Origin of the sequence: uncultured Clostridium sp., from assembly GCF_947039605.1 — a bacterium.
Classification (GTDB): Bacteria; Bacillota; Clostridia; order Clostridiales; family Clostridiaceae; genus Sarcina.
In genome coordinates this window covers 1-53,431 of the sequence record NZ_CAMQZG010000025.1, presented here as the reverse complement: position 1 = coordinate 53,431, position 53,431 = coordinate 1, and the positions used below count along the sequence as shown (strand labels likewise).

52 protein-coding genes and 1 other annotated feature are annotated in these 53,431 nt (G+C 28.0%); of the genes, 9 read left to right on the top strand and 43 right to left on the bottom strand.

What is annotated here, in order from left to right; genetic code table 11:
- Positions 1-70: 70 nt before the first annotated feature.
- The 19 genes from scpB to Q0V24_RS10555 all read right to left on the bottom strand — a co-directional run bounded on the left by scpB (position 71) and on the right by Q0V24_RS10555 (position 16,259).
- On the bottom strand, positions 71-652 hold the full coding sequence (scpB, locus tag Q0V24_RS10645; RefSeq protein WP_297521288.1) for an SMC-Scp complex subunit ScpB: 582 nt from the start codon (positions 650-652) through the stop codon (positions 71-73).
- A complete protein-coding gene (locus Q0V24_RS10640; protein ID WP_297521286.1) occupies positions 645-1,400 on the bottom strand; it encodes a segregation/condensation protein A in 756 nt (251 codons plus the stop codon). Before Q0V24_RS10640 ends, scpB begins: the two co-directional genes overlap by 8 nt.
- A 109-nt stretch (positions 1,401-1,509) precedes the next feature.
- Positions 1,510-2,667, bottom strand: a complete 1,158-nt coding sequence (locus Q0V24_RS10635) for a D-alanyl-D-alanine carboxypeptidase family protein (protein ID WP_297521284.1) — start codon at positions 2,665-2,667, stop codon at positions 1,510-1,512.
- 115 nt (positions 2,668-2,782) lie between these two features.
- The gene (locus Q0V24_RS10630) at positions 2,783-3,598 is read right to left on the bottom strand and encodes an acetyl-CoA carboxylase carboxyltransferase subunit alpha (RefSeq protein ID WP_297521282.1); all 816 of its coding nucleotides are present in this window, start codon (positions 3,596-3,598) and stop codon (positions 2,783-2,785) included.
- Complete coding sequence (gene accD / locus Q0V24_RS10625) at positions 3,591-4,460, bottom strand: acetyl-CoA carboxylase, carboxyltransferase subunit beta (RefSeq protein WP_297521280.1); 870 nt, start codon at positions 4,458-4,460, stop codon at positions 3,591-3,593. The genes Q0V24_RS10630 and accD overlap by 8 nt, the downstream gene beginning before the upstream one ends.
- A gap of 2 nt (positions 4,461-4,462) precedes the next feature.
- Positions 4,463-5,806, bottom strand: coding sequence for an acetyl-CoA carboxylase biotin carboxylase subunit (locus Q0V24_RS10620; protein ID WP_297521278.1), 1,344 nt, complete (start codon positions 5,804-5,806; stop codon positions 4,463-4,465).
- Positions 5,807-5,818: 12 nt separating this feature from the next.
- Positions 5,819-6,241, bottom strand: coding sequence for a 3-hydroxyacyl-ACP dehydratase FabZ (gene fabZ / locus Q0V24_RS10615; protein ID WP_297521276.1), 423 nt, complete (start codon positions 6,239-6,241; stop codon positions 5,819-5,821).
- A gap of 5 nt (positions 6,242-6,246) precedes the next feature.
- Complete coding sequence (gene accB, locus Q0V24_RS10610; protein ID WP_297521274.1) at positions 6,247-6,753, bottom strand: acetyl-CoA carboxylase biotin carboxyl carrier protein; 507 nt, start codon at positions 6,751-6,753, stop codon at positions 6,247-6,249.
- Between the two features lie 12 nt (positions 6,754-6,765).
- On the bottom strand, positions 6,766-8,010 hold the full coding sequence (gene fabF / locus Q0V24_RS10605; RefSeq protein WP_297521272.1) for a beta-ketoacyl-ACP synthase II: 1,245 nt from the start codon (positions 8,008-8,010) through the stop codon (positions 6,766-6,768).
- Between the two features lie 14 nt (positions 8,011-8,024).
- The gene (gene fabG, locus Q0V24_RS10600; protein ID WP_297521270.1) at positions 8,025-8,765 is read right to left on the bottom strand and encodes a 3-oxoacyl-[acyl-carrier-protein] reductase; all 741 of its coding nucleotides are present in this window, start codon (positions 8,763-8,765) and stop codon (positions 8,025-8,027) included.
- Positions 8,765-9,712: an ACP S-malonyltransferase gene (gene fabD, locus Q0V24_RS10595; protein WP_297521268.1), complete on the bottom strand. Its 948-nt coding sequence runs from the start codon at positions 9,710-9,712 to the stop codon at positions 8,765-8,767. Before fabD ends, fabG begins: the two co-directional genes overlap by 1 nt.
- A gap of 55 nt (positions 9,713-9,767) precedes the next feature.
- The gene (gene acpP / locus Q0V24_RS10590; protein ID WP_297521266.1) at positions 9,768-9,986 is read right to left on the bottom strand and encodes an acyl carrier protein; all 219 of its coding nucleotides are present in this window, start codon (positions 9,984-9,986) and stop codon (positions 9,768-9,770) included.
- Positions 9,987-10,004: 18 nt separating this feature from the next.
- On the bottom strand, positions 10,005-10,976 hold the full coding sequence (locus Q0V24_RS10585; RefSeq protein ID WP_297521264.1) for a beta-ketoacyl-ACP synthase III: 972 nt from the start codon (positions 10,974-10,976) through the stop codon (positions 10,005-10,007).
- Positions 10,977-10,987: 11 nt separating this feature from the next.
- Positions 10,988-11,443 carry a MarR family transcriptional regulator gene (locus Q0V24_RS10580; RefSeq protein WP_297521262.1) on the bottom strand — a complete coding sequence of 152 codons (456 nt, stop codon included), beginning with the start codon at positions 11,441-11,443 and terminating at the stop codon, positions 10,988-10,990.
- A gap of 251 nt (positions 11,444-11,694) precedes the next feature.
- Positions 11,695-12,189 (bottom strand): dCMP deaminase family protein, encoded by a 495-nt coding sequence (locus Q0V24_RS10575; protein ID WP_366938303.1) that lies wholly within the window; start codon positions 12,187-12,189, stop codon positions 11,695-11,697.
- Between the two features lie 176 nt (positions 12,190-12,365).
- The gene (locus tag Q0V24_RS10570; protein ID WP_297521260.1) at positions 12,366-13,334 is read right to left on the bottom strand and encodes an aromatic acid exporter family protein; all 969 of its coding nucleotides are present in this window, start codon (positions 13,332-13,334) and stop codon (positions 12,366-12,368) included.
- A gap of 72 nt (positions 13,335-13,406) precedes the next feature.
- Complete coding sequence (truA, locus tag Q0V24_RS10565; protein ID WP_297521258.1) at positions 13,407-14,135, bottom strand: tRNA pseudouridine(38-40) synthase TruA; 729 nt, start codon at positions 14,133-14,135, stop codon at positions 13,407-13,409.
- An 84-nt stretch (positions 14,136-14,219) separates the two neighbouring features.
- Positions 14,220-15,398, bottom strand: coding sequence for a coenzyme F420-0:L-glutamate ligase (locus Q0V24_RS10560; RefSeq protein ID WP_297521255.1), 1,179 nt, complete (start codon positions 15,396-15,398; stop codon positions 14,220-14,222).
- Between the two features lie 231 nt (positions 15,399-15,629).
- Positions 15,630-16,259, bottom strand: a complete 630-nt coding sequence (locus Q0V24_RS10555) for a carbohydrate-binding family 9-like protein (RefSeq protein ID WP_297521253.1) — start codon at positions 16,257-16,259, stop codon at positions 15,630-15,632.
- 459 nt (positions 16,260-16,718) lie between these two features.
- Between Q0V24_RS10555 and Q0V24_RS10550 the strand changes: the two genes are divergently transcribed.
- Positions 16,719-16,961 (top strand): hypothetical protein, encoded by a 243-nt coding sequence (locus Q0V24_RS10550; RefSeq protein WP_297521251.1) that lies wholly within the window; start codon positions 16,719-16,721, stop codon positions 16,959-16,961.
- A gap of 98 nt (positions 16,962-17,059) precedes the next feature.
- Positions 17,060-17,638, top strand: coding sequence for a hypothetical protein (locus Q0V24_RS10545; RefSeq protein ID WP_297521249.1), 579 nt, complete (start codon positions 17,060-17,062; stop codon positions 17,636-17,638).
- Between the two features lie 70 nt (positions 17,639-17,708).
- Here Q0V24_RS10545 and Q0V24_RS10540 read toward each other — a convergent pair whose 3' ends face one another.
- The 15 genes from Q0V24_RS10540 to Q0V24_RS10470 all read right to left on the bottom strand — a co-directional run bounded on the left by Q0V24_RS10540 (position 17,709) and on the right by Q0V24_RS10470 (position 34,252).
- On the bottom strand, positions 17,709-18,452 hold the full coding sequence (locus Q0V24_RS10540; RefSeq protein WP_297521247.1) for an MBL fold metallo-hydrolase: 744 nt from the start codon (positions 18,450-18,452) through the stop codon (positions 17,709-17,711).
- 138 nt (positions 18,453-18,590) lie between these two features.
- Positions 18,591-19,835, bottom strand: a complete 1,245-nt coding sequence (purD, locus tag Q0V24_RS10535; RefSeq protein WP_297521245.1) for a phosphoribosylamine--glycine ligase — start codon at positions 19,833-19,835, stop codon at positions 18,591-18,593.
- Between the two features lie 60 nt (positions 19,836-19,895).
- Complete coding sequence (gene purH / locus Q0V24_RS10530; RefSeq protein WP_297521243.1) at positions 19,896-21,395, bottom strand: bifunctional phosphoribosylaminoimidazolecarboxamide formyltransferase/IMP cyclohydrolase; 1,500 nt, start codon at positions 21,393-21,395, stop codon at positions 19,896-19,898.
- A gap of 16 nt (positions 21,396-21,411) precedes the next feature.
- Positions 21,412-22,023, bottom strand: coding sequence for a phosphoribosylglycinamide formyltransferase (purN, locus tag Q0V24_RS10525; RefSeq protein ID WP_297521241.1), 612 nt, complete (start codon positions 22,021-22,023; stop codon positions 21,412-21,414).
- Positions 22,011-23,012 carry a phosphoribosylformylglycinamidine cyclo-ligase gene (gene purM / locus Q0V24_RS10520; RefSeq protein ID WP_297521239.1) on the bottom strand — a complete coding sequence of 334 codons (1,002 nt, stop codon included), beginning with the start codon at positions 23,010-23,012 and terminating at the stop codon, positions 22,011-22,013. Before purM ends, purN begins: the two co-directional genes overlap by 13 nt.
- Before the next feature lie 28 nt (positions 23,013-23,040).
- Positions 23,041-24,453 carry an amidophosphoribosyltransferase gene (gene purF / locus Q0V24_RS10515; RefSeq protein WP_297521237.1) on the bottom strand — a complete coding sequence of 471 codons (1,413 nt, stop codon included), beginning with the start codon at positions 24,451-24,453 and terminating at the stop codon, positions 23,041-23,043.
- A 26-nt stretch (positions 24,454-24,479) separates the two neighbouring features.
- A complete protein-coding gene (purC, locus tag Q0V24_RS10510; protein WP_297521235.1) occupies positions 24,480-25,187 on the bottom strand; it encodes a phosphoribosylaminoimidazolesuccinocarboxamide synthase in 708 nt (235 codons plus the stop codon).
- Positions 25,187-25,666 carry a 5-(carboxyamino)imidazole ribonucleotide mutase gene (gene purE / locus Q0V24_RS10505; protein WP_297521233.1) on the bottom strand — a complete coding sequence of 160 codons (480 nt, stop codon included), beginning with the start codon at positions 25,664-25,666 and terminating at the stop codon, positions 25,187-25,189. Before purE ends, purC begins: the two co-directional genes overlap by 1 nt.
- Positions 25,667-25,731: 65 nt before the next feature.
- A complete protein-coding gene (locus tag Q0V24_RS10500) occupies positions 25,732-29,460 on the bottom strand; it encodes a phosphoribosylformylglycinamidine synthase (protein ID WP_297521230.1) in 3,729 nt (1,242 codons plus the stop codon).
- Positions 29,461-29,607: 147 nt separating this feature from the next.
- The gene (locus tag Q0V24_RS10495; RefSeq protein ID WP_297521228.1) at positions 29,608-30,654 is read right to left on the bottom strand and encodes an alanine racemase; all 1,047 of its coding nucleotides are present in this window, start codon (positions 30,652-30,654) and stop codon (positions 29,608-29,610) included.
- 134 nt (positions 30,655-30,788) lie between these two features.
- Positions 30,789-31,748 carry an SPFH domain-containing protein gene (locus Q0V24_RS10490; protein WP_297521226.1) on the bottom strand — a complete coding sequence of 320 codons (960 nt, stop codon included), beginning with the start codon at positions 31,746-31,748 and terminating at the stop codon, positions 30,789-30,791.
- An 11-nt stretch (positions 31,749-31,759) separates the two neighbouring features.
- Positions 31,760-32,185, bottom strand: coding sequence for an NfeD family protein (locus tag Q0V24_RS10485; RefSeq protein WP_297521224.1), 426 nt, complete (start codon positions 32,183-32,185; stop codon positions 31,760-31,762).
- Positions 32,186-32,382: 197 nt separating this feature from the next.
- Positions 32,383-32,820, bottom strand: coding sequence for a hypothetical protein (locus Q0V24_RS10480; protein ID WP_297521222.1), 438 nt, complete (start codon positions 32,818-32,820; stop codon positions 32,383-32,385).
- A gap of 65 nt (positions 32,821-32,885) precedes the next feature.
- Positions 32,886-33,311, bottom strand: a complete 426-nt coding sequence (locus Q0V24_RS10475; RefSeq protein WP_297521220.1) for a YaaR family protein — start codon at positions 33,309-33,311, stop codon at positions 32,886-32,888.
- Between the two features lie 98 nt (positions 33,312-33,409).
- Positions 33,410-34,252 carry a S1-like domain-containing RNA-binding protein gene (locus tag Q0V24_RS10470; RefSeq protein ID WP_297521218.1) on the bottom strand — a complete coding sequence of 281 codons (843 nt, stop codon included), beginning with the start codon at positions 34,250-34,252 and terminating at the stop codon, positions 33,410-33,412.
- A 190-nt stretch (positions 34,253-34,442) separates the two neighbouring features.
- Between Q0V24_RS10470 and Q0V24_RS10465 the strand changes: the two genes are divergently transcribed.
- Positions 34,443-35,444, top strand: coding sequence for a CehA/McbA family metallohydrolase (locus Q0V24_RS10465; RefSeq protein WP_297521216.1), 1,002 nt, complete (start codon positions 34,443-34,445; stop codon positions 35,442-35,444).
- 47 nt (positions 35,445-35,491) lie between these two features.
- Here the strand turns inward: Q0V24_RS10465 and Q0V24_RS10460 are convergent, their stop codons facing one another.
- Together Q0V24_RS10460 and Q0V24_RS10455 are read right to left on the bottom strand one after the other, a co-directional pair.
- Entirely contained in the window at positions 35,492-36,208 is a 717-nt protein-coding gene (locus Q0V24_RS10460; RefSeq protein WP_297521290.1) for a RelA/SpoT domain-containing protein, read from the bottom strand.
- A gap of 123 nt (positions 36,209-36,331) precedes the next feature.
- On the bottom strand, positions 36,332-36,664 hold the full coding sequence (locus Q0V24_RS10455) for a hypothetical protein (protein WP_297521214.1): 333 nt from the start codon (positions 36,662-36,664) through the stop codon (positions 36,332-36,334).
- 239 nt (positions 36,665-36,903) lie between these two features.
- Between Q0V24_RS10455 and Q0V24_RS10450 the strand changes: the two genes are divergently transcribed.
- On the top strand, positions 36,904-37,371 hold the full coding sequence (locus Q0V24_RS10450) for an Lrp/AsnC ligand binding domain-containing protein (protein ID WP_297521195.1): 468 nt from the start codon (positions 36,904-36,906) through the stop codon (positions 37,369-37,371).
- A gap of 58 nt (positions 37,372-37,429) precedes the next feature.
- Here Q0V24_RS10450 and Q0V24_RS10445 read toward each other — a convergent pair whose 3' ends face one another.
- Both Q0V24_RS10445 and Q0V24_RS10440 read right to left on the bottom strand, forming a co-directional pair.
- Complete coding sequence (locus Q0V24_RS10445; RefSeq protein ID WP_297521193.1) at positions 37,430-39,172, bottom strand: phosphoenolpyruvate carboxykinase; 1,743 nt, start codon at positions 39,170-39,172, stop codon at positions 37,430-37,432.
- A gap of 309 nt (positions 39,173-39,481) precedes the next feature.
- Positions 39,482-40,153, bottom strand: coding sequence for a 1-acyl-sn-glycerol-3-phosphate acyltransferase (locus tag Q0V24_RS10440; protein WP_297521185.1), 672 nt, complete (start codon positions 40,151-40,153; stop codon positions 39,482-39,484).
- A 190-nt stretch (positions 40,154-40,343) separates the two neighbouring features.
- On the opposite strand from Q0V24_RS10440, the gene Q0V24_RS10435 reads away from it, so the two are divergent.
- Complete coding sequence (locus Q0V24_RS10435) at positions 40,344-41,165, top strand: ComEC/Rec2 family competence protein (protein WP_297521184.1); 822 nt, start codon at positions 40,344-40,346, stop codon at positions 41,163-41,165.
- Positions 41,166-41,184: 19 nt separating this feature from the next.
- On the opposite strand, the gene Q0V24_RS10430 is transcribed toward Q0V24_RS10435, so the two are convergent.
- A complete protein-coding gene (locus Q0V24_RS10430; RefSeq protein WP_297521183.1) occupies positions 41,185-41,913 on the bottom strand; it encodes a ribonuclease H-like domain-containing protein in 729 nt (242 codons plus the stop codon).
- Positions 41,914-42,160: 247 nt separating this feature from the next.
- Between Q0V24_RS10430 and Q0V24_RS10425 the strand changes: the two genes are divergently transcribed.
- Genes Q0V24_RS10425 through Q0V24_RS10415 form a run of 3 tightly spaced genes read left to right on the top strand, consistent with a single transcriptional unit; the run spans position 42,161 to position 44,373 of the window.
- Positions 42,161-42,388 (top strand): ferrous iron transport protein A, encoded by a 228-nt coding sequence (locus Q0V24_RS10425; protein ID WP_297521182.1) that lies wholly within the window; start codon positions 42,161-42,163, stop codon positions 42,386-42,388.
- 18 nt (positions 42,389-42,406) lie between these two features.
- Positions 42,407-44,173: a ferrous iron transport protein B gene (gene feoB, locus Q0V24_RS10420; RefSeq protein WP_297521181.1), complete on the top strand. Its 1,767-nt coding sequence runs from the start codon at positions 42,407-42,409 to the stop codon at positions 44,171-44,173.
- Between the two features lie 17 nt (positions 44,174-44,190).
- Complete coding sequence (locus Q0V24_RS10415) at positions 44,191-44,373, top strand: FeoB-associated Cys-rich membrane protein (RefSeq protein WP_297521179.1); 183 nt, start codon at positions 44,191-44,193, stop codon at positions 44,371-44,373.
- 45 nt (positions 44,374-44,418) lie between these two features.
- Here the strand turns inward: Q0V24_RS10415 and argS are convergent, their stop codons facing one another.
- A complete protein-coding gene (argS, locus tag Q0V24_RS10410; RefSeq protein ID WP_297521172.1) occupies positions 44,419-46,110 on the bottom strand; it encodes an arginine--tRNA ligase in 1,692 nt (563 codons plus the stop codon).
- 53 nt (positions 46,111-46,163) lie between these two features.
- Positions 46,164-46,368: a binding site (T-box leader), on the bottom strand.
- Between the two features lie 148 nt (positions 46,369-46,516).
- Here argS and Q0V24_RS10405 point away from each other — a divergent pair.
- Entirely contained in the window at positions 46,517-48,028 is a 1,512-nt protein-coding gene (locus Q0V24_RS10405; protein ID WP_297521170.1) for a Ppx/GppA phosphatase family protein, read from the top strand.
- A 36-nt stretch (positions 48,029-48,064) separates the two neighbouring features.
- On the opposite strand, the gene Q0V24_RS10400 is transcribed toward Q0V24_RS10405, so the two are convergent.
- The 3 genes from Q0V24_RS10400 to Q0V24_RS10390 form a co-directional block, all read right to left on the bottom strand.
- On the bottom strand, positions 48,065-48,703 hold the full coding sequence (locus Q0V24_RS10400; RefSeq protein WP_297521167.1) for a site-2 protease family protein: 639 nt from the start codon (positions 48,701-48,703) through the stop codon (positions 48,065-48,067).
- 137 nt (positions 48,704-48,840) lie between these two features.
- Positions 48,841-52,236, bottom strand: a complete 3,396-nt coding sequence (locus Q0V24_RS10395; RefSeq protein WP_297521165.1) for a hypothetical protein — start codon at positions 52,234-52,236, stop codon at positions 48,841-48,843.
- Positions 52,237-52,468: 232 nt separating this feature from the next.
- Positions 52,469-53,431 (bottom strand): PhoH family protein (locus Q0V24_RS10390; RefSeq protein WP_297521163.1); only part of this gene is annotated, 963 nt, incomplete at its 5' end.

The following is a 53,431-nucleotide window of genomic DNA, read 5'->3' as shown; positions in this document are numbered from 1 at the left end:
AATCGAAAAACAAAAAAAAGGACATCGACATTGTAGTTTGTCGACGTCCTGAGAAGAGAATTAGGTTAACCTAATTCTCTTCTTCTATTTCTGCCTCTGCATATAATTCTAATGATGGAAGTTCTTCTATATCAGTTAAAGCAAAATGTCTTAAAAATTCATCTGTAGTCCCATATAAGATAGGTTTTCCTACAACTTCTTTTCTACCAGTTTCTTCAACTAAATTTTTTTCAACTAATCTTTGAATAGCACTATCACTTTTAACACCACGTATCTCATCAATTTCTATTCTAGTAATAGGCTGTTTATATGCTATTATAGATAAACTTTCAAGAGAAGCTTGTGATAGCGATTGACGTGTATTCTTTTTTAATAATTTTTGTATAAAGGCGCTATTTTCATTTTTAGTAACTAATTGATATTTCCCATTGACTGATATTATTTTTAGTCCACGTTCCTCTGTAGTTTCAAATATTATCGTCATTTCTTTTAGATAACTTAGCGTTTCACTAAAATTACATTTTATTATTTTAGATATATCATTTACTGACAAAGGTTCTCCAGTAACAAAAAGCAGAGATTCTATTATCGAATATATCTTATTTTTGTTTGAAATTTCTTCGAATTCTATCTGTTCAGAGTAATTACTCATGTATTTCCACCTTTTCTATAATTATTTCTTCAAAATTATCATATTGCATTATTTTTAGTTCTTCTAATTTTATCATTTCAAGAATAGCCAAAAATGTAACTACAACCTCTAACTTACATTCACATTCATAAGATAAATCTGAAAATCTTATGATACTATTTAACTTCATTTTTGCTCTTATAGATTTTATTTTATCATTAACCTTATATTTATCTACATTTATATTTCGTTCTATTATACTTGATGTATTCTGCTTATCATTATACCTTTGTATGAGGTTTATATATATAGTATATAAAGTCCGCATAGTTATTTTATTTAAAAACTCTGTAGAAAGTATATCTACATCTTCTTTTAACTCTATAATCTCAGCTTTCTTTGTAAAAACTTCACCATACATTAAATCTTTCTTTTTAAAGTAGTCTGATATTTTTTTAAACTTTGTATATTCAATTAATTTCAGCTTTAGTTCAGTTTCTAAATCTACAATTTCATTACTATCTGTTTCTTTAATTTCTTTTGGTAAAAGTGATTTAGATTTTATTTCTATTAAAGTTGCAGCCATAACTATAAATTCAGATGTTATTTCTAAATCAAGTTCTTGCATTAATGATATGTAATCTAAATATTGATTTATTATCTCTTCAATTCTAATATCTGTTATATCCATTTCATTTTTTTTAATAAGATGTATTAATAAATCAAATGGACCATCAAAATTAGAAATTTTAATTTTTGGCATTTTCATATAAAGTACTCCTAACTAAATAAATCTCAAATTCTATAATATCAAAATATTACTAGATAACGCAATAAAAAAAGCCGTTTTAAAAATTAAAACGGCTACTTTACTATTATTATGACATAAATAATCTTTTTATTTTATTTATAAAGCCACTATAGTTACAATCTCTATCTGAATATAGTGAAACTTCTCCTATTTGTTTATCTTTTAAGTAGAAAATATATTTTCCAACAATATCTCCACGCTTAATCTTATTTAAATTATCATTAACTTTAATTTCAACTTCTATGCCAGTATTTATACCTTTTAGAAGTGTCACATTTAAATCAGTTTCTGATTTTAGAATAAGATATTTTTTATTAGATTTATCTAAGTATTCTAATTGCACTTCTTCATCTTTTGATACTAATTTTAGCGTTTCATATTTTGAAAAACCATAATTCATTAACATACTAGCATCTCTATTTCTTATTTTAAAAGTTGGAGCACCCATTATAACTGCAATCATTCTAGTACCATCTTTTTTTGCTGTTGCAGTTATACAATATTTAGCTTCTTGTGTAAAGCCTGTTTTAAGACCATCACATCCTTTAAAGAATCTTACTAGCTTATTATGATTAACAAGCTCTATAGGTGATTTCCTCCCCTCTGAGATAGTCTCCATGTATGTACTTGTATATTTTAATATACTTTCATGTTTAAGTAATTCTCTAGACATTATAGATATATCATTTGCTGTTGATATATGTCCATCTATAGGAAGTCCAGTACAATTTTTAAAGTGAGTATTTTTCATACCTAATTCGCTAGCTCTTTTATTCATCATTCCAACAAAATTTTCTTCGCTTCCACCTAAGTATTCACCAAGAGCAACTGCAGCATCATTACCAGATGCAATTCCAACACCTTTAATTAAATCTTCAACAGTTCGTATCTCTCCAGTATCTAGAAGCATACTGCTTCCACCCATTCTTTTAGAATTTTCGCTTATAGTTACTTTATCATTAAATGATATTTTACCAGAATCAATAGCTTCCATAGTAAGTAGCATAGTCATAACCTTTGTAACAGACGCCGGTGCATATTTAACATTTGAATTTTTTTCGAATATTATATCACCACTTGTTGCCTCTATTAATAAAGCTGAATTAGCTTCAACCTTTATAAGGTCAGTATCTGCAAATACAGGAATAGCTATAGAAAATAAAGTTATAATAGCTATTAGCATTACTAAGAATTTAGTCATATTCTTTTTCGTATTCTTTTTCATAATTTTAAAATCCTCCTTTTGTTATATAATTATTTTTTCCAAAAAAAAAATAATTATTTAAAGGATTGCAAAAAAAGAGATACTAAATTTTAGTACCTCCTTTTTATTAGATATATTATAAAGTATTTTCAATATTTCTAAATTTATTATATCGTTCATTAAGTATTTCTTCAGTTGTTTTGCTCTTTAGTTCTAACATTGACTCAATGATAACTTTCTTTAACATTATAGCCATTCTTCCAGGGTTTTTATGTGCTCCCCCCCAAGGTTCTTTGATAATTGAATCAATAATTCCAAAGTTTTTTAAATCTTGAGCTGTTATTTTCATAACTGCTGCAGCCTCTTTAGCACGAGTAACATCTTTCCAAAGAATTGTTGCAAAGCCTTCAGGGGATAATATTGAATATATTGAATGCTCTAGCATATATAGTTTATTAGCAATAGACAATGCTAATGCACCACCACTACCCCCTTCACCAATAACTATAGATATAATAGGAACTTTTATCCCCATCATATCAACTAAATTTTGAGCAATAGCTTGCCCTTGTCCTCTCTCTTCAGCACCAGTTCCACAAAAAGCACCAGCCGTATCCACAAAACATACTATAGGCCTTTTGAATTTTTCAGCTTGCTTCATTAACCTTAAAGCTTTTCTATAACCCTCAGGATGAGGCATTCCAAAATTTCTTTCTAAATTTTCTTTAGTACTATTTCCTTTGCAGATACCAACAACAGTATAATTAGCACTGCCTATTCTTGCAATCCCACCAATTATAGCTTTATCATCAGCAAAATTTCTATCACCATGAAACTCTATAAAATCATCAAATATATTATTTATATAAAATTCTGCATTAGGTCTATCAATTCTTCTAGCTGTTAAAACTTTATCCCAAGGATCCATAGTTCTTATTAACTCTCTACTCATTATCCACCTCATGCATTTTTAGTATTCTATCTAATACGTTTCTAAGATCTTTTCTAAAAACTATCTTATCAACAAAACCTTTTTTTAGTAAAAATTCTGACTTTTGAAAATCATCTGGAAGTTTTTCATTTATAGTTTTTTCTATAACTCGTCTACCAGCAAATCCAATGGTACAATTAGGCTCACTAAGTATTATATCACCTTCCATAGCAAAACTAGCTGTAACACCACCAGTTGTTGGATCAGTTAAAACTGTAATATAAAGATTTCCACTCTCTGAATATTTTTGTATAGCCCCACTGATTTTTGCCATTTGCATTAATGAAAAAATCCCTTCTTGCATTCTAGCACCACCTGAAGCGGTTAATATAATTAAAGGTAAGTTTTCTTTAGTTGCAATTTCTATAGCACGTGTAATTTTCTCACCAACTGCACTTCCCATACTTCCCATTAAAACTTCTGAATCCATTATACAAATAACAATTTTAGTATTATTTATATTTCCAAAACCAGTAGTTACAGCTTCACTTAAACCAGTTCTATTTTTAACAGAACTAAGTTTTTCAGAATAACCTGGGAAATGTAATGGATCATTACCAATTAAGCTTTCATTGAGTTCAATAAAACTATTAGCATCTAACAAATTAGCAATTCTCATTTTAGAATTTATTCTAGAATGAAAATTACAATTTGGACATACATATAAATTCTTTTTTAAATCTTCTGTATAAATTATATTATTGCAGCCAGTACATTTACTCCACATTCCCGTTGGAATATTCGGTTTAACTTCAACTTCTTCTTTTAAATTAACTGTACTAACTGTTATAAATTTCTTTTTTCCTAATAAACTTTTTATCATATTTAATCCACCAACTCATTTGCTAAAAATGAAGTATCATATTTCCCAGAAATAAACTTATCATTATTTAATATTTTTAAATGATAGTCTATATTCGTTTTAATACCATCAACAACAAATTCACTTAGAGCCCTTTTCATCTTTTGAATTGCTTCATCTCTAGTACTAGCATGAACTATAAGTTTAGCTATCATTGAGTCATAGCAATGAGGTATTTTATAGCCAGGGTAGATACCAGAATCTACTCTTACACCAAATCCGCCTGGAAGTATTACATTTTTTATTAATCCAGGTGAAGGTCTAAAGTTTTTTTCAGGGTCTTCTGCATTTATTCTACATTCTATTGAGTGACCATTAATTTTTAAATCATCTTGAGATATATTTAATTCATATCCACTAGCAATTTTTATTTGTTCTTTTAATAAATCAATACCTGTTATCATCTCTGTTATTGGATGTTCTACTTGAATTCTTGTATTCATTTCCATAAAATAAAAATCTTTATTTGAATCAACTAAGAATTCAATTGTTCCAGCATTTTCATAACCTACAGCCTTCGCAGCATTTACTGCTGTTTCACCCATTTCAACTCTTAATTGCTCAGTTAATATAGTTGATGGAGCTTCCTCAATAACCTTTTGATTTCTTCTTTGAACAGAGCAATCTCGTTCAAAGAAATGTAATGTATTTCCAAATGAATCAGCTAATAATTGGATTTCTATATGTTTAGGATTTTCTATGAATTTTTCAATATACATAGTATCATCAGAGAAATTAGCTTTTGCTTCAAGTCGTGCACTATTATAATTATCTATAAATTCTTCTGCACATCTAACTACTCTAATTCCTTTCCCACCACCACCAGCAGCTGCTTTTATCATTACTGGAAAACCTATTTCTTTTGCAATCTCAAGCCCTTGGATCTCTGTTTCTATTCTGCCCTCAAAGCCTGGAACAACAGGTACATTAGCAGCCTTCATAACTTCTCTAGCTCGTGCTTTATTACCCATAAGTTCAATAGCATTCCATGAAGGTCCTATAAATTTAATATTACATTCTTCACACATTTTTGCGAATTTTGAGTTTTCTGATAAAAAACCAAATCCAGGATGTATTGCCTCTGCACCTGTTAATACACATGCACTTAAAATATTTTGTATATTTAAATAACTTTCTGCTGATATATAAGGACCTATACAAACTGCTTCATCTGCTAATTTAACATGAAGAGCATCTTTATCAATATCAGAGTATACTGCTACAGTTTCTACGCCTAACTCTTTGCAAGCTCTAATTATTCTAACAGCTATCTCGCCTCTATTTGCAATTAATATTTTATTTAACATATTTTCACCATCCTATTGTATAGCAAACATTATTTCAGCAGCACAAGCAACTTTCCCATCTACTGTTGCTGTTGCTTTCCCGATTCCAACAGGTCCTCTTAATTTAATAATTTCAACCTCTAAACGTAAAACATCACCTGGCTGAACTTGTTTTTTAAATCTTGCTTTATTTATCCCAGCAAATAATGGTAATTTTCCCTTATATTCATCCATTGTAAGCAATGCTATTGCACCCGCCTGTGCTAATGCTTCAACTATTAAAACACCAGGCATAACCGGATGATTAGGGAAGTGGCCTTGGAAAAACTCCTCATTTGCAGTAACATTTTTATATGCTATTATTTTTTTACCTTCTTCAATTAATTCAACTTTATCAACCAAAAGAAAAGGATATCTATGTGGTAAAATTTCTTTTATTTCTTTTATTCCTAACATACTAATTAACTCCTTACTCTAAATAATTCAGTTCCAAATTCAACCATTTGACCATTTTCAACTAATATCTCAACTATCTCTCCAGCAATATCAGCTTCGATTTCATTCATTAATTTCATAGCTTCTATAATACAAAGTGTTTCGCCAACTTTTACAAGTTGACCAATTTTTACAAACTCATCTAATTTATTGCCTGGTGCAGAGTAAAAAGTTCCAACCATAGGTGATGTTATTATTTTAGTGTTCTCATTATTTATAGTATCATCTATAGCTAATTCTTTTTTACTTTCAACTATTGTTTCTATTGACTTTAGTTCTTTTATTGGTTGAGCTACTTCATAAGATTCTTTTGATATAGTGTTAAATTCCTTTTTTTCACTTTCAGATTGATTATTTGTTCTTGTAAGTGATTTATCCATTTTTAAATAAACATTATCTATATTCAATTCAAATAAACTAATATCAGAATTAGTTATTTTTTCTATTAATTTTTCTATTTCATTATAATTCATTAATTTACACCTCTAGTTCCATTTTCTAAGTAATAGTGATACATTGTGACCACCAAAGCCTAGTGAATTTGTCATAGCATATTCAATAGCTTGATTTCTACCTTCATTTGGGACATAATCTAAATCACACTCTTCATCTTGTGTTTTTAAACCTATAGTAGCAGGTATAAAACTATCCTCTAGTGCTTTTGCACAAATAATTGTTTCGATTGCACCGGCTGCACCAAGCAAATGACCTGTCATTCCTTTTGTTGATGATATAGGAATATTATTTGCATAATCACCAAAGCATAATTTTATAGCTTTAGTCTCTGTTTTATCATTTATAGGTGTACTTGTACCATGAGCATTTATATAACCAACTTCTTGAATGTTTATCAAGGCTTCATTGATAGCTAACTCCATTGCTCTTGCAGCACCTTCACCATCAGGCGCTGGTGCTGTTATATGATAAGCATCACTAGTTGCTCCATAACCTACTATTTCAGCATAAATTTTAGCATTTCTTTTTTTTGCACTTTCAAGACTTTCTAAAATTACAATTCCAGCACCCTCACCCATAACAAAACCATTTCTGTTTTTATCAAATGGTATAGATGCATTTTTAGGATCCTTTGTTGTACTTAATGCTTTTAAATTACTAAACCCTGCAATTGAAGAGGGTAATATAGCAGCTTCAGTACCACCAGCTATCATAACATCCATATAACCATGCTTTATTTGTCTATAAGCATCTCCAATAGCACTCGATCCACTAGCACACGCTGTAACCACAGATGCAGCGATTCCCTTTGCTCCATATCTCATTGATAACATTCCCGCAACACTATTTATTATTGAACTAGGAATATAAAAAGGCGATACTCTTCTTGGTCCTTTAGTTATTAAATTAGTAACTTGCTCTTCGATAGTAGCATTTCCACCAATTCCTGATCCAATAATGACACCAACTCTATTAGCATTCAAAGTCTTTATATCTAATTTTGAATCTTCAAGTGCTTCATCTCCAGCTTTGATAGCTAGATGTGTAAATCTATCCATTCTTTTGGCTTCTTTTTTTCCAATATACTCATCAGCATTAAAATCTTTAACCATACCAGCTATATCAACATTAAAATCTGTTGTATCAAAATAGTTTTCTGCATCTATTTTATCAATACCACAAACTCCAGCTTTTATATTTTCCCAAAACTTTAAAATATCATTTCCGACAGGTGTAATAGCACCCATACCTGTTATAACTACTCTATTTCCCATATTAATAAAACTCCTTACATTACCATTCCGCCATCAACATTTATTACTTGACCTGTTATATAATTAGCATCATCTGAGGCTAAGAAACTAACAACACTTGCAACATCTTCGGCTTTCCCAATTTTTTTCAATGGCAAATTATTTTTAATAAAATCTTTATTTGCATCTGATAATTCTGATGTCATATCAGTCTGAATAAACCCTGGAGCAACTGCATTTACAGTAATTCCTCTACTGCCTAATTCTTTTGCTAATGATTTTGTTATTCCAAGTATTCCAGCTTTAGATGCTGCATAATTAACTTGACCTGCATTACCTATTAAGCCAATAACAGAAGAAATGTTTATTATTTTCCCACTTTTTTGTCTTAACATCACAATAGCAGCTTCTTTAGAGCAATTAAATGTTCCTTTTAAATTAACATCTATAACAGAAGAAAAATCTTCTTCTGTCATTCTCATAACTAAACCATCTTTAGTTATACCAGCATTATTAACTAAAATATCTACACTACCAAATTCTTTTTTACATTGAGTTATTATTTCTTTTGCATATTCAGGAGTACTAACATCACCTTTTACTAATAATACTTTTACATTTAGTAATTCTAGCTCAGTTTTTACTTTTAAAGCTTCATTATCTGAATTTCTATACCCAATTACTATATTAGCGCCTTTTTTAGCAAGATTTAAAGCAATAGCTTTTCCTATCCCACGAGTTGCACCTGTTATTATTATATTTTTATTTTTTAGCATTAAGTAATTACCTCCAATTCTTTTAATTTCTCAATTGTTTTATAAAAACTTTCAATAGTATCAATATTAAGAATAGTTGCTGTTTTATCTATTTTTTTTACAAATCCACTTAAAACTTTCCCTGGACCTATTTCTACAAATATATCTACACCTAAGCTTTGCATATATTTTATATTATCTACAAATAAAACTGATTTTTGTACTTGGTCTTTAAGAATAATTTTTACATCATCATCTTTTGTATAACAATCACCTTTTAAATTAGATAAAACTATACCATTAGGTTTATTAATTTCAATATCTTTTAATTCCTCATATAAGTTATTAGCAGCAGCTTCTAACATAGATGAATGAAATGGCGCTGAAACATTTAATTTAATTGCTCTACCACCACGTTCTTGTATAAGCTCACTAGCTTTATCTAATATTTTTAAATCACCAGATATCACAATTTGGCTTGGTGAGTTATAGTTAGCTATTTCAACAATTCCATCTTTCGAACATATTGAAATTATTTCTTCAATATCTTTTTTTTCTAATTTCAAGACTGCAACCATTCCACCTATTCCAGGTTTAACTGCATCTTGCATAAATTGACCTCTTTTTTTCACTAACTTTACAGCATCTTCAAAACTAATCATCCCATCATTTATAAGTGCAGAATACTCTCCAAGACTTAACCCACAACTTATATCTGTTTTAATATTAAATTTTTTTAGTGCTTCTAGTATAGCCATATTTGTAGCAATAATACTAGGTTGTGTAAATTCTGTTTTATTTAACTTTCCATCTTTATCATAAAAACAAATATCAGATAAATTAAATCCTAATTCAGAATCAGCTATTTCATATATTTTTTTGCATTCTTCAAAAGATTCATAAAAATCTTTTCCCATACCTATATACTGTGACCCCTGTCCTGCAAATAAAAAAGCTATCTTTTTCATATAAACCTCCTAGTTTTAAGTAAAATTATAGAGGCTATAAATAGCCTCCTAATAATTATTTAGATGCACTTTCAACATAATCAATAGCATCTTTAACAGTCTTAATTTTAGTAGGATCTTCAAGTTTAACATCAAACTCATCTTCAATATCCATTATAACTTCAAATAAATCCAATGAGTCAGCCCCTAAATCTTCAAATGTTGTTTCAAGAGTAACCTTTTCCTCTTCAATTTCTAATTTCTCACATATTATTGTTCTAATTTTTTCAAACATCTTTATTCCTCCGTTTTTTTAATATTCTAGTAGTACAGAACCCCAAGTAAGTCCACCACCAAATCCAACTAATACTATCTTGTCACCTTTTTTTATCTTTTCAAGCTCGATAGCTTCAGCTAGAGCTATTGGTATACTAGCACCTGATGTATTTCCATACTTATCTAAATTTATAATGAACTTAGATATATCAATTTTTAATTTTTTACTTACATGTTCTATAATTCTATAATTTGCTTGATGAGGTATAATATAGTCTATTTCATCAAGTGAAACACCTGCGTTATTTAAAACTTTACGAATAGAATCTTCCATTATCCTAGTTGCAAATTTAAAAACTTCTCCACCATTCATAGTTATGTAAGGATTAATGCTTTTGCATTCATTTATAAATGGATTTATCATTGCTAAATTTTGTGCAACAAGTGAAGCACCTTTTGAACCATCTGAACCTGTAATTATAGACTGAATACCTCTTTCTTGTGTTCTTGTAAGAACTGCTGCACCAGCACCATCTCCAAATAGTACACAAGTTGCTCTATCATTCCAATCAAGAATTTTAGATAAAGTTTCAGCACCGATTATTAAAATATTTTTATAAGAGCCATTTTTAATTAAACAATTTGCAATCTCCATAGCATACATAAATCCTGTACATGCTGCATTTATATCAATTGCTGATGCATTTCTTGCTCCTATTTTATCTTGAACCATACTCGCAGTAGATGGTGTATAGTTATCAGGTGTAATTGTTGCGACTATTATATAGTCAATATCTTCTGAATTAATATTAGCCATATCTAAGGCTACCCTAGCTGCTTTAGCTGCTAAATCTGAAGTGTTTTCTCCTGTTGAAATTCTTCGTTCATGGATACCAGTTCTAGACTTTATCCATTCATCACTAGTATCAACTACTTTTTTTAAATCTTCATTTGAAACAACATTGCTTGGAGTATATGCCCCAACCCCTATTATTTTAGAATTAAACATACTAATTCTCCTTAATTTTCATCACTTAAGCACTGAACTTTAAAAAAGCTTATCATATTATTTAATGCTTTTCCCAAAGCTAATGCTTCGTCTTCAGTTAATGATCCAACTGTTGCCTTTATCATCTCTCTATGAAATCTCTCATGTAATCTATGAGCTACCTTCCCTTTTCTAGTAAGTTCTACAAGAACAACTCTTCTATCACTTTCTATTCTTTTTCTTGAAACATACTCTTTTTTTATAAGTTTATTTATAGCTGTTGTTAATGTTCCAACTGTTATATTTAAATCATGGGCTATCTCAGACATAGTTCTAGAACCTTTATAGCCTATAGCCTCAAGTGTATGCATTTCTGTAACTGATAAATCTGATAAGACACCAGCTTTCAAAGTTTTTTGTTCTATTAGTAGTATGTCATTAAACACCTCTACAAATAATGAATTTAGTATTTCTTCGCTTTTAATCAATAAAGTCATCTCCTTATGAATAGTTATTACTTATTATATAATAGCAATATTATAAGGATTTTTAAATAGACTAATATATATTTTGATTATCAAATTATTTACTTTGATAATCAAAATATACTACAAACAAAATATATTGTCAATATATTTAAAAAATTATTTAAAATAACATTTTACTATTAAGTATTACCTAATTAAAAATTTTTATACAAAAAAAGTAGGAATAGTAATTAACTATTCCTACTTTTTGTTTATACATCTTTAGGATCAAATGATATGTTTAGATTTTTAAGTTCTGTATTTAATTGATAATATTTTAAATTAGCAGTATCAAACATCCTCTTAGAAGCCCTTACAATATCTGTATCTTTATATTTATCTGATAAATATATAACTTCTGATATACCAGATTGTATTATAGCCTTAGCACATTCGTTACAAGGGAACAAAGTAGCATATAGCCTACATCCCTTTAACTCTTTTCCAATACTATTTAAAATTGCATTTAACTCTGCGTGGCATGTATATGCATATTTTGTATTTAAAAAATCTCCTTCATTTTCCCATGGAAAATCTGAATCAGAGCATCCAATTGGGAATCCATTATAACCAATTCCTATTATTTTATTATCTGCATCTACAATACAAGAGCCAACTTGTGTATTAGGGTCCTTGCTTCTTTTAGAACTTATTAAAGCTATTCCCATAAAGTATTCATTCCATGATATATATTCTGTTCTTTTCATAACTATTTCTTACCTCCTTAATATACTCTTTAGTTTATTTTAAACGAATATTTATAATAAATAAACAAAAACACTTTTAATAAAAATTAAAAATATTTTTGTTTATAGCTATTTATTTTTTATATACCTAAAAATTTTCCAAGCGGTAAGAATTCTTTGTAAAAAAAGCAACTTTTTTAAAAGTTACTCTTTTTATTTTTCTGAACAAATTCTCTTTTTATATTTAAAAAGTCTTCTAAATCATTTAAAAATTGGATTAATTGAGCTCTATTTTCAAATTCTTCTCTACTTTTAGGTAAATCCATTTTTTTAAAAGTTAATTTTAATATATCTAATTCTTCTAATAAATCTATACAATTATTATATTCATGCATATCTTCAGATATTTTCTTTGTATAATTAGATATTAAAACAGTTTGCTCAAATGACATATAAAATTTTTCAAAATGTCTTCTCATTTTTTTTATAATATTAAATTGATTTCTTCTCATAGTTATATAATCTAAAAAATATGTATTAGTTTTTAATAGCTTATTATTTACAATATCATAAGCTACTCGCTCACTATTTATTAAACGTTTATCTAAATCATAAAATAAATTTTCTTCATGCAATTCTACAGTATTAGTCAGTAAATTTTTACTCATATCTAATATGATAGTTTTAAAACTATTTTCTATGTATAGCTTGTCCTCTGTGTATTCATTATAGAATGATGGCATAAATAAATTAGCTATAAATGCTACACCTATTCCTATAACCATTATAGCAAATTCATTTAATAATAAATTATAAGTAATATTATCTGCAACTAATATATGATTTGAAAGAACTACAGCAGCTATCATACCTTCCTCAACTTTTAATTTATTAGTTATCGGAATAAATATTAGTATAAATAATCCAAATATCAAAAAATTATTTCCTATAAATTTATATATTATTGCTGAAAGTAAAATTCCTATTGAACATGCTATTAGCCTATTAATTCCGACTTTAAAAGATTTTTTTCGTGTACTTTGAATACTTAAAATAGAAATAACTGCCGCCACCGTTCCATATTTTATCCCTATTAATTGACATAAAATCAATGAAATAGTTGCTGATATTGCCATTTTAAATGTTAAATTATATATATATTTCATTTTGCCCCCTAACTTTAATACTTATATAATAATAAAAAAAGAGAAGTTAAAAAATATAACTTCTCTCCTATTTTAATACTCTGTATTACAAAGGTATAATCCTTTTGCAACAGCTCTTTCACCAGCTTGCTCTCTATCACCAGATTCTAAAGCATCTAATATACTTTGATTAGTTCTTTGGTGCATTCCACACTCTACTAATGTACCAACTATTATTCTAATCATATTTAAAAGGAAACTATTTCCATTTATTTTAATAGTAATCATATTATTATCTTGTTCTATATCAATTGAATTTATTGTTCTTGTGATATTTTTATTTTTAGCCTTATTAGTAAATGCTTTGAAATCATGAGTTCCTATGAATAATTCACTTGCTGATTTCATTTTTTCAATATTTAAGTTTTCTTTTATATTCCAAGCATATCTTTTTTCAAATACATTTCCGTATTTAGAATTATCAATTTTGTAAATATAAGTTTTTGACTTAGCATTATATCTTGCATGGAATCTATAACTAACTTCAGTAACTTCTTTAACTATAATATCATCTGGTAAGTATTGCTCTAAATAACTATGTACTTTTTTAACATCCATATCTTTTGCTTTAAAACTCGCAACATAGTTTATTGCATGAACCCCTGAATCTGTTCTACTACAACCAATTACTTGAACTTCTTCATCAAATAATTTTTCTAGCACCGCTTCTATTTTCCCTTGTATAGTTTGTGTTCCTGTTTTTTGTTTCTGCCATCCTAAGTATCTAGTTCCATCAAATTGTAATAATAATTTATAATTCATAGTAAAAACTCCTTTTTCTTTCCAAAAATTAAGAAACTATCTTATTAAAAGATAGTTTCTTAGTACATTATACATTATATTCTCTTATTTTGTAGCGTAATTATCAAAGTATCCCTGTATTAATATTATAGGAGTACCTTTATCACCACTCCCGCTCATTAAGTCACATAAACTTCCAAGTAAATCAGTTATTTGTCTAGGTGTTGTTCCTAAAGCATCATTTCCAATTTCACTTTGATCTTTTTTAGAGTTAATTTTTTCAATTATTTGCTCTTCTCTTGAAATACCTTCTACTAAAGTATTATCAGCAATATATTTGATTTTAATTTCGTTAGGAGTACCAACAAGTCCTGCTGTAAATCCTGGTGAAACTACTGGATCTGCAAGTTCCCAAATTTTCCCTACTGGATCTTTGAAAGCTCCATCTCCATAAACCATAACTTCTATATTTTTATTTGTTTTTTCTTTTAATATAGTTTGAATATCATAAACTAATTCTTTAGAATCTCTTGGGAATAATTTTATTGAATCATCTGTCGCCATATTTGAACCTAGTAAACCATATTCTGAATTATATCCACTACCGTTTACTGAAGCATTTGCAATACCATCTAATGTAAGTACCTTAGCACCAGCTTTTTCTAATATCCTTTCAGTTCTAAATCTTTCATGTATATTACATACTATAGCTTCATTTGTATATTTAAGTACAACTCTTGGATCATTTGTTAAGTAAACCTCAATCATATCTTCTCCAACAACTTCTTTATACATTTGAACGTAATCTATTCCTGTGAATGGGTGAATAACATTCTCCCCAAATATTCTTCTATAATCTGCTTCTGTTAAATGATCTGTATATGGGTTAACACCAGCTTCATCCATTACATCTAAGTTCATTAAGTGGTTTCCAACTTCATCTGATGGATAGTTTAAGAATAACTTAATTTTCTTTCCTGTTAATGCAATAGCTTTTAATATTGGTGCAAATCTATTTCTACTTAAAATTGGGAATACAACTGCAATACTATCTCCCTCAAATTTGCTATTAATATCTTGAGCGATATCTGTTAATTTAATATAGTTTCCTTGTGCTCTAGCAACTAGTGATTCTGTTACACCAACTACAGCGCCATCTCTTAATTCTATATTTTCATTTTCTACTGCTTTTAAAAGTGAGTCAACTACAATCTCCTTAAGATTATCTCCTTCCTTTACGATAGGTGCTCTTACTCCGATTGCTACTGTTCCAATTGTTCTCATTTATAACTCCCCCTCAGTATTACACTGATTTTTAAATTTCAAACACATCATTCGTGTTTGTTTCTTCTACAATTAAGATTATATATCACACGCAAGTTCATTTCAACTTTTTTTAAAAAATAAAATAAAATATCCACAATAATACATACGCATAATCTATAAAATGAAATTATAATTCGTAATAGTAGCTAACTATCTCTTATAGTATCTACATATTTAGATTTATTATACTTATTTAATAGTAACTTCATTAAAAAATTCTGGTCTATGGAATGATGGTTTATGGTAATCTATCATAAATAAACAACCATAATGAGATGCTAGTGTTTTATCACCACATTTATAAATATTACATTTAAAGCTAGTTAAATTATTTCTATTAAATTTAGGATAATAGTTTTCTATTAATTCAAAAGGCACTATATAATCTAAATTCCAAGGTTTAAAATCATCAAATTCATTAACATTTTTTTCTGTTACATCTGAATGTATATTTAATGATTTTATATCATCTGCTGTTAAAAATTCTCTATCTATAGCATTAGGTCCTATTTGTGATAAACCAGTGCCTAGTGCATTAATTTCAATATTTATATAATCATTACTATTTTTAAAGTCAGGATTCAAAAATAACTCAACGCAACTATCTTGATAAACTCTAGAATGCAATATTTTATTAGTGATAATAACTTTTTTTTCTGTACCTATAAATCTAACAAGCATTCCTTTATTAGTTATAGCCATCTGTATGAAAGTATCTGGCATATATCCAGTTGAATCCCATGGATAATTTCCTATTTTAACTTTCTCAACATTATCCCAATTAAAATTTTCTTCATTATATTTTTTTATAAACTCCATAAATCTTATTCCCCCAATAACTTAATAATTAGATATTCTTTCCAGTTAATATTATAAAATAAAATAGAATGGAAAACCATAATTAAAAATTTCTAAATTCAAAAGATAGAAGCTTTTGAATTTTTAGTATATAATCTATAATGATTTTAAAAAGGTATGGAACAAGCGAAAATGAAAGCCAAAATCAGAGCGTAAGGGCTGAGATAATTATAGGGTAAAACCTTGTTGGTGCTTATTTGTAGATGATTAACAATACTAAAAACAAAATAAATAATTGAAAGGAGAGACTACTTAGTATAAAATATCTAACGTAAAATGGATGTTTATATATGTACCGATGGCGAGTCGGGAGTTTATGACTGTGGAGCACTGAGTAGCTTTGGCAAAATGAGGTGCTAGGAAGCAGTAATTTTCTTGATATAGACACTTTTGTCTATATTTTAAGTAGCAGATTTTATTATGAGTAATTGTTCTTGTAAAGATTTAAATAATAATGGAAAAAAAATAATAGATTTAGTCAGAAGTAAAGGATTTGAGAATAAAGCACCAATGGGTGATTTAACTATAACTTGTTCTTGTGGCGAAATTTTTAAAATGGAAACTTTAGTTTGTAAGTGTCCTAAATGTTCTATGACTTTTGGAGTTACACCTTGTAGTTCAAAAGATATTATTAATGTAGAAAGTTCTGAAATTAATTATTAAACCAAATTAATATTATGTCACCACTTATATTTTTTTTCATAGTATATATTATAAATCAGAAATAATAAGAAATCTAAGGAAGAAATAAGGAGCATAATATGTATTGTAACAATTGTGAAAAAAGTAAGAGTAATTTTAAAAATAATAGAAATGGTTCTATGTATATAGATCCAAGAAATAATAGCGGTCAAAACAATCAATGTAGTTCTAATGGAAATGGTCAAGGTAATACTAATGGAAACGGTCAAGGTAATTTTAATAATGGAAATGCCAATGGTCAAGGTGGTATTAACAACGGTCAAGGAAATGCTAACGGTCAATCTTCAACAAAAGATAAATATATGAGAAATGATAACTACTATAACACATCAAAAGATTTTGAAACAAATAACCATTATGTTAGAAATAATCATCATACTAACACTAATAATCATTATGTTAAAGATTTTTACTATGTAAATGATTTTTATTATAATAAAGATGTTTTCCATTATGATAGAGAAGTAATTGAAAAATCTTATGATTGTGGTTCAGAATCAGTAGTGGTTCCAAATAATGGATGTAGCAAGCCAATTCCTTGCATGAGCGATAATTATGAAGAATGCTCAAAATGTGATTTTTATGGTTCATTCAAATGTAAAGATAACTGTGATTGTGATTGCGACTGTAATTATTAATAAATTACTAGTTCCTTAAATTAATCTTACTAAAAAAAGGTATGCAAGTGCATACCTTTTTTTAGTTAAGTTAATTTTTATTTCCCGCTAAAAATGCTAATATCAACTCTTTATCATAAGAGTCAATTTCTAAATTTAACTTTTCTTTAACTTTTTTTTCTGCTTCTTCAAAAGAGACTAAATCCTTAGTAGATTTTGCAATAGTAATCATTTTATTTGAATATGATAAAAATTCATCATAATTAAATACCATACTATGAGCTGGAATATAAGAGCTTGCTTCATAACATTGTAATTCTTTTAATAATGGAATCATTAATTCATTTGTATAACAAAGATTTTTATGTTTTTTATTTGAATATAATGCATCACCTAGAAACACAATTTTTTCACTTGGGATATAAATAATTGAACAATCTCTAGTATGATCACTTGGTATTCTCTCAAGTTCAACAACAATACCACCTAAATCTATTTTTAAAAATTCATCATATATAATATCTGATATAAAAATATTATTATCTACATATGATTTATTTTTCAATTTTTCATTAGTCATGCCGTTCACTATATTAATTAATCCACTACTTACTGCTCCTGCAACATGATTTTCGTGTGAGTGAGTTAATGCTAAATATTTTAATGGTGGTATATCCATCTTTTCTACATATCTTTTAAATTCATTAAAATGCTCCTTAGAACTCCCACCATCTATAACTAAACATGAATTATTACCAATAACTAATCCTATAACAGGTCTTTGAGTATTTTCATAATCCATATAATAAACTCTTTCTGTAACTTTTTTCAACATTTTTATACCCCTTTCAAACTCCAAGAATAAAATATCATTACTTATCATTCTACAATATAAATTTAATTTTTGTAAGTTTTTTCTTTAAAAGATAAAATTACCTTTATATCCTTATTTTACAGAGTATAAATAAAAAAATTACTTTCCAATATCACTTCTATTATATTTATTTTTAAAATCAACAAATTTTACTTTTTTATAAGCACTAATAATAGCTTCATCTAAAGACTCTCCAGTAGCTACAATTGATAATACTCGTCCACCACTTGTAAAAAGCTTGCCATCTTTTTCTTTTGTACCTGCAAAATATATATTTTCTAATAAATTATTTTCTATTTTAATTTCATAATCAATTATAAATGAGCTAGGGTAACCTCCTGAAGCTAAAACTACATTACAACAACTTTTTTCACTCCATTTTAAATTAAAATCTTTTAAAGACTTATTCATAGCAGAATTTAAAAGTTCTAACAGATCTGATTCCATAAGTTCTAAAATAGATTGAGTCTCAGGGTCTCCCATTCTAACATTATATTCAAGAAGATATGTTCCTTTTTTAGTAATCATTATGCCAAAGAAAATAATTCCTGTAAAATCAAAATTTTCTTTTTGAATTCCATAAAGAGTTGGTAGCATAATATCTTCTATAAACTCTTTTTCAACATTTTTAGTAACATATGGATTAGGAGCAATTACACCCATTCCACCAGTATTAGGACCTTTTCCGCCATCATATATTTGTTTATGGTCTTTAGCACTTACAAAAGGTAAAATTGTTTCACCATCTGTTATTGATAATATAGAAGCTTCTACACCATCTAAAAATTCTTCTACAACAATTTTACTTCCGGCCCCTTTAAATATATCATCTAACATAATTTCTTTTATTGCCAATCTAGCATCTTCTAAAGTTTCACAGATATAAACACCTTTTCCAGCAGCTAAACCATCAGCTTTTATTACTAAAGGATATTCTTCTTTTTCTAAATAAATTAAAGCTTTTTTTGCATCATCAAAAACTTCATATCTCGCAGTTTTGATGCTATATTTTTTCATAAAATCTTTTGAAAAACTTTTACTTCCCTCAAGCATAGCACCAGCTTTATCTGGCCCAAAGATACTTAATCCATTTTCTTTAAATATATCAACAATACCATCAATAAGCGGTACTTCTGGACCTACAAAAGTTAAATAAATATTATTTTCTTTTGCAAATTTCAATAAATCATCAATCTTAGAAAGATTTATATTTTCACATTTACTTTCAATTTTAGTCCCACCATTACCAGGTGCACAAAATATTTTTTCAACTTGATTGTTTTTAGCTAACTTTCTAGCTATTGCATGTTCACGACCACCTGAGCCTATTAATAATAATTTCATTTTCAAAATCCCCCTAAAATAATAAGGATGTCTATTAATAGGCATCCTTATTTATATTAATTAATGTTTAAAGTGTCTTATACCTGTCATTACCATAGTCATATCATTCTCATTACAAGCTTCTATAGAATCTTTATCCCTCATAGAACCACCTGGTTGTATAATTGCTTTAATTCCATATTTATTAGCTTCTTTTACTGTATCATCAAATGGGAAGAAAGCATCTGAAGCCATAACTGTAGCACCTTCTCCACGCTCTAAAGCTTGGCAGGCTGCCCATATTCTATTAACCTCACCACCACTTATTCCAATTGCCATTTTATTTTTAGCAACTACAATAGCATTTGATTTAACATACTTAACAACTTTCATAGCAAAAATCATATCTTCAAGTTCTTCTGCTGTTGCTTCTCTATTAGTCATAGTTTTCAGTTCATCAATAAATTTATTATTTTCTTCTTGTGCTAAAATTCCGCCATCTACAGAAACTAAGAATTTTTTAGCACATGGCCTATTTTTAAACTTAATAACTCTTAAATTCTTTTTAGCTCTTAAAACTTCTAATGCATCATCATCATACTCTGGTGCACCTATAACTTCTAAGAAAGTTTTACTCATTTCAAGTGCAGTTTCTTTTGTAACTTTTGTATTAAAAGCTACTATGCCACCAAAGATTGAAATATTATCACAATCATAAGCTTTTTTATAAGCCTCAAAATCATTTTCACCAATAGCAACCCCGCAAGGTGTATTATGCTTTAAACCACAACATGTAACTTCATCAAATTCTGAAACAACTTTATATGCAATATCAACATCTTTTAAATTATTATATGATAATTCTTTACCATTTAAGATTTCAAAAGTATTCATAGCTCCATCAAACTCAGTTGCACCATAATAAGCAGCAGTTTGATGTGGATTCTCTCCATATCTTAAATCTTGCATTTTCTTATATGATATTGAAAGGTACTCTGGGTACTCACTTTCTTCAAAAAGGAAATTAGCAATTGCACCATCATATGCACTCATTAAATTAAATACTTTTGCTGCCATTTTCTTTTTAAATTCAAATGTTATATTAGTATTTGAATACATTTCTATAAAATCACTATAATCAGTTGTACTACTTAAAACAACTACATCTTTAAAATTTTTAGCAGCAGATCTAAGCATTGTAGGTCCACCAATATCAATAAACTCAACTTTTTCTTCAAACTCTAAATCTTCTTTAACTTTCTCAAAGAAAGGATATAAATTAACCACAACTAAATCAATAGTTCCTATCTTTCTATCTTTTAAAGTTTCCATGTGCTCTTGATTATCTCTAATAGCAAGTATTCCACCATGTATTATAGGATGTAATGTCTTAACTCTTCCATCTAACATCTCATCACTTGCAGTTATTTCACTTATTTCTTTTACATCAAACCCATTAGTTTTTAAGTAATTATAAGTTCCACCTGATGAAATTATTTCAACATTTTTTTTAGCTAAGCTACTAGCTAATTCTAAAATACCTGTCTTATCATAAACACTTATCAAAGCTCTTTTTATCATTGTTGATCCCCCTAAATTATAATGAAATTTTAACTTTATTATTAATTATTTCTAATTTATTCTCACTAATTAACTTTAAAACACTCGGAAGTGCTATATGTTCTTTCTTTAATATCCTTTTTTGCAATATTTCTGGTGTATCAGTTTCTAAAACTTCAACAATCTCTTGTTTTATTATTGCACCACCATCAACCTCTTCATTTACAAAATGAACTGTACATCCTGAAAATTTAACACCTTTATCTATTGCAGCCTTATGTACTTTCATACCATACATCCCAGCACCACAAAAGCTTGGTATTAATGATGGGTGAATATTTATAATTCTATTTTTAAATTTTCTAATAAGATTATTACTTATTATAGATAAAAATCCTGCTAGAACAATATAATCTACATTTCCATCTAAAATCTCTAAAATTTTATCACTAAGATTTGATTTATAAACTTTTCTATCTAAAATTCTTGTATTAAAACCTTTTTGCTTTGCAATTTCAATACCTTTAGCATCCCTATCACTAATTACTGTTATAACCTCTACATTGCTAAGGAATTTAGAGTCTATACTATTTAGTATAGACTCCATATTACTTCCACCACCAGAGATTAGTATTGCTATTTTAAGCAAATACCCTCACCTCCAGAAGTTATAAAGCCAAGTTCTACAGGGTCTTCTCCATTTAATTTTAATACTTCTAATACTTTTGAAGTATCTTCTTTAGCGATACATATTACATATCCAATTCCCATATTAAATGTATTATACATATGAGATTTTTCTACGCCTTTGCTAATGATTGTATTAAAAATACTTGGAAGTTCATAAGAATCTGTATTTACTACTGCTGTTAAGCCCTCTTTATTGAACATTCTTGGAATATTCTCAATAAATCCACCACCTGTAATATGTGCCATTCCTTTTATATCTACGCTTTTCATAAGCTCTAATACTGGTTTTATATAAATTCTTGTTGGCTCTATTAAAGTTTTCCAAACCTCTTCACCATTAAAATCTTCATTTAAATCTGTAAATATTTTTCTTACTAATGAGAATCCATTAGAATGTATTCCAGAAGATTTTAAACCAATTAAAACATTACCTTCTTCTATCTTACTACCATCAATTACATTTTCTTTGTCTACAACACCAACTGCAAAACCAGCCATATCATATTCACCTTCTTGATAGAAACCAGGCATTTCAGCTGTTTCTCCACCAACTAAAGAACATTCACTCATTAGACATCCATCTGATATTCCTTTTACAAGCTCTGAAGAAACATCTGCCTCAAGTTTTCCACAAGCAATATAATCTAAGAAAAATAATGGCTTTGCTCCATGACATAAAATATCATTAACACACATAGCAACACAATCTATTCCAACAGTATCATATTTTTTTGTTTTAAAAGCAATTTCAAGTTTAGTTCCAACTCCATCTGTTCCAGATACTAAAACTGGTCTTTTATACCCTTCTGGTATCTCAACAAAAGCACCAAAACTTCCAAGCCCACTTAAAACATGCTCACTTAAAGTTCTCTTTGCATAATCTTTTATTAAAGATACTGATCTATAACCTTCTTCTATATTAACTCCTGCGTCTTTATATGTTATCATATTAAAAACTCCCCCTTAACATTAAATTCTAGTCTAAATAATCTCCACTCTCTTCAGTTGGTGTTGAAACTGGGTAAACTCCACTTAAACAACCAAGGCAATAACCTTTACCCTCACACCCACTAGATAAACTCTCTAAAAGATTATCGATTGTTAAGTAATCTAATGAATCAACACCTATAATATCTTTTATTTCTTCCATAGAATTATTAGCACCTATTAAATCTTTTCTATATGGAGTATCAATTCCAAAGTAACAAGGATATTTAACCATTGGAGATGCTATTTTAAAGTGAACTTCTTTAGCTCCAGCTCTTCTTAAAGATTCAACTAAGTGTCTTGAAGTGGTACCTCTTACAATAGAATCATCTATTAATATAACTCTTTTACCTTCAACATTAACTTTTAAAGGATTTAACTTAACTGAAACAGCTCTTTCCCTTAATGCTTGATTTGGAGCTATAAAAGTTCTTCCAATATATTTGTTTTTTACAAATCCAATATCATATGGAATTCCAGAAGCTTTTGAATAGCCAATAGCTGAAGATAAACCTGAATCAGGAACTCCTATAACAACATCAGCATCTATTGGATTTTGCTTATAAAGCATTGCCCCAGCATTTACTCTAGCAGTATGGACATTCACTCCATCCATTGTACTATCTGGTCTTGCAAAATAAATATATTCAAATGCACAAGTTTCACATTGTGTTTTTTCAGAATAAATTATACTCTCAAGTCCTGATGCTGTAATAACAACAATTTCTCCTGGTAAAACATCTCTCACAAAATCTGCTCCGATAGCATCAAGAGCACAACTCTCTGACGATAAAATATAATCATCCTCTAATTTACCAATACAAAGAGGTCTTATTCCATGTGGATCTCTTATTCCGATAAGTTGATCTTTTGTAGACATAACTACAGCAAAAGATCCCCTAACTGCTTGAACAGCACTATAAACTGATTTAACCATTCCTCTTTTAGCACTTCTAGCTATAAGACTCATTAAAACTTCAACATCAGTATCTGTATGGAATACATATCCTGAATCTTCAAGTAAACTTTTTATAATATCAGAATTTACTAAACTTCCGTTGTTTGCAATTGCAATACTACCTAATTTAGTTGAACTAACTAATGGCTGTGCATTTTCTATTTTAGGCTCTGTTTCTGCTGAATATTTTACATGTCCTACTGAGATATGCCCTTTCATTTTATCTAAATCTTTTAATTGAAAAGCATCTGTTAAAAGTCCTAAATCTTTGTGTATAGCTATCTCTTCCCCATTAGATATTGCTATCCCAGCACTTTGTTGTCCTCTGTGTTGTAACGCATATAATGCGTAGTAAGCATATTTAGCTACATCAGCACCATTCTTTGCAAACATTCCAAAAACTCCACACTCATCTTTTAATTTATCATTTATAACATCGTACATAATTAATACCCCTCTTTATATAATAATTATTTGCTTATTCTATTTAAAATTTCTACATAGGCATCTTTAACATTTCCCATATCTCTTCTAAATCTATCTTTATCTAGCTTTTCATTTGTTTCTGCATCCCAGAATCTACATGTATCTGGAGAAATTTCATCAGCTAACACTACATCACCATTTATATCTCTACCAAATTCAATTTTAAAATCTATTAATTTAACATTTTGCTTTATAAAGAATGCTTTTAAAAGCTCATTTATTTTCTTTGTCATATCATATATAACATCAAGCTCTTCAAAAGTTGTAGCACCAATCCCTACAGCATGATAATCATTTATTAAAGGATCTCCTAGTGCATCATCTTTATATGATAATTCTAAAACAGTTGTTTTAAGAGCAAATCCTTCTTCAAGTCCAAGTCTTTTAGCCATACTTCCTGCAGCAACATTTCTAACTATTACTTCTAAAGGAATAATTTCAACCTTTTCACATAATTGTTCTCTCTCATTTAACTTTTCTATAAAGTGAGTTCTAATTCCATTTTCTTTTAACATTTCAAATATAACTGATGTTATTGCATTATTTAAGATACCTTTATCACCAATTTGAGATTTTTTTTCTCCATTAAATGCTGTTGCGTCATCTTTATAATAAACAACTACTTTTTGTGCATCATCAGTTTCAAAAATCCTTTTTGCTTTTCCCTCATATAACATTTCTCTTTTTTCCATTATAAATCCACCCCTTGTCCATTTTCTTCAATAAATTTCTTTTTCATTTCTACTCTAAATGAGTTTAAATTTTCTTTTATATCATCATATTTGATTGATAGCATTTGAACTGCAAGCATTCCAGCATTATAACTATTATTTATACCAACTGTCGCAACTGGTATTGATTTTGGCATCTGAACTATTGCATAAAGAGCATCAAGTCCACCTATCGCACCATTTATAGGAACTCCTATAACCGGCATAATAGTTTGAGATGCTATAACTCCTGGCAGATGAGCTGCAAGCCCAGCCCCTGCAATAACAACTTCACACCCTTGTGATTCACACTCTTTCAATGTTTCTACAAGTTTTTCTGGAACTCTATGAGCTGATAAAACATATGCCTTATACTCTATTCCAAATTCTTTTAATGCATTAGCTGCACCTCTCATAATTTCTGTATCTGATTTACTACCAAAAAATATTGCTACTTTCAAAAAACTCTCCCCCTAATGTTTTAATGAAATAGAGAGAATTTTAAATACTCTCTATTTAGTTAATTTTATTTAAAGTAATTTACTCCTGCCTCAAAAATTCTTTGATCAAATTCACCAATAATATTTTTATAAAGATTCTCACCAACTCTTTCTGAATGTCCCATTTTACCAAGCACTCTTCCATCAAAACTAGTTATACCCTCTATTGCCATTACTGAACCATTCGGATTATATGGCATATTAGGTGTAGCATTTCCATTTAAATCTACATACTGAGTTGCAACTTGTCCACTTTCTAAAAGTTTATTTAAAACTTCAGAAGTTGCATAGAATCTCCCCTCACCATGTGATATTGCAACATTGTGATTATCATTTACACTCACATTTGCAAACCAAGGTGATTTATTTGAACATATTCTAGTTTTCACTATAGAACTCATATGTCTACCAATGTTGTTATAAGTTAAAGTTGGCATACTCTCATCTATATCTACAATTTTTCCATAAGGTACAAGTCCAAGTTTTATTAATGCTTGGAAGCCATTACAGATACCTAGAACTAAACCATCTCTATTTTCTAATAAATCTGTTACAGCATCTTTAATTTTTTCATTTCTGAATACTGTTGCTATAAATTTAGCTGAACCATCTGGCTCATCTCCAGCTGAAAAACCACCCGGAATCATTATTATTTGTGATTTTTTAATCTCAGACTCTAATCTATCTAAAGACTCTTCTAAAACTAACGCATTTAAATTTCTAAATACAACTTCACAAACTTCTGCTCCTGCTTTTTCAAAAGCTTTTCTACTATCATACTCACAGTTTGTACCTGGGAATACTGGAATTAAAACTCTTGGCTTTTCAATTTTAAATTTAAATTTTTTAATATCCGTAGCCTCATAAGTTATATTTTCAACTACTTCATTTTTATCAGATGTTTTTATTTTAAATACACCCTCTAAAGTTTCTTTTAGCATATTAATTACAGTTTCGATTTCAAAGCTCTCACTATTAAAGATAATATTTTGATTTGAAGTTGTTTGACCAATTTGGGCATAGTTTATATTTTCAAGCTGACTAAAATCAAAATCATTTGAAACTTCTAAAACTATAGACCCATAATTTGCTTCAAATAATATATCATTATTAATACTATTAATTATTGCACCAATTTTATTACCAATAGCCATTTTAGAAATTGCTTCTACTAATCCACCATTCTTTACTGATGTCATAGCTAATATTTTATTTTCTTTATTTAAACTATAAACTTTATTTAAGTTATTCTTAAATCCATTTATATCTAATAGTTCATCATTATTTCTATTTGTTTTGATAAGTAATATTTTTGAATCTGAATTTTTAAATTCAGGAGATGTAATAAACTTGCTCTCCTCAGTTGTTACAGCAAAAGAAACTAAAGTTGGAGGAACATCCATTTCACCAAAACTACCTGACATAGAATCTTTACCACCAATAGCTGGAAGGTTAAGTTCTTTTTGAATATTAAAAGCTCCTATAAGTGCAGCAAAAGGCTTGCCCCATCTATCAGGGTTAGTCCCAAGTTTTTCAAAATACTCTTGAAGTGTTAATCTTATATTTCTATAATCTCCACCCATAGTTACAATTTTTGTTACAGATTCTACAATACTGTAATATGCTCCATGGAAAGGACTCCAACTAGAAATATATGGATTAATTCCAGATGCCATTAATGAACATGTATTTGTAGAAGCATTTAAAACTGGTATTTTACAAGCCATTCCTTCTGATGGTGTTAATTGATATTTTCCACCAAATGGCATTAATACTGTTCCAGTACCTATAGTGGAATCAAATCTTTCTACAAGACCTTTTTGTAACCCTATATTTAAGTTTTTCAATGTTGAAATTATTTCTTCTTTAAGATCAGTAACTTTTTTTGTAGCAAAATAATTTTCATCCTTACTTGGACTAACTACATTTACAGTCATATATTGTTTTGCACCATTAGTATTTAAAAATTCTCTTTTTAAACTAACTATCTGCTTTTCATTCCAGTACATTCTCATATAGCCTGTATTAGTTACCTTAGCTACTATTGTCGCCTCTAAGTTTTCATCATTTGACATTGCTATAAATTTCTTAGCATCTTCTTTTCTTACTACTACAGCCATTCTTTCTTGTGATTCTGATATTGCAAGCTCTGTACCATCAAGACCAGCATATTTTTTAGGTACTAAGTCAAGATTAATATCTAATGAATCACAAAGTTCACCTATTGCAACCGAAACTCCACCAGCTCCAAAATCATTACATCTTTTAATAAGCTTTGTTATATTTTTATTTCTAAATAATCTTTGTATTTTTCTTTCAGTAGGAGGATTACCTTTTTGAACCTCAGCCCCACACTCTTCTATAGAATCTACATTGTGTTCTTTTGAAGAACCAGTAGCACCACCGCAGCCATCTCTTCCAGTTTTTCCACCAAGTAATATTATTAAATCTCCTTCTTTTGGAGTTTCCCTAACAACATTTTCTTTTGGAGCAGCACCTAAGACAGCACCAACTTCCATTCTCTTAGCCATATAGCCTTGATGATAAACTTCTCTTACCTCACCAGTTGCAAGTCCTATTTGATTTCCGTAAGAGCTATAACCATGAGCAGCTCCAAGAGTTATTGTTCTTTGTGGTAATTTACCTTCAATAGTATCATTTATTGATACTGTTGGGTTTGCACTCCCCGTTATTCTCATAGCTTGATATACATAAGTTCGTCCTGATAAAGGATCTCTTATTGCACCACCAAGACAAGTTGCAGCACCACCAAAAGGCTCAATTTCTGTTGGATGATTATGTGTTTCATTTTTGAACATCAATAAATAATCTTCCATACCATTTTCAGTTTCTATTTTCACATTTATTGAACAGGCATTTATTTCTTCAGATAAATCTAAATCAGCAAGTGTGCCTCTTTTCCTCATTTCTTTCATAGATATAACTGCAATATCCATAAGTGTTATATCTTTTTTTCTTTTTCCATAAACATATTCTCTACTTTCTGAATAACTCTTTATCGCAGTATTTATAACCTTTGAATAAGGACCTTCCTCAACCTCGATTTTAGTTATACTAGTTTCAAAAGTTGTATGTCTACAATGATCTGACCAATAAGTATCAATTACCTTAATTTCTGTAATACTTGGCTCTCTCTCTTCTGATTTAAAATAATTTTGAACTAATAATAAATCTTCTATACTCATTGCTAATGAGTTATTTTTATGAAATTCTGTTATTCCCTCTTTTGTATAACTTAAGAAATTATTTAATATCTCAATTTCTTTTGGTGTAGAATATGAATCATCAATAGATGTACTTAAAGAATCAACCTCTCTTGAATCTACTGTATTTATATAATATTTTTTTATAGCATTTATTTCTTTATCACTTAAATCTCCACTTAAAATTACTATCCTAGCATTTTTCACATCAACTTTTTTACCCTTATTTAAAATAGCAAAACATTCACTTGCAGCATCAGCTCTTTGGTCATATTGTCCTGGTAAATATTCAACTGCAAAACAAATATCATCTTTTTTTAAAGGGAATTTATCTACATATAAATTGTCTACCGGCGGTTCCTGTATTATTTCCTCTATACGTTCTATCAAATCACCACTAACCAAATATTTATTTAAAAGTCTTACATCTTTTAGGCTTTCAATTGCTAAATTTTCTTTAAAATCTTGCAAAAGACTTTTAGCTTCCACATCAAATCCGGCTTTCTTTTCTACAAAAAACATCCCTACCATAATTACCCCCAATTACGAACTTTAAATTAATTATAATGATTATTATTCGTGTTATGAGTATATATTACCATTATATTCCTTTACAGTCAAACGTTTTTTTAAAAAATAAAGCTCATAATTCGTTTTTTCGAATTATGAGCTTTATTTTTATTCTAAAATATATTTTTTTTCTACTAAACTATTAGAAATAATAGGTGACATCTCTAACTTAAATTTTGAATCTTTATTATAATTTTCAAAATCTATAATAGTAACATTCATATTAGGCTTTCCTAATACTTGAACTGCATTCTTTTCTTGATAAATTATAGGTCTTTCTTTAAATGATCTGATAAAGGCTCTTACAACATCATATACAATATTTTTATGTATTTCTCTTGTAACACCAAGACCTTGAACATTCCCAACTGGCAGGATACCTACAGTCATATCTTTATTAGCTTTATACTTTGCTCCATAGCCTACAGTTTCACCATTCTTTATTTCATAAACAGAAACTGCCTTAGCATAATAATCAAAAACTTTTTGCATACCTTTTCCAGCACCAATGTAACCATAAAGAATATTCCCTGCTCTAACAGCAGTAGTAAAACTAGCTGCCTCTCTAAGTTTATCATTTATAATTCCACTTGATGCAAGACAATGTATTAATGGTATTTCACCATTATATTTCTCTGTTGCATTCTTAAATACTGCTATCTGTCTTAAAGTGTATTCCTCATCAGCAGCCTTGTGTAAATGAGTATATAAACCTTCTATCTTAACATTAGTATAGTTTGTCTTTATATACTTTATAAACTCATCAAGTTCAACTGGCTTAATTCCCATTCTATTCATACCAGTATCTAAATAAATATGTACTCTATACTCTTCATCTTTTGAGATTGAATTTAAAATTTCTTTATTATCAATACTTAATATTAAATTTTTTCTATTATGAGAAAAACATGTTTCCTGACAAAGGGGTGATAATATAAGTACATCAGTTTCATATGATACCTTATTAGCCTCTTCAATATCTGCAACTGCTATTATATCAACTTTATCTTCAATAAAGTTTGCTATATCAGCTAGTCCTAAACCATAAGCATCACCTTTTATTACACCTATAAGTGATTTCTCTTTTGTTAATTTTTTAATTTTTTCTATATTGTTTTCTAATCGATTTAAATAAACTTCGCACCAAAAATTCATAGTCAAAACCTCTCCAAATACTTTTTTTCTTAATGTTTAATAATATTATAACATAATAAAAAAAAGTTATCATCAACTAGACTTTATATAACAAATAAGCACATGATTATTTAGTATAACCATGTGCTTATGAATTATTTGATTTCTTTTGAATCTGTTGATCCTTTTAATATATCAGCAATTGCCGCTATACTACCAAGTGAAGATAATGTTTCATTTGGTAAGATAAGTTTGTTAGCTGGACCACTAGCCATTTCTTTAAGTGCTTCAACTTGTTTTAAAGCTATTACAACTTCATTTGTTCCTGATTCTATAATCGCTGTATTTACAAGTTCAATAGCTTTAGATTCTGCAAAAGCAATAGCTTCAATAGCTTTTGCCTTACCTTCAGCTTCTAATAATTGAGATTCTTTCAAACCTTCAGCACGTCTAATATTAGCCTCTTTATCTGCTTCCGCTCTTAAAATCTTAGAAGTTTTTTCTCCTTCAGCCTTAGCTATTTCACTCATTTTCATACCTTCAGCTTGTAATATGTGAGCTCTTTTATCTCTTTCAGCTTTCATTTGTTTTTCCATAGCCTCTTGAATTTCTCTTGGTGGCATTATATTTTTTATCTCAACTGATAAAATTTTAATCCCATATGCATCTGTTACTTGATCTATTATCTCAAGTAACTCACAGTTTATTTTATCTCTTCCTGATAAAACTTCATCAAGAGACATATTACCAACTATATTTCTCATATTTGTAATAGTTGAGTATATTATAGCTGATTTATAATCTTCTATATTATAAACGGCATCCTTTGGACTTAAAACCTTATAGAAAATAACATTATCTATTTGAATATTTACGTTATCTTTTGTTATAACAGTTTGAGGTTGTATGTCCAAAATTTGTTGTTTAGTTGAAATTTTTCTTCTTACAAAATCAGCAAATGGAATAGTCATATGCCAACCTGGCTCTAACACCTTATAAAACTGCCCAAATCTTTCTAAAATATATACATATCCTGTATTAACTACTTTTATTGATGATAAAATTGCTATTAATACAATAATTATCACTACCGCAAGTACTATTAAACCTTCCATAATTATCACTCCTATATTTTATTTTTTTTAATTAATAATTTATTTCCAGATATCCCTGTAATCTCAGCAGTATCACCTTTTTTTATAGATTCATCTTCTGTATTTTTAAATGTCCAGTAAATACCTTCAAATTTCATTAGAATTTCTGTTGTAATATCTTTATCTAATATAACAGTTTGTCCTATATAATTTGCTTCCATAACTTTTGTTCCTAAATTTTCTTTTTTTATTTTCTTTTTTATAATTGGGTAAATTGCAAAAATAAACAATGCTCCAACTACTCCAAACGTTATAATTTGAATTGGTATAGAAATTTCAAAAACACTAAGAATAAGGGCTAAAATAGCACCAACTCCAAATCCGGCAAATATAAAATCTGATGTTGCAAAATCAAGTATAACAGCTATAATTATCACAAAAAGCCATATCCACTCCATATAAATCCTCCTTTATTTTAAGTTATTTAAATTCTATTCCTAAAATATTACATTGTCAATACTTTTACTATAAAAAGAGTTTTTTTTTATTATAATATAAGTTTTATAATAACCTTTATTATATACATATATTATATCTATATTATTTTCACGCATAAAATGCTACAAAAAAAGAAGTGTTTAGCAAACACTCCCCCCTACTCTTTTTCTGCTTTAACTTTATAATGTCCTCTTGGAATATTATAAAAGACATATTTCCCCTGTTCATCACACTTACATTCATTTACTTTTATATAAGTACCTTCACTTACTTCATATAAAAGGTTTATTTTTAAACTTTCACCCTTAAAGTCATCTAGAATATAACCAAAAATCTTATTAGACATGAATCTAAGGTTAAAAGATAAAAAAGAACATTTTTCATAAAATTTAACCTTGAACTTTCTTCCTTTATACTCATTAGCTGTTACCGTTATAATATATTCTCCATGTTCTAATTTAAGAGTAGTAATTCCACATAAGTTAGTATTTATAGTTGTTTTGAAATCTTTATTTACAATTCTTATCCTTGCATTATAAATGGGCACTCCAAATTCATTACTTATGCATAATACTAACGTCCCTTGTTTTAACATAAAATTCTCACCCTATATAGTACTATAAATAATACTATGATTTCACCGAATAAAAAAATGACGAGTTATCTATATATATCTACAATCATCCCTTGAATTTCATCTATTGTAGCTGCAACAGATATATTTTCCTTTTCATCTGCTAAAAGAATTTGTGTAAGTTCTTCTAATTTCTCATCAATAGTATCAACCGTTATAAAATATTGTGTTTGCCAAAAACTAGTATTATTCTTTATCTTATACATATCTTCTAAGACTTCAGTTAAATATTCTTTTATAAGCCTTTTATAAGCTCTAACATCGGCATAACATTTGGTTAAAACTAATTTATTCCCCTTGTTTTTTATATTATCAATCATTTTTTTTAGTTGCTCATCTGATTTACGATCTTTAGCATCATTAAAACTTTGAGAAAAATCTTTTTTTGTTTGAATTTTTTTTTCCTTATTAATTTGTGCTCTATTATTTCTAGCTATATTATTAATTTCCATATTTACCTCCAAAAAGCAACTTTATATCATCAATTATAATATGCTATTTACCTACAAACAATAGAAAAAGGATGTCTATTTTAAGACATCCTTTAACTTTATACTAATTTTGTTCCATTTTCATCAATTGTTATTAATTTATCTTTAAATAATCCACCTAAAGCCATTTTGAAATATTTTTTTGAACACTGGAATACATCTTTAATATCCTCTGGAGAACTCTTATCCCAAAGTTTCATTTCTCCATTATTCGCTTTTAAATAATCTAAAATTTGACCCTCTAACTTACCTTTTTCATCAAGTTTCTTAGCTCTTAATCTTAAAGTAACCATTCCATCCTCATAAACTCTGTTTATAATTCCAGTTATAGTATCTCCTGCTTTAAAAGCTGTAAAGAACTCTCTTGTTAAGACAGCCGCTCTATATTGATTATCAATAGCAACACATAAAGAACCATTTGTTTGGAATCCATAAACAACTCCTGTTACTTCCTCATGCATTAGAGGATCTTCCATATTCTCTAAATATCTATCAACATTTGTTGTAGCTGCAAGTCTGCCTGTTTTATCAACATACATATATAATAAATATGATTTTCCAACTTCTAAATCATATCCCTGCTCTTTATGTGGAACAAGAACATCTCTTTCAAGTCCAATATCAGCAAATGCTCCAAGACTCTCTTTAATTTCTTTAATTTCAAGGTATGCCACCTCTCCAACTATAGCCTTAGGTTTTTTCTCTGAAGCTATAATTCTATCAAAAGTATCTCTATACATAAATACTTCTAAATTATCACCAATTTCAATATCTTTAGTTATCAAATTATTGTTAGGTACTAGTATATCATCACTTGATGATCTAGTTCCTCCATCTAAAAATATCCCAATTTCTGCTTTTCTTACTACTTTTAATATGTTATAATCACCTATTTTTATCATTTCTTCCTCCTGCGGTAAACTACTTACTTCTCTTAGTTATAAGCCTATTATTATTTGAATAAGCTATTATATATATTTTTTTATCAATATTACTAAAATACAAGTCTACTATCTATCTTAATAATATAACCTTGTTTATTTAAAAAGTAAAGTTTAAAAGAATAATAAGCATTTGAAAGCAGGTGTAATTTTGAGCAAAAAAAAATCAAAAAAAAATCCTTATTTAGTTGATATAAATAAAATTAATTTTTTTTATGGGGTTCCACATTGTCATACTAATATTTCTACTGGGAAAGGAAGTCCATCAGAATGTATAGAAATGGCTTATAGAAACGATTTAGATTTTTTAATATTAACAGATCATAATAGTGCATTTGAAAAAGATACAAAAATGTCACATTGGAGTACAACAAATAAATTAATTTCTAAATATAATAAAAGAGCGAGTATTTTTTTAGTACTACATGGTTTTGAAACCCACAGCTCTGAATGGGGGCATTTTAATATAATTAACCCTAAAAATTATTTTTCTGGAACTGTAACTAATATAAATGCGCTTGTGCTTTGGAGTTTAAAAGATAAAAACACTTTAATTTCAATAAATCATCCTCATAATTCAGTATTAGAGATTCCTTTTTCACCATTAATAAATACTGCTATTACAAATATTGAAGTCGCTAATGGTATATTTGGGAAAAAATATACTAAACATGATAAGATTTATTATAATATGCTTGATAAAGGCTGGAAACTCAGTTCCATTAATGGACAAGATAATCATAAATTAAATATAGGTAAAGAAGAAAATCTAACTGCGATAATTTCACCTCTCTTAACAGAAGAATCTTTAATATATGCACTTAAAAATCACCATACTTTTTCTACAGAATCCAAAAGTCTTAAAATGTACTTTACTATTAATTCTGCTTTTATGGGTTCAACAATTCTAGCTAAAGACTCTAAACTATTAAAATTCTTTGTAAATATTGAAGATTCTATAAGGAAAATTTCTAAAGTTCAAATAATAACCTCAACGGGTAGAGTAGTGAAGGAAATTTCTAATTTAGAAATTCATACAGTAAAATTTATGTATCAACAGATACCTTCATTTGCTGAAAAATGGTATGTTGTAAAAATACTTCTAAATGATAAAAGAGAAGCTATAAGCTCTCCTATTTTTTTGGAATTTTAATAAAGAAAGGTCTTGATTACAAATTTAATCAAAGCCTTTCTTTATTTTTAGTTGTTTTTTAACAGTCCTTTCAGTTTTTCAATCTCATTTTCTTTTTTTAGTAATTCACAGTTTAGAGTATTTATAAGTGAAGCCATTTCATCAGAACTACCAATTATTCTATTAAACAATAATAAATTTGATTTTAAAATTTCTGGAATTTCATCATGAGAATATCTAAGTCTATGGTCAATTTCACCATAACCTTCTTCAAATATAGTTCTAACTTGTATTTCTGCTATAACTCTTTGACTTGTTGGAAAAAACTCAACTAGATAATGAACTGATCTATAACCAGATGGTCTTGATCTAACCTCTATTCCAAGTTCTTTAAAAGTTGTAGTATTATCCCCCTCACGCACATTTGCTGTAATTTCTATAACATTCCAAGTTTCATTTATAAATTTATGAATTTCTTCCCATTCACATTTTAAAATATGAATTACTCTAATTCCAATTAAATCATTAATCTCATTTTTATAGTTATCAACTGTAAATGCAAAATCCTTTCCATATTTTTCTTTACGTTCACTAGTTTTTCTTATTATCTTATCTATAAGTCTATCACTTTTTTTAATCCTAGATTTAACGCTATGAACCTTAGAATTTGACCTTAAAATACTTGCGATAAACTCTGCCTGATTTTCATAAGATTCTCTATATTTTATGTAATCTTCATATATATCTTCTAAATTTTCAATTTTTATATTATTTAAGTCAACCATTTTACTAGTTAATTGAGATTTCTCTAATAAATTCTTAATTTCTAGATTCATAATAATATCTCCCTTTATACATTATAAATTCAAAAAAGTAGTATCAATATTAAATTAGATACTACTCTTTTTTTATTTATTGTTTTTATTTTTAACTCTATTAGGTTTAGCTTTTGCTTTTATGTTAATTTTCTTCTCGCCTTTTTTCATACTAGGCTGTCCATCCTTATTAACATCAAAGAACCAAAAGAATATTATTGCTGCAAGCCCTGATAATAATATTTTAGTAACATCAATACTTGATCCGTTTCCTGGGATAAAAATAGAAATCGCAAAGATTACTATAGATACTCCAAGTAATACCCATTTGTTTACTCTTACTTTTGGAAATACATACCTACTTAATAACGCATATACTGCGAATATAACGATAGCAAATCCTACTACTAATAATATTTCAAACAAAATCGTCCCCTCCTTTATACATAAAAATCTTCTTATGTATAATTTTAAATTAAATTACTTGTATTTTCAACAAAAAAAAATAAAAACTGCACTTTTTTTCCAAAATTTAGGCTTAAATTTGAACATTTTATTGATTTTATTGATTTTATTTTAATATTCTGTAAGTTTTCCTTTAAAAATTCCAAGAAATTTGATAGAATAATAATATCAAAAAATATTATATAATACGAGGTGGTTTTATGTCTTTATCAAATTCAATGCATTTAGACGAATTAGACTTACAAATTTTAGATATACTGATCAAAGATTGTAGAACTCCATATCTTGAGATAGCAAGAATATGTCACGTTTCCGGTGGTACTATTCATGTTAGAATGAAGAAAATGGAAGATTTAGGAATAATAAAAGGAACTAGAATACTTTTAAATCTTTCAAAACTTGGTTACGATGTAACTTGTTTTGTTGGAATATATGTCGATTGTACTTCATCATACAATGAAATTTTTGATAATCTGTCAGCAATCAAAGAGATTGTAGAGCTTCACTTAATAACAGGAGCGTACACTATCTTTGCTAAGTTAGTATGTAAAAGCATATCTGACTTACAAGACATATTATTAAACAAGGTAAACGTAATCGATGGGATAAATAGAACTGATACATTTATATCATTATCTCAACCTATCGATAGAAATATAAGACTTTAAAGTATATTCTAGATTATAAAAAGTTATTCTGAGTTTCCTCAGAATAACTTTTTTTATTTTATAGATTTTTTATAATTTCAAATAATTCTAAAGCTGCTTTTTTAGGACCTTCTTTTTCCATTCCGCTTATCGCTAAGCATGTATTAATTTCTCCAACTTTAACATCTTTTTCAAACATTTTATTAAAGTATCTTTCTAAAAGAATATCACACTCTTCACTTTTTTGTGCAGGTCCAAATGGATTTGCAAAATATGATTCAACAAGTCCAAGTTCTGTAGTTGTTCCTTTAGCTACTCTAGCACCTCTTCTAAATGTATCTATAGCATCTTTTGGTGTTTTAAAGTAACTTATAGAATCTCTTCCATCACTTACATCAGTATAGTTATTAGCATATAAGAATAAATCAACTTTATAACCTTCCATTATTTCTTCATATGTTGCAACCGGAATTACAAGTCTAGCATTTATTTTATCTGGATTCATAAATATACTTCTATCAATTTCTTTAAATGCATATCCTGGATCTAAATCATCTAATCTAACAAATGCACCTATTTCAGTACCATATCCATAAACATTATCATTTTCAATGCTAATACGTCCCATATCATCAAAAACAATAGTCATTTCACTTATATAATCTTCACTTAATGTTCTAAATGCTTCTAAGCTCTCTGATTTACCAGCTCCACTATCTCCCATTATGACAACATTCGCTTCTTTTCCTGATTTAAGAAGTATTTTTACCATAGCACCATGTACTGGTAAACTTTCTCTTTGAATCATAACTAAATTGTGTAATGTTAATATCATTTTTTTCATATAACCAAAATAATCAACATTTTCACTATAATTTACGTAACCTACCATTAAATCATTCTTCTTATCATTGTAGAATACAGTTTTAACTTCATCACCATCTTTATCACCATATGCATATATAAGATCTGGTTTTTTACCTCTATACTCTGAAGGTTTTGCCATTTCAAATAAGTTACATAATGTTATACCATGTGACATAAAATCTCTATGGAAGTAAATATGTGCTATTAAACTTCCTACTTTGATAGGGTAACAGAACCAATGGTCCTTATTTATATTCATACCTTTAATTGGATTCTCAAAAGTTTCATTAAACATCCCATCTCTTGTATTTCTCTTAGGATATGTTATAAATGGAGTTTCTAATGAAATTGAATCTATAAATCCTATATTTTCTAAAACTTCATATCCTGATGGAATTGGCCATAAAACTTCATTTAACATTAAACATGCATTTCCACCAGCTGGAACCTGTCTATATACTCTTGGACTTTCATTTAATAAGTTTTTAGTAATTCTTCTATAGAATCTTAATATTAACTGTGAGAATGATGTATTAGCTTCTGCAAAACTTACTGCTGCAATTCCAGCTTTTACTTTATTATTATGAATAACAGTATATCTCTCCATTTTTCTCCAGAAAGAATATATATCTTCGATTACTGCTAATAACTTACTCTCAGTTTCTAATAATAACTCATATTTTGTATTTACAGCTATAACCTCTTCCGCTTTCATCATTGATAAAAGTTTAAATGCCCCTATAAGTTCGCATCTTAAAAGTTTAACGTCATCTGTTCCTAATGAATTTTTTAAAAACTTAAAATTATGAGTCTTTTTATCTTTAGCCTTATTCAAATAAGCCTCAACGATTCTTTTAAAACCTTCACTGTTCATTATTGACTCAAAACTATCACAGTATTTAGCTGTGAAATTTATAGTTACCTTATCATTACTTAAAGAAAATTCTTTTCTCATAAGTATACCCCCTTATTCCCCAAACATTTTTACTATAAAGTTATTTTTATTCCTATGTCATTTTTATCTATTATAACATCAATTTGCAATTTTTCAAAACTTTTTTTTCATTTTTTTCATTTTTTTTATTTCAAATAACCTTTTAAGAAAATTATACCGCTATTTTTGAATGTTTAACTATATTTTATTGCATAGGTTATATTTTTAACATAAAAACATTTTTCACTATATTCTTACTATTATATGTATTAATTAATAAAAAAACACATATATCTTTTTACAAAAATATACGTGTTACTGCTTTTTTTATCATTTTTCTAAATCTTTCTCAATAAGATTATGTATTAAATTAGCTAAATCACGTTGTTCCTCTTTAGATAATGTATCTGTATAAATAGGTCTTCCATACTTAATCTTTATAGTTGTAGCTTCAAATTTTTTATTAAGTTCATAAGCTTTATAACTTCCATCAACCATAACTGGAACTACTGGAACTTTTGCTCTAATTGCAAGTTTAAGACTCCCCGCTTTAAAATCTTTAATTTTACCATCCTTAGCTCTAGTTCCTTCAGGATAAATCCCTAATGAATATCCTGCATTAAGATTTTCAACGCCTTCTTTAATAACTCTAACAGCATCACGAGGATCTTCTCTATCTATAGCAACACTATGACAAAGTTTAATCCATCTACCCATAATAGGTGTTTTTAATAATTCTTTTTTTGCAATAAACCCAACAGTTCTATTTGCACCCATCATAAGTGCTGGTATATCTAAAATACCTTGATGATTACCAACAAACAAGCAATGTTCTTTTGGTATATTTTCTATTCCTTCATATTCTACTTTAACTCCAATTATATCAAAAGTGAATTTACACCACTTTTGAACTGATCTATGTTTAAATCTTTCCGCTGCTTCTTTGCCTCTTAGTTTACTTATAATTGGAACAATCCAACTTTTAATAAAAAACAATCCCATATACAGCATATAGCCCCCTATTGCAAAGGCATATTTTATTTTTTTTAAAATCTTATCCATCCTCGTCTCCCTCTTTTATCTCTAATATATACATTATACTTCATTAATTTTAAAAAATTCAATATTTCACACTTTACTTACGTAATTTTTACACTTACAATATTTGTAAAACTATCTAGGAGGTATTAATGTGTATTTTAAATTAATAAAAATTATTATAAGTATCACTTTATCATTTCTTTTCGCTAGCTGTAATTCAAATTCAAACCAATTAATTATACACTTTATAGATGTAGGGCAAGGAGATGCAACCTTATTAGAATTTAATGAGAAAACATTACTAATAGACTCTGGCCCTAATATAGCTGAAGAAAAAATTTCAAAATATCTAAAAAAAAATAATATTACAACTATTAATTATCTAATAGCAACACACCCTCATGAGGATCATATTGGAAATATCGATTATATTCTAGAAAATTTTAAAGTTAAAAATTTTCTAGCACCTAAAGTTTTATATGAGTCACAAGATTTTACTAATATGATAAAAAAACTTCAAGCTGAAAATTTAAAAATAAATGTTATCTCAGGAAGTACAAAAAATATAATTAATTTAGATGCTTCTATTAATATTGATTTTTTTTCGCCAAATAAAAAATATGAAAATACAAATAACTACTCACCTATAATAAAACTAACACATGGAAATAATTCCTTTCTCTTTACAGGTGATGCTGAAAAAGAAGTTGAGCTTTCAATTTTACATAAAAATTTAGATAGTGATGTTTTAAAAGTTGGACATCACGGAAGTGCTTCATCATCAACTAAAGAATTTCTTGATATTGTAACACCCAAAATTTCAATAATCTCTTGTGGTATAAATAATCAATTTAATCATCCTCATAGTCAAACATTAGAAAATCTTAATTTTCAAGATAGTCTTATATATAGAACCGATGAAGATGGTACTATCATTTTGGCTAGCAACGGTAAAAATATAAAAAAAAAATAAGCACTTCGTCAAATTTAACTTAGTGCTCATTTTCTTCTAATAAATTAATTTCTTCTAATTCAGCTTTTTCAGCTTCCAATCTTTTAAGCTCTTCACTTTCAATTTCCATTATATTATCCCAATTAACAAGAATATGGAATAAATTCACAACATCCTGTTCATTGTAAATAAGAATTTTTTCTATTTTTTCTTTTGGCATTCTTTTAAAGTATTCTTTATCCTTTAAAACTTTATGGAAAGTTTTTGCAAGATTAGAACCTGAAATAAGCTCCCCTTCTCTAATAATCCCAAATTTTTTCTCTAATACTTTTAAACCAATACCTTTTTTGAAAGTACTTTCATAAACTTTTTGTATGTCTACAGATGTAAAATAATCATTAAAGTTAAAGTTTATTCCATATTTTTCAAAAAGGAAATTGATAACTGTAAAATCGTTATTTCCTGAAAAAGTTACGATATATTTCTTTTTTTTATTTGCACATACATCTATAAAATATTTTTTTGCTAAATATAAAACATCTTTAGCTTCGCTTTTATTTTCAATCATATATTGTGTTACTTTTATTTTATTTGTAGCTTCATCATAGTAACAAGCTCCAAATACACCTATACATTTAGGCTTTTTATAAACATAATGCTCTAAGTCAAAATAAACAGCCTGTTTATATATCTCTTCATGCTTACCAAACTTAATAGCTAAATCACTATTAAATTCACCTGCTTCGACATCTCTTTCTCTTATAATCACCTTATCACTCTTTTCTAATCTAATAATTTAGAATCTACTAAAAACATTATAACACTATATTCTTTAATAGTCCTTATTAATTTGAATTTTAATATCTATTACATAACTTATATTTGCTATTTAGTTGTCTTTTTTTAATAATTCTTTTAATTAAGTATCTAATTTTTAAAGTATTTGACATAGTTTCTTCATAATGATATTATTATTGTAATGATAACAGTTTTCAATAACGAGCGGAGGTTTCAAAATGAATGTACTCAATCTTAAAGTTGGACAAACCGGTATAATTAGCCATGTTGAAGGAAATGATAAATTAACAAAAAGGCTTTTAGTTCTTGGATGTACAAACGGGACAAGCATCAAGCTAAAAAGAAAAGCACCCTTAGGAGATCCTATTATTTTAAATATACGAGGATTTGATATAGCTATTAGAAAAAATGATGCAAAAAGTATTTATTTAAAAGAAATTATATAGACATAAGGAGATTGCAAAATGAAGACTATAGCCTTAATAGGGAACCCAAATGTGGGTAAGACTACTCTCTTCAATATGTTAACGGGTTCTAACCAACATGTTGGTAACTGGGCAGGCGTTACTGTTGATAAAAAAGAAGGTTTTTTTGAAGATATTAGAATAATCGATTTACCTGGAATTTATGCAATGGATGCTTTTTCAAATGAAGAAAAAGTTTCTAAAAAATTTATTGAAGAAGGTAATGTTGATGCAATAGTTAATATAGTAGATGCCTCTAACCTTGATAGAAATCTATATCTTACTATGCAACTAAAAAAATTCAATAAACCTATTATATTAGTTGTTAATATGATAGATGTCGCAGAAAAAAAGGGGATTTCAATAGATTTTGAATCTCTTGAAAAAAACTTTAATATAAAAGTGATTCCACTTTCAGCTACAAAATCTATCGGAGTTGAAGATCTAAAAAGCTCAATAAAAAATGATATATTTACTGATTACCTAGATAATAAATCTTATGAGTTTAAAGATGAAGAAGATTTATATAAATTTATTGAAACAAAATTAGTTAGTACTTATAATCGTGATTTAGAAAAAAGTTCTACAAAATTAACAGAACGATTGGATTCTATATTCTTAAATCCATTCTTAGCATATCCATTATTTATTTTAATTTTATATGTTGTATTCCAATTCACATTTAAATGGGTTGGACAACCTTTATCTGATATGATGGCCAACTTTGTAGATAATGTAATCATGCCACATACAACTACTCTACTAGCTGGAAATGCTGACTGGTTTAAATCATTAATCGTTGATGGTATTATCTCAGGAGTTGGAGGAATTGTAGCATTCTTACCACTTATAGTTTCACTATATTTCTGCATATTCTTGTTAGAAGATAGTGGTTATATGGCAAGAGTTGCTTTCTTAATGGATAGTCTTATGAAAAAAATGGGCTTATCAGGAAAAGCTTTTATAACTATGACTATTGGATTTGGATGCTCTGTACCATCTATAACTTCTGCAAGAACACTTGAAAGTGAAAAAGACAGAAAACTAGCTGCTTTACTAGCACCATTAATGTCGTGTAATGCAAGATTACCTGTTTATGTACTTTTCGCATCTGTATTCTTCCCAGATTATAGGGGGGCGGTAGTAGTATCTATGTATTTAATAGGAATAGTAGTTGCTTTCTTATGTGGTTTAGCTCTTAAAAATACAGTATTTAAAAAAGATGATGAACCATTTATAGTTGAATTACCAGAGTATAAAATACCAAGTGCAAGAAACGTATCAAAACAAATTATAAGCAAAAGTAAAGCCTTTCTTATAAAAGCTGGAACTATCATATTTGCAATGAGTGTACTTATCTGGTTCCTACAAAGCTTTAATATACATGGTTTAACTGATAATGTTTCTGATAGTTTCCTTCAAAGTATAGGATCATTTATTGCTCCATTCTTTGCTCCATTAGGTTTTGGAAACTGGCAGGCATCAGTATCATTACTTGCAGGAATAATGGCTAAAGAAACTGTTATTTCAAGCATGGAAGTAATCTATAGTGGAGATTTACATGTGTTATTATCTTCACACTTTACAGCATTATCTGCTTACTCATTTATGGTATTTGTACTTTTATACACACCATGTGTAAGTGTTATAGGAGTTATGAAGAAAGAATTTGGTACTAAATTCACTCTATTCTCATTCTTCTTCCAACTTACTCTTGCATGGGTTTGTGCATTCTTAATATATAATGTTGGTTTATTAATATTTTAAATAAAGGAGATGTATATATGCAAATAATAATAACTGCTTTAATAATAATCGCTGTTGTGTATATTTTATTTAAAAGCATAAAAAAATCTGCAAAAGGGTCATGTAGTTGTAGTGGAAGTTGTTCTGCTAAATGTCCAAAAGAAGGAAGTTGTAATCACAATGCACCTTTAACTATGAAAAAAGATAATAAAGATAAATAATAAAAACTCTCAGGAAAAATTCCTGAGAGTTTTTTATTTATCTAATTACATTTCTTCAACAACATCTACTGCTATTAAACCAAGTGCATTTTTAATTACTTGTGCAGATGCTTTTATAAGAGCAACTCTAGCACTTTTAAGTCCTTCATCCTCAACATTTATAACTGTATGAGCATTATAGAATTTATTAAAAGCTTTAGCAACATCTAGTGCGTATCTTGTTATAACAGAAGGCTCAAGTTTATCTATTGCTAATAAGATAACTTTATGGAAGTCCTCTAATGTTTTACTTAATTCAAATTCTTCTTTAGTTGTTAACTTACTAAAGTCTGGAGTAGCTAAGTTATCACCAGCTCTTTTTATTATACTATTAGCTCTTGCATAAGCATATTGTACATAAGGTGCTGTTTCACCATCAAAACTAAGCATTTCTTCCCAGTTGAATGTAATATCTTTTTCTCTTGTATTTTTAAGGTATGTGAATATTATTGCACCAATACCTATCTTTTTAGCAGTCTCTTCTTTATTTGCAAGTGTTGGATTTTTTTCTTCTATAAGTTTTTGTGCATTCTCAATAGCACCATTTAATAGGTCTTCTAAAAGAATAACATCCCCTTTTCTTGTTGAAAGCTTTTTATCAGCAAACTTAACAACACCAAATGGTATGTGTATACAATCTTTAGCCCACTCTTGACCAGCAAGTTCTAATGTTTTAAATACTTGCTTAAAGTGAAGTATTTGGTCTTTTCCAACTACATATATACATTTATCAAAATCATAGTGCTCTTTTCTATATCTAGCAGCAGCTAAATCTCTTGTTGCATATATAGATGCTCCATCTGACTTAACTACAAGACATGGAGGCATATTATATTCATCAAGCATTACAACTTTTGCACCATTACTCTCTTCAAGGATTTTTTTATCTTCTAAGAATGCAACAACATCATTCATTTTATCATTATAAAAACTTTCCCCAGCCCATGAATCAAAATCTACACCTAAAATATCATAAATTTTATTAAACTCTTTTAATGATAAGTTTTTAAATCTATTCCATAAAGCTGTTTCTTCCTCGCAACCATCTTCAAGTCTTTTAAAGTGCATTCTACCTTCATCATCAAGCTCTGGATTTTCTTTAGCTTCATAATAGAATTTAACATATATTCTTAATAATTCTTTGATTGGATCTTCCTCTAAAGCTTTTTCATCTCCCCAGTTTTTATAAGCATATATAAGCTTACCAAATTGAGTTCCCCAATCACCTAAGTGATTGATTCTAGTTGGATTATATCCATCAAACTTAAATGTTTTATATAATGAATTTCCTATAGCTGTTGTAAATAAATGTCCAACATGGAATGGCTTTGCAATATTTGGTGATGAGAATTCAACTAAAATAGTTTTATTTTCACCCTCTGTACCTGAACCATAATTATCACCATCTGATAAAACTTTTTCTATAACAACTTTATTAAATGCTGATTTATCTAAGAAGAAGTTTAAGTAAGGTCCAAGTGCCTCAACTTTTTCAAAGCCTTCCGTATTGATGCTCTGTGCTAAATCAGCAGCTATCATATTAGGAGCTTTTCTCATAACTTTTGACAACTGGAAACAAGGAAATGCAAAATCCCCCATATCACTTTTAGCAGGAACCTCAACTAAACTTTCTATTTTTTCAATGTCTAAATCTACAAGTTCTTTTAATCTACTTGCTATAATATTTTTATTATTCATACTAAATCCTCCTATTTTTTGGTAATAAAAAAACGCCTTCTTATTTTCTTAAAATAAGAGACGAATATAATCCGCGGTACCACTCTACTTGATGTAACATCCACTTTGTAAATTAACGCTTTTTAAACGACATACCATAAATATATATGGTATATATCTCATAGGCTCTCTTCACTCAAACTATTCCTTAGGACTCACACTCTACTCCTACTCGCTTTAAGATCTCATTTAAGTTACTTCCCTCTTCAAAGATTTTTAATATTCATTTTACTCGTAATTATAACAAATAAAAATCAGTTATGTCAATATATTATCTTATTAAAAAATTAATATTTGAAAACTTGAAAAATAAGTAATTTTTAATTAAGATATAACTATCTTGTTTAATTTTGAAAGGATTATTATTATGAATAAAGTAGGTATTATAGATATTGGAGCTGAGTCAATAGACATGCTACTCGCTTCAACTAGTGAAAAAGGATATTTTAAAATAATAGATGAATTAAAGGAATATATAACTTTTGGTTCAGATGCAATATCTTGTTGTGAGATATCAAGCGAAAAAATGGATAAAACTATCTCAATACTAAATATTTTTAAAAATATGTGTTTAAATGCAGGTGCTACAGATATAATATTTGTTGCCTCTGAGGAAGTAAGAAAATCTGATAGTCAAATGAATTTTAGAAAAAAACTTTCAGAGGTTCTTGATACAGAATTTAGAATATTATCAAATGAAGAAGATTTATATTACACTTATCTTGGTGCAAGTAACTCTATGTTTATAGAAAAATCACTTCTTTTAGATATAAATGCCCATTCTATAAATATGGCTTTTATAGAAGATAATATAATAAAAGAAAAAGCATTTTTACCATTTGGATTTGTAGATATTTCAAATAAATTTGATTTAAACCACAATATTGATTTTGCGACATTAGCTAATTTAAAAACTTATATAAATGACGAATTAACTAAACATGAATGGTTAACAGAAATAAAATTTGATTCAATTATTGGAATGGGAGATTCTATAATCTCACTTGGAAAAATAGATAGAGCTAAAAAACATTACCCAATTCATGTATCTCATGGTTATAACTTTGAATTACATGATGTAAAAGAAATTTATAATTTGCTTAAAAGTAAAGATTTAGAACATAGAAAACAAATTTCAGGATTACCAGCAAAAGCTGTACCTACCATTTTAGCATCAGCTTCAATTTTAAAGTTAATTGCAACATATACTGATACTCATGATATCGAAATTTGTGGAAATGGACTAAGAGAAGGTCTTGTATTTGATCATCTAGAAACTAACTTAGAATCAAAGAAAGATATTTTAGACTCTAGTCTTACAGGTGTTATGGACTCTTTAAATATTGATGTTAAACATGCACAGCAAGTTTACTCACTATCACAAAAATTATTTGATACGTTAATGCCAATTCATAAACTTGACTCAAATAAATTTAAACGTATTTTAAAGACAGCCTCATTACTTCATGACTCAGGGATAAGTATAAGATATTATAATCATCACTTACATTCATTTTATATTATTTTAAACTCACCTATAAATGGATTAAGTCACAAAGAATTATTAATGAGTGCTTTTGCTTCAGCACTACATAGAAATAACCATTTTACTGTACCAGTTGCAAAGTATTCTTCTTTAATAAATAAATTAGATGCAAAATATATAGAGTACATTGGAATTATCATAAGAATTGCAGAAGGTCTAGACAGAAGTTTAGCATCAACTGTAGAATTTGTAGATTTAAATTTAACAGAAACATCAGTAGAACTTATTATTAAATCCGATAAAAATATAGATTTAGAAATTCAAGAAGCACTAAGAGCTAAACATGCTTTTAAAGAACTTTATAGAAGAGATTTCTTTATAACTAAATTATAGAAAACAAAAAAAGAGTGGATTTTCCACTCTTTTTTATTAGAAAAATATACTAAGTATTAATAGTACTATTTTATCCATACCAGATGTTACTAAATGAACTGGTACTACTAAAATATATTGTGCTAAAAATACTATTGCAAGTAAAATATATAGTTGATACTGCGCTGTAAAAGCACTTATTTTATAAGCAGTACTTGGTGCAAATTCTACAAGTAATGTATGCATCTCTAAACCTGGCATAGGTATAATATTAAATGCAAAAAGACTTATATTAACACTAGCAGTTACTTGTAAGACTAAAAGAAGTATACTTCCAACTTCATTTCCTGCAAAACCTGATAAAATAATAATACCTGCAAGTAATGTAGCTATAAAAGCTACTATTAAATAAGATGAAAAGGCTGCTAAACTAACCTTTATACTATCTTCTTTAGGCTTCTTAAATGCATATCTATTTATCTGAGATGGTTTTGACCAACCAAACCCTGTTAATACGATAAGTACAAAACCAATTATATCTATATGTGCGAATGGATCTAATGTCATTCTGCCCTGTAACTTCTGTGATTTATCCCCTAAATTATATGCTACTCTAGCTCTTATATACTCCTTAGCTGTAAATGCTATAAGTATCGCTGGTATCATTAAAAACATTTTCAATAGATAACTACCCAATAAATTACACCTCCTAATTATTATTATAATTATATCATATATTTACTGTAAAAACACCCAACAACAAGTTAATAACTTATTGCTAGGTGTTTAACATTTTATATTTACAAAGCTAAATCTCTTCTTTTTTACTACAACTAAATTTGCTTTATATATTTCTTTTCTAGTTTAGAATATACTATAGCAATTATAATACAGGTAACCCCTACACCACAACAAACAAAAGTTTTTTGAATTGTGTCCATACCATTTATAAAGATTAATATAGAACCACAAGTTGCCATAGCAGAGCCAAGCCCTAGTTTCCTAAACCAGGCCACATCAACATAAAAACCTATTAAAATAATAACAAAACCAGAAACTATAGCATATATAAATGTTCCAATAACGTTATTTAATAGATATACATAAACAAATACTCTAATTATTATTGCTAGTATACCAATAAGTGTATATATAGTGAATTTAATCTGCTTATATTCTTTATAAACATTTAAATCTTTTATACTACTTATATATCTTGATATACAAATAATTACTGTAGCTAAAACAAATATAATTGGATTTTTATAGCCAATACATTTTAGCATAGATATAATTAGCAATATTATTATAAAAGGATCTATATTTTTTTGAATAATTATTTTTTTATAATTTAAAATACATATTAAAATTATTGGTATGATATACCCTGATGCATTAAATGCTAATACACAAGAAGCTACTAATAAAATTATAGATATAGATTCTGAATCCTCTTCACTACAAACTATTAAACACCCTAAATAATATAGAGTTAAACCACACAATATTATAGTATCTTTAAAAATAAATCCAAATATAATAAGTCCAATTAATGAGAATACACTATAAGCATAGGAACCAGTCTTAAAATGCTTTCTAATATTCTTTAAAACAGGTTGAGCTACTAATATATTAATAGCTATAACTATTAATATAAACCATTTATCAGATGTCCTAAGAACCATCTGAATGATGAGTGTAAAGAATACATAATAACTAATATTAAAGAATTCAATCTTACTCCATTTTAAAAGACTTATAGTTATATATAATGCAAATAATAATATATAAATCATATATGAATTTTCATAACTTGCAGTCATAACAAAGAATGCTACAACACCTAAATTCAAAACATCTAATAATGATTTTTCTCTTTTATAAAATACTCCTAAAATCGCAAGTATTAATATAACTATTAATATTGGGCTCTTAATTACAAAACTAACAACTCCAAATGTTATTAATGATACTATAAATACATTTTGTCTAGGGAAGTCACTATAGAATTTATACATATATATCACCGCTAAGAATACTGTAATCATAAATAATATTAAGATATAATTACTTTCAATTGAATAATAAGATACATATGATAATTTTATAATTGAAATCATTGTAATATATAAACTCATATTATTTTGAATTTTCCTTTTAAATAAAAGAGCTACAAATATCATTAGTACTATTGAAACAAATATTATACTTCTAAATAAAATCATTGAGAATAAGAAGAATACTAACATATTTATTTTTCTTACCTTCTGTTCTTTAAATAAAACAAAATTATATAGCATTGCAGCTATAGAATATACAATTATAATCATATCAACAGTAAACTCATTACTTACATCAAAAGCATCAAAATAAATTCTAAATGACAATATCTCAAGTATAATTGCTACTATATAATTAATCTCTTTTTTATAATTACATCTAGATAGTGTATATAAAGTAGGTATTAACCCAGATATTAAATATATAATTGATAATGAATTACTTACAAGTAATATAGTATTAAAACTTATAAGTAATATAAATTCAAATTTGTGTTCATAAACATTTTTAACTAATGACGAATAGTAAATATTAGCAAAATATACTACATTCAATAATATTATAAATAATGAGCTATTCTTCACACAAGTACATAATAATATTGTGCTTATTACAAGTGCGATAGTTTTATAAGTAATTTGTTTTTTCTCATCTGCAATATCATTTAATAAAGGAAGATAGCATAATACTACTACCGTAATTAAGATTGACAATACTTCTGAATGATTAACTATATCACTAAGAACTATAATATTTGCAGCAAATGAAAATAAATACAGTTCAGGTGATTTAACTTCACTTTTATAATATATATATAAAGTTAAACCAATCGCAATTACAGAATTTAATATATTTACTACCAAAATAGAAGTATATATATTTACTAAAATACTAAATGCAATAATTGCTATTATATTAAGCAATTCAAAATACTTAGTATTTTTAAGTGGCACAAGTATATTTAGAACTGTAAAGAAGTACCCAAGTAAAAGAATATAAAGTGAGCTTCCAATAGTCGGCTCTGAAATAGGGATTAATGCAATATAAATACCAATCATACCAACTATCCTAATAACATCAAAAGTACTGTTACGACTTAAATATAAGGCATATAAAGATATAAGAATTAATAAACAGTGAGTGACAATATAACTAATATTATCAAGCACCAAAAAATTCACAAGTGTAGTTAAATATAATAGCCCAAGTCCGAGCCCTACAATCGATTCTTTTACAATAACAATATCTTTGACCTTCTTTAAGAATAATTGCCCTGTAAGTAATACTAGTACTGATACTACATACATTATCATTCCTTTTTCAACGTTTCCAAGCATATTTAAATAAACATATTTCCCAAATACTGAAACTCCAAATAAACAAAGTAAAGTTCCAATAGCAATCATAAAATACAAACCAAGGTTTGCTTCTATCTTCTTTACTACCGCACTTTTCTCACGCTTCTTCACACCCTTCTTTTTAACAGGTTCTATTTTCTTAGTTGTATCTACTCTATTCATTTTTTTGATATTATCAGCTATAACACTTTCTAATATTTTATTTTCATTAGTATTTTTAGAATTTTCTTCATTACTAGTTATCTTTTCATTATTAACAATTTGAGGTTTTATTTCATTTTTTAAAGTTTCTATAAATGACTCATTATTTTTTATTTTGCTTTTATCTTCATGCCTGCTTACTTGAGGAGAATTTATCACATCTGTAGTTTCTAATGTTTTAGAAACTTTTAAAACTTCTGACCTTTCAATTTTAGTAATTCTTGAGGTCGACTGTTCTACTTTATTTACAAACTCCTCACTTTTTTGCAAAAGTAAATTTCTTTGAGTTCGCAGTGAAATCAGATCTGCTCTACACCTAAATAGATTTTTTCTTTGCTCACCACTTAATGATTTTGAATCATCATTTAATAAATGATATATTCTACTAATATTAGTTTCTATCCTATCTACCGGAACAAAAGTATTTTTCACTTCCTTTTGTTCTTCCCATTGCTCTCTCTTTTGTTTTTCTTCTTGTTCGAGTTCTTGTTTTTGATTTGCTAATTTTAATATATCCAAATTTAATTTTGCCGACTCAATTAACGCAGCATTAATTTTATCTTTAAGTAGTTGCTGTCCTTCTAATAATTGTTCAAGATTTGACTCCATATTCATCTCCCTTTTTAAAAATATTTAGTTGAGTATAAATTTTTAAAATATAGCTACTTCCATTAAGTTCTCTATTTCCTTAATAAAAACCTTTTTATATTGTAAAAATATGGGTATATTTTATTTTAGTCATAACAAATTGTTTATATTCATAGAAAAAAACTAAAAAAAGACTAAAGTATCAACTACTTTAATCTTCTTATCTGTATATAATTTTATGAGTCTATATTTCTTATAATCTTTTTGAAGCTTCGTAAGCTAAATCACTTCTCTCACATTCATCATAATCAAGTGTCACCTGATAACATAAAGGGCTTCCTTTCATTTTTTCAGAAGCATAACACAAACCATTGCTTCTACTATCTAGGAAAGCCTGATCTATTTGCTCTGGGTCACCAATTAAAATTATCTTAGAACCTTCACCAGCTCTTGTAATAATTGACTTAACCTGCTTTGGAGTTAAATTCTGAGCTTCATCTATAATAACCCAAGACTTCACAATACTACGTCCTCTAAGATATGCTACAGCCTCTGTAGTGATAATCCTACGCTCAAATAACTCTTCTATTTTATCATTTAACTCAAGTTCATTAGAATATCTAGAATCCTCATCAGAATCTATTAATATCTCTAAATTATCATATATAGGTCTCATAAATGGAGCTATTTTTTCTTGCTCTGAACCTGGTAAAAAACCTATATCTTCATCCATAGTAACATTAGGTCTGCAAACTAAAATCCTTCTATACTCACTACTTTGCTCCTCTAAAATCTTTTGAAGACCAACAGCTAAAGAGAATAAAGTTTTAGCAGTACCAGCTGGCCCCTTAACAATTACAAGTGGTGCAAGTTTAGCCTCAACACTAAGACACTCAAGCATAAACTTTTGCCCAACATTTCTTGGAGAAATCCCCATAATATTATAACTATTCTTATAACGTAATGGAGCTATTTTCTTTCCATCAAATCTTCCAAGAGCTGTCTGCTTTTCATTATCATTACTATGAATAATTAAAAACTCATTCACTTCAAGCTCTGGAACTACATAATCATCAGTCTCTACATCAAAATATAATACATCATTTAACTCTAATTTTTTATTTTTAAAAAACTTCTCTAAGTTTTCAGTAGTTGTATAAACATCTTTTCTTGCAGTATATTGCTGATCATAGTTTGGTACAACATCCTCATAAAA

Bases quoted from the DNA above. Each gene is read 5' to 3' on its own strand.
- Q0V24_RS10405 (WP_297521170.1), top strand. From the start codon at position 46,517: ATGAATAAAGTAGGTATTATAGATATTGGAGCTGAGTCAATAGACATG.
- Q0V24_RS10475 (WP_297521220.1), bottom strand. From the start codon at position 33,311: ATGGAAATTAATAATATAGCTAGAAATAATAGAGCACAAATTAATAAG.
- Q0V24_RS10495 (WP_297521228.1), bottom strand. From the start codon at position 30,654: ATGAATTTTTGGTGCGAAGTTTATTTAAATCGATTAGAAAACAATATA.
- Q0V24_RS10555 (WP_297521253.1), bottom strand. From the start codon at position 16,259: ATGGAGTTTATAAAAAAATATAATGAAGAAAATTTTAATTGGGATAAT.
- Q0V24_RS10575 (WP_366938303.1), bottom strand. From the start codon at position 12,189: ATGAAAAGAACAGAATATATATCATGGAATGAATACTTTATGGGAATA.
- Q0V24_RS10450 (WP_297521195.1), top strand. From the start codon at position 36,904: ATGTCTTTATCAAATTCAATGCATTTAGACGAATTAGACTTACAAATT.
- fabZ (WP_297521276.1), bottom strand. From the start codon at position 6,241: ATGTTAGGAATAAAAGAAATAAAAGAAATTTTACCACATAGATATCCT.
- Q0V24_RS10640 (WP_297521286.1), bottom strand. From the start codon at position 1,400: ATGAAAATGCCAAAAATTAAAATTTCTAATTTTGATGGTCCATTTGAT.
- Q0V24_RS10635 (WP_297521284.1), bottom strand. From the start codon at position 2,667: ATGAAAAAGAATACGAAAAAGAATATGACTAAATTCTTAGTAATGCTA.
- Q0V24_RS10425 (WP_297521182.1), top strand. From the start codon at position 42,161: ATGAATGTACTCAATCTTAAAGTTGGACAAACCGGTATAATTAGCCAT.
- argS (WP_297521172.1), bottom strand. From the start codon at position 46,110: ATGAATAATAAAAATATTATAGCAAGTAGATTAAAAGAACTTGTAGAT.
- acpP (WP_297521266.1), bottom strand. From the start codon at position 9,986: ATGTTTGAAAAAATTAGAACAATAATATGTGAGAAATTAGAAATTGAA.
- Q0V24_RS10445 (WP_297521193.1), bottom strand. From the start codon at position 39,172: ATGAGAAAAGAATTTTCTTTAAGTAATGATAAGGTAACTATAAATTTC.
- Q0V24_RS10585 (WP_297521264.1), bottom strand. From the start codon at position 10,976: ATGTTTAATTCTAAAATAATAGGGGTTGGGGCATATACTCCAAGCAAT.
- Q0V24_RS10395 (WP_297521165.1), bottom strand. From the start codon at position 52,236: ATGGAGTCAAATCTTGAACAATTATTAGAAGGACAGCAACTACTTAAA.
- Q0V24_RS10630 (WP_297521282.1), bottom strand. From the start codon at position 3,598: ATGAGTAGAGAGTTAATAAGAACTATGGATCCTTGGGATAAAGTTTTA.
- Q0V24_RS10560 (WP_297521255.1), bottom strand. From the start codon at position 15,398: ATGAGAACAATTGGAACAGTAGCAATCGGAGTAAGAGCACCTATCGTA.
- Q0V24_RS10620 (WP_297521278.1), bottom strand. From the start codon at position 5,806: ATGTTAAATAAAATATTAATTGCAAATAGAGGCGAGATAGCTGTTAGA.
- Q0V24_RS10485 (WP_297521224.1), bottom strand. From the start codon at position 32,185: ATGGAGTGGATATGGCTTTTTGTGATAATTATAGCTGTTATACTTGAT.
- Q0V24_RS10480 (WP_297521222.1), bottom strand. From the start codon at position 32,820: ATGTTAAAACAAGGGACGTTAGTATTATGCATAAGTAATGAATTTGGA.
- accD (WP_297521280.1), bottom strand. From the start codon at position 4,460: ATGATAAAAAGTTTATTAGGAAAAAAGAAATTTATAACAGTTAGTACA.
- accB (WP_297521274.1), bottom strand. From the start codon at position 6,753: ATGAATTATAATGAAATAGAAAAATTAATAGAAAAAATAACTAATTCT.
- Q0V24_RS10415 (WP_297521179.1), top strand. From the start codon at position 44,191: ATGCAAATAATAATAACTGCTTTAATAATAATCGCTGTTGTGTATATT.
- fabG (WP_297521270.1), bottom strand. From the start codon at position 8,765: ATGCTAAAAAATAAAAATATAATAATAACAGGTGCAACTCGTGGGATA.
- scpB (WP_297521288.1), bottom strand. From the start codon at position 652: ATGAGTAATTACTCTGAACAGATAGAATTCGAAGAAATTTCAAACAAA.
- purF (WP_297521237.1), bottom strand. From the start codon at position 24,453: ATGTACGATGTTATAAATGATAAATTAAAAGATGAGTGTGGAGTTTTT.
- Q0V24_RS10540 (WP_297521247.1), bottom strand. From the start codon at position 18,452: ATGTTGAAAAAAGTTACAGAAAGAGTTTATTATATGGATTATGAAAAT.
- fabF (WP_297521272.1), bottom strand. From the start codon at position 8,010: ATGGGAAATAGAGTAGTTATAACAGGTATGGGTGCTATTACACCTGTC.
- fabD (WP_297521268.1), bottom strand. From the start codon at position 9,712: ATGAAAAAGATAGCTTTTTTATTTGCAGGACAGGGGTCACAGTATATA.
- purH (WP_297521243.1), bottom strand. From the start codon at position 21,395: ATGATAAAAAGAGCTTTGATAAGTGTTTATGATAAGACAGGTATTTTA.
- Q0V24_RS10500 (WP_297521230.1), bottom strand. From the start codon at position 29,460: ATGGTAGGGATGTTTTTTGTAGAAAAGAAAGCCGGATTTGATGTGGAA.
- feoB (WP_297521181.1), top strand. From the start codon at position 42,407: ATGAAGACTATAGCCTTAATAGGGAACCCAAATGTGGGTAAGACTACT.
- Q0V24_RS10490 (WP_297521226.1), bottom strand. From the start codon at position 31,748: ATGGAAGGTTTAATAGTACTTGCGGTAGTGATAATTATTGTATTAATA.
- Q0V24_RS10440 (WP_297521185.1), bottom strand. From the start codon at position 40,153: ATGGGATTGTTTTTTATTAAAAGTTGGATTGTTCCAATTATAAGTAAA.
- truA (WP_297521258.1), bottom strand. From the start codon at position 14,135: ATGAATTATAAATTATTATTACAATTTGATGGAACTAGATACTTAGGA.
- Q0V24_RS10460 (WP_297521290.1), bottom strand. From the start codon at position 36,208: ATGGTTGACTTAAATAATATAAAAATTGAAAATTTAGAAGATATATAT.
- Q0V24_RS10570 (WP_297521260.1), bottom strand. From the start codon at position 13,334: ATGAAATATATATATAATTTAACATTTAAAATGGCAATATCAGCAACT.
- Q0V24_RS10550 (WP_297521251.1), top strand. From the start codon at position 16,719: ATGAGTAATTGTTCTTGTAAAGATTTAAATAATAATGGAAAAAAAATA.
- Q0V24_RS10545 (WP_297521249.1), top strand. From the start codon at position 17,060: ATGTATTGTAACAATTGTGAAAAAAGTAAGAGTAATTTTAAAAATAAT.
- Q0V24_RS10470 (WP_297521218.1), bottom strand. From the start codon at position 34,252: ATGATAAAAATAGGTGATTATAACATATTAAAAGTAGTAAGAAAAGCA.
- purM (WP_297521239.1), bottom strand. From the start codon at position 23,012: ATGATAACATATAAAGACGCAGGAGTTAATATAGAAGAAGGTTATAGA.
- purC (WP_297521235.1), bottom strand. From the start codon at position 25,187: ATGGAAAAAAGAGAAATGTTATATGAGGGAAAAGCAAAAAGGATTTTT.
- purD (WP_297521245.1), bottom strand. From the start codon at position 19,835: ATGAAATTATTATTAATAGGCTCAGGTGGTCGTGAACATGCAATAGCT.